51 protein-coding genes and 2 pseudogenes (1 of these 53 running past the window's edge) are annotated in these 56624 nt (G+C 72.4%); 30 read left to right on the top strand and 23 right to left on the bottom strand.

Translation table 11 applies throughout. The features are described 5' to 3' along the window. The 4 genes in view from IEW07_RS13435 to IEW07_RS13420 are tightly spaced (at most 2 nt apart) and all read right to left on the bottom strand, a layout consistent with a single transcriptional unit that may run on beyond the window. Positions 1–1088 carry the 5' portion of an ABC transporter ATP-binding protein gene (locus IEW07_RS13435; protein ID WP_188538049.1) on the bottom strand. The gene continues 361 nt to the left of window position 1, outside the view, so 1088 of the gene's 1449 nt are visible here — the first part of the coding sequence; its start codon is at positions 1086–1088; its stop codon lies off the left edge, out of view. Continuing rightward, positions 1085–1990 (bottom strand): ABC transporter permease, encoded by a 906-nt coding sequence (locus tag IEW07_RS13430; protein ID WP_188538046.1) that lies wholly within the window; start codon positions 1988–1990, stop codon positions 1085–1087. The genes IEW07_RS13435 and IEW07_RS13430 overlap by 4 nt, the downstream gene beginning before the upstream one ends. Continuing rightward, entirely contained in the window at positions 1987–3024 is a 1038-nt protein-coding gene (locus IEW07_RS13425; RefSeq protein WP_229741845.1) for an ABC transporter permease, read from the bottom strand. Before IEW07_RS13425 ends, IEW07_RS13430 begins: the two co-directional genes overlap by 4 nt. Positions 3025–3026: 2 nt before the next feature. Beyond that, a complete protein-coding gene (locus IEW07_RS13420; RefSeq protein ID WP_188538045.1) occupies positions 3027–4634 on the bottom strand; it encodes an ABC transporter substrate-binding protein in 1608 nt (535 codons plus the stop codon). A gap of 486 nt (positions 4635–5120) precedes the next feature. On the opposite strand from IEW07_RS13420, the gene IEW07_RS13415 reads away from it, so the two are divergent. The 3 genes from IEW07_RS13415 to IEW07_RS13405 all read left to right on the top strand — a co-directional run bounded on the left by IEW07_RS13415 (position 5121) and on the right by IEW07_RS13405 (position 8684). After that, positions 5121–6083 (top strand): PLL family lectin, encoded by a 963-nt coding sequence (locus IEW07_RS13415; RefSeq protein ID WP_229741844.1) that lies wholly within the window; start codon positions 5121–5123, stop codon positions 6081–6083. A 217-nt stretch (positions 6084–6300) separates the two neighbouring features. Next, entirely contained in the window at positions 6301–7008 is a 708-nt protein-coding gene (locus tag IEW07_RS13410) for an AfsR/SARP family transcriptional regulator (protein ID WP_188538043.1), read from the top strand. A 149-nt stretch (positions 7009–7157) separates the two neighbouring features. Then, the gene (locus IEW07_RS13405; protein ID WP_188538041.1) at positions 7158–8684 is read left to right on the top strand and encodes a mannitol dehydrogenase family protein; all 1527 of its coding nucleotides are present in this window, start codon (positions 7158–7160) and stop codon (positions 8682–8684) included. Positions 8685–8694: 10 nt separating this feature from the next. Here IEW07_RS13405 and xylB read toward each other — a convergent pair whose 3' ends face one another. Beyond that, the gene (xylB, locus tag IEW07_RS13400; protein ID WP_188538039.1) at positions 8695–10101 is read right to left on the bottom strand and encodes a xylulokinase; all 1407 of its coding nucleotides are present in this window, start codon (positions 10099–10101) and stop codon (positions 8695–8697) included. Continuing rightward, entirely contained in the window at positions 10098–11207 is a 1110-nt protein-coding gene (locus IEW07_RS13395; RefSeq protein ID WP_188538037.1) for a sugar-binding transcriptional regulator, read from the bottom strand. The genes xylB and IEW07_RS13395 overlap by 4 nt, the downstream gene beginning before the upstream one ends. A 167-nt stretch (positions 11208–11374) precedes the next feature. Here IEW07_RS13395 and IEW07_RS13390 point away from each other — a divergent pair, with 167 nt between their 5' ends. From IEW07_RS13390 to IEW07_RS13380, 3 genes are read left to right on the top strand one after another with little or no spacing between them, the layout of a single operon-like run. After that, a complete protein-coding gene (locus tag IEW07_RS13390) occupies positions 11375–12769 on the top strand; it encodes an ABC transporter substrate-binding protein (protein WP_188538035.1) in 1395 nt (464 codons plus the stop codon). A 5-nt stretch (positions 12770–12774) separates the two neighbouring features. Next, complete coding sequence (locus tag IEW07_RS13385; RefSeq protein ID WP_188538033.1) at positions 12775–13701, top strand: carbohydrate ABC transporter permease; 927 nt, start codon at positions 12775–12777, stop codon at positions 13699–13701. Positions 13702–13705: 4 nt separating this feature from the next. Next, entirely contained in the window at positions 13706–14596 is an 891-nt protein-coding gene (locus IEW07_RS13380) for a carbohydrate ABC transporter permease (protein ID WP_188538031.1), read from the top strand. 118 nt (positions 14597–14714) lie between these two features. Here IEW07_RS13380 and IEW07_RS13375 read toward each other — a convergent pair whose 3' ends face one another. Both IEW07_RS13375 and IEW07_RS13370 read right to left on the bottom strand, forming a co-directional pair. Beyond that, positions 14715–15761 (bottom strand): hemolysin family protein, encoded by a 1047-nt coding sequence (locus tag IEW07_RS13375; protein ID WP_188538029.1) that lies wholly within the window; start codon positions 15759–15761, stop codon positions 14715–14717. Then, positions 15761–17206, bottom strand: coding sequence for a hemolysin family protein (locus IEW07_RS13370; RefSeq protein WP_188538027.1), 1446 nt, complete (start codon positions 17204–17206; stop codon positions 15761–15763). Before IEW07_RS13370 ends, IEW07_RS13375 begins: the two co-directional genes overlap by 1 nt. Positions 17207–17425: 219 nt before the next feature. On the opposite strand from IEW07_RS13370, the gene IEW07_RS13365 reads away from it, so the two are divergent. Continuing rightward, positions 17426–17800: a hypothetical protein gene (locus IEW07_RS13365; RefSeq protein WP_188538026.1), complete on the top strand. Its 375-nt coding sequence runs from the start codon at positions 17426–17428 to the stop codon at positions 17798–17800. A 159-nt stretch (positions 17801–17959) separates the two neighbouring features. On the opposite strand, the gene IEW07_RS13360 is transcribed toward IEW07_RS13365, so the two are convergent. Continuing rightward, positions 17960–18577: a LysE family translocator gene (locus IEW07_RS13360; RefSeq protein ID WP_188538024.1), complete on the bottom strand. Its 618-nt coding sequence runs from the start codon at positions 18575–18577 to the stop codon at positions 17960–17962. Positions 18578–18709: 132 nt separating this feature from the next. Between IEW07_RS13360 and IEW07_RS13355 the strand changes: the two genes are divergently transcribed. Further along, positions 18710–19162, top strand: coding sequence for an Lrp/AsnC family transcriptional regulator (locus tag IEW07_RS13355; RefSeq protein WP_188538022.1), 453 nt, complete (start codon positions 18710–18712; stop codon positions 19160–19162). 295 nt (positions 19163–19457) lie between these two features. Here the strand turns inward: IEW07_RS13355 and IEW07_RS13350 are convergent, their stop codons facing one another. Beyond that, complete coding sequence (locus tag IEW07_RS13350) at positions 19458–21086, bottom strand: SLC13 family permease (protein ID WP_229741843.1); 1629 nt, start codon at positions 21084–21086, stop codon at positions 19458–19460. Positions 21087–21219: 133 nt separating this feature from the next. On the opposite strand from IEW07_RS13350, the gene IEW07_RS13345 reads away from it, so the two are divergent. The 4 genes from IEW07_RS13345 to IEW07_RS13330 all read left to right on the top strand — a co-directional run bounded on the left by IEW07_RS13345 (position 21220) and on the right by IEW07_RS13330 (position 25096). After that, positions 21220–22122, top strand: coding sequence for a LysR family transcriptional regulator (locus IEW07_RS13345; RefSeq protein ID WP_188538020.1), 903 nt, complete (start codon positions 21220–21222; stop codon positions 22120–22122). A gap of 127 nt (positions 22123–22249) precedes the next feature. Next, positions 22250–23347, top strand: coding sequence for a tartrate dehydrogenase (locus IEW07_RS13340; RefSeq protein ID WP_188538018.1), 1098 nt, complete (start codon positions 22250–22252; stop codon positions 23345–23347). Positions 23348–23421: 74 nt separating this feature from the next. Next, positions 23422–24630 carry a glycerate kinase gene (locus IEW07_RS13335; RefSeq protein ID WP_229741842.1) on the top strand — a complete coding sequence of 403 codons (1209 nt, stop codon included), beginning with the start codon at positions 23422–23424 and terminating at the stop codon, positions 24628–24630. 19 nt (positions 24631–24649) lie between these two features. Continuing rightward, positions 24650–25096 carry a glyoxalase gene (locus IEW07_RS13330; protein ID WP_188538016.1) on the top strand — a complete coding sequence of 149 codons (447 nt, stop codon included), beginning with the start codon at positions 24650–24652 and terminating at the stop codon, positions 25094–25096. A gap of 46 nt (positions 25097–25142) precedes the next feature. On the opposite strand, the gene IEW07_RS13325 is transcribed toward IEW07_RS13330, so the two are convergent. After that, on the bottom strand, positions 25143–25817 hold the full coding sequence (locus IEW07_RS13325; RefSeq protein WP_188538014.1) for an alpha/beta fold hydrolase: 675 nt from the start codon (positions 25815–25817) through the stop codon (positions 25143–25145). A gap of 150 nt (positions 25818–25967) precedes the next feature. On the opposite strand from IEW07_RS13325, the gene IEW07_RS13320 reads away from it, so the two are divergent. The 4 genes from IEW07_RS13320 (at position 25968) to IEW07_RS13305 (ending at position 29211) form a co-directional block, all read left to right on the top strand. Continuing rightward, on the top strand, positions 25968–26543 hold the full coding sequence (locus tag IEW07_RS13320) for an NADPH-dependent F420 reductase (RefSeq protein WP_188538012.1): 576 nt from the start codon (positions 25968–25970) through the stop codon (positions 26541–26543). A gap of 133 nt (positions 26544–26676) precedes the next feature. After that, positions 26677–27204: a VOC family protein gene (locus tag IEW07_RS13315; RefSeq protein WP_188538010.1), complete on the top strand. Its 528-nt coding sequence runs from the start codon at positions 26677–26679 to the stop codon at positions 27202–27204. Next, a complete protein-coding gene (locus tag IEW07_RS13310; RefSeq protein WP_188538008.1) occupies positions 27201–28364 on the top strand; it encodes an alpha/beta hydrolase in 1164 nt (387 codons plus the stop codon). Before IEW07_RS13315 ends, IEW07_RS13310 begins: the two co-directional genes overlap by 4 nt. Before the next feature lie 337 nt (positions 28365–28701). Then, positions 28702–29211 (top strand): hypothetical protein, encoded by a 510-nt coding sequence (locus IEW07_RS13305; RefSeq protein WP_188538006.1) that lies wholly within the window; start codon positions 28702–28704, stop codon positions 29209–29211. A gap of 134 nt (positions 29212–29345) precedes the next feature. Here IEW07_RS13305 and IEW07_RS13300 read toward each other — a convergent pair whose 3' ends face one another. Further along, a complete protein-coding gene (locus tag IEW07_RS13300) occupies positions 29346–29942 on the bottom strand; it encodes a LysE/ArgO family amino acid transporter (RefSeq protein ID WP_188538004.1) in 597 nt (198 codons plus the stop codon). A 70-nt stretch (positions 29943–30012) separates the two neighbouring features. On the opposite strand from IEW07_RS13300, the gene IEW07_RS13295 reads away from it, so the two are divergent. The 4 genes and pseudogenes from IEW07_RS13295 (at position 30013) to IEW07_RS21040 (ending at position 34684) form a co-directional block, all read left to right on the top strand. Continuing rightward, a complete protein-coding gene (locus tag IEW07_RS13295; protein WP_188538003.1) occupies positions 30013–30900 on the top strand; it encodes a LysR family transcriptional regulator ArgP in 888 nt (295 codons plus the stop codon). 90 nt (positions 30901–30990) lie between these two features. Beyond that, positions 30991–31824: pseudogene (locus tag IEW07_RS21870) on the top strand (spherulation-specific family 4 protein); the annotation flags it as partial. A gap of 54 nt (positions 31825–31878) precedes the next feature. Continuing rightward, positions 31879–32463, top strand: a pseudogene (locus tag IEW07_RS21865) (S-layer homology domain-containing protein); the annotation flags it as partial. A gap of 259 nt (positions 32464–32722) precedes the next feature. Beyond that, positions 32723–34684, top strand: coding sequence for a S8 family serine peptidase (locus IEW07_RS21040; protein ID WP_229741841.1), 1962 nt, complete (start codon positions 32723–32725; stop codon positions 34682–34684). 339 nt (positions 34685–35023) lie between these two features. Here the strand turns inward: IEW07_RS21040 and IEW07_RS13280 are convergent, their stop codons facing one another. From IEW07_RS13280 to IEW07_RS13265, 4 genes are all read right to left on the bottom strand, one after another. Next, on the bottom strand, positions 35024–35581 hold the full coding sequence (locus IEW07_RS13280) for a hypothetical protein (RefSeq protein ID WP_188537999.1): 558 nt from the start codon (positions 35579–35581) through the stop codon (positions 35024–35026). Positions 35582–35625: 44 nt separating this feature from the next. Further along, entirely contained in the window at positions 35626–36309 is a 684-nt protein-coding gene (locus IEW07_RS13275; protein ID WP_229741840.1) for a response regulator, read from the bottom strand. Then, the gene (locus tag IEW07_RS13270) at positions 36306–37829 is read right to left on the bottom strand and encodes a sensor histidine kinase (RefSeq protein WP_188537997.1); all 1524 of its coding nucleotides are present in this window, start codon (positions 37827–37829) and stop codon (positions 36306–36308) included. Before IEW07_RS13270 ends, IEW07_RS13275 begins: the two co-directional genes overlap by 4 nt. A 155-nt stretch (positions 37830–37984) precedes the next feature. Beyond that, positions 37985–39964: an APC family permease gene (locus IEW07_RS13265; protein ID WP_188537995.1), complete on the bottom strand. Its 1980-nt coding sequence runs from the start codon at positions 39962–39964 to the stop codon at positions 37985–37987. A gap of 332 nt (positions 39965–40296) precedes the next feature. On the opposite strand from IEW07_RS13265, the gene IEW07_RS13260 reads away from it, so the two are divergent. After that, positions 40297–40869 (top strand): MOSC domain-containing protein, encoded by a 573-nt coding sequence (locus IEW07_RS13260; protein WP_188537993.1) that lies wholly within the window; start codon positions 40297–40299, stop codon positions 40867–40869. A 62-nt stretch (positions 40870–40931) separates the two neighbouring features. Next, positions 40932–41408 carry a MaoC family dehydratase gene (locus tag IEW07_RS13255; protein ID WP_188537991.1) on the top strand — a complete coding sequence of 159 codons (477 nt, stop codon included), beginning with the start codon at positions 40932–40934 and terminating at the stop codon, positions 41406–41408. A gap of 235 nt (positions 41409–41643) precedes the next feature. Here the strand turns inward: IEW07_RS13255 and IEW07_RS13250 are convergent, their stop codons facing one another. After that, on the bottom strand, positions 41644–44583 hold the full coding sequence (locus IEW07_RS13250) for an HAD-IA family hydrolase (protein WP_268235536.1): 2940 nt from the start codon (positions 44581–44583) through the stop codon (positions 41644–41646). A gap of 47 nt (positions 44584–44630) precedes the next feature. Next, complete coding sequence (locus IEW07_RS13245; protein WP_188537988.1) at positions 44631–44876, bottom strand: cation transporter; 246 nt, start codon at positions 44874–44876, stop codon at positions 44631–44633. 394 nt (positions 44877–45270) lie between these two features. On the opposite strand from IEW07_RS13245, the gene IEW07_RS13240 reads away from it, so the two are divergent. Together IEW07_RS13240 and IEW07_RS13235 are read left to right on the top strand one after the other, a co-directional pair. Then, positions 45271–46356 (top strand): type II glyceraldehyde-3-phosphate dehydrogenase, encoded by a 1086-nt coding sequence (locus tag IEW07_RS13240; RefSeq protein ID WP_188537986.1) that lies wholly within the window; start codon positions 45271–45273, stop codon positions 46354–46356. Then, a complete protein-coding gene (locus IEW07_RS13235) occupies positions 46353–46799 on the top strand; it encodes a universal stress protein (RefSeq protein ID WP_188537984.1) in 447 nt (148 codons plus the stop codon). The genes IEW07_RS13240 and IEW07_RS13235 overlap by 4 nt, the downstream gene beginning before the upstream one ends. A gap of 439 nt (positions 46800–47238) precedes the next feature. On the opposite strand, the gene IEW07_RS13230 is transcribed toward IEW07_RS13235, so the two are convergent. The 3 genes from IEW07_RS13230 to IEW07_RS21030 all read right to left on the bottom strand — a co-directional run bounded on the left by IEW07_RS13230 (position 47239) and on the right by IEW07_RS21030 (position 48638). After that, a complete protein-coding gene (locus tag IEW07_RS13230; RefSeq protein ID WP_188537982.1) occupies positions 47239–47676 on the bottom strand; it encodes a hypothetical protein in 438 nt (145 codons plus the stop codon). 96 nt (positions 47677–47772) lie between these two features. Further along, a complete protein-coding gene (locus IEW07_RS13225) occupies positions 47773–48459 on the bottom strand; it encodes a F510_1955 family glycosylhydrolase (RefSeq protein WP_229741839.1) in 687 nt (228 codons plus the stop codon). Beyond that, entirely contained in the window at positions 48456–48638 is a 183-nt protein-coding gene (locus tag IEW07_RS21030; protein ID WP_229741838.1) for a hypothetical protein, read from the bottom strand. The genes IEW07_RS13225 and IEW07_RS21030 overlap by 4 nt, the downstream gene beginning before the upstream one ends. Before the next feature lie 159 nt (positions 48639–48797). Here IEW07_RS21030 and IEW07_RS13220 point away from each other — a divergent pair, with 159 nt between their 5' ends. The 4 genes from IEW07_RS13220 to IEW07_RS13205 all read left to right on the top strand — a co-directional run bounded on the left by IEW07_RS13220 (position 48798) and on the right by IEW07_RS13205 (position 51871). Then, complete coding sequence (locus tag IEW07_RS13220) at positions 48798–49499, top strand: response regulator transcription factor (protein WP_188537980.1); 702 nt, start codon at positions 48798–48800, stop codon at positions 49497–49499. Next, complete coding sequence (locus IEW07_RS13215; RefSeq protein ID WP_188537978.1) at positions 49496–50638, top strand: sensor histidine kinase; 1143 nt, start codon at positions 49496–49498, stop codon at positions 50636–50638. The genes IEW07_RS13220 and IEW07_RS13215 overlap by 4 nt, the downstream gene beginning before the upstream one ends. A gap of 101 nt (positions 50639–50739) precedes the next feature. Continuing rightward, a complete protein-coding gene (locus IEW07_RS13210) occupies positions 50740–51072 on the top strand; it encodes a heavy-metal-associated domain-containing protein (RefSeq protein WP_188537976.1) in 333 nt (110 codons plus the stop codon). A gap of 142 nt (positions 51073–51214) precedes the next feature. After that, complete coding sequence (locus IEW07_RS13205; protein ID WP_188537974.1) at positions 51215–51871, top strand: DUF305 domain-containing protein; 657 nt, start codon at positions 51215–51217, stop codon at positions 51869–51871. A 68-nt stretch (positions 51872–51939) separates the two neighbouring features. Here the strand turns inward: IEW07_RS13205 and IEW07_RS13200 are convergent, their stop codons facing one another. Next, positions 51940–53295 (bottom strand): phenylacetate--CoA ligase family protein, encoded by a 1356-nt coding sequence (locus tag IEW07_RS13200; RefSeq protein WP_188537972.1) that lies wholly within the window; start codon positions 53293–53295, stop codon positions 51940–51942. Positions 53296–53744: 449 nt separating this feature from the next. Between IEW07_RS13200 and IEW07_RS13195 the strand changes: the two genes are divergently transcribed. Both IEW07_RS13195 and IEW07_RS13190 read left to right on the top strand, forming a co-directional pair. Continuing rightward, a complete protein-coding gene (locus IEW07_RS13195; RefSeq protein ID WP_188537970.1) occupies positions 53745–54440 on the top strand; it encodes a DUF305 domain-containing protein in 696 nt (231 codons plus the stop codon). A gap of 65 nt (positions 54441–54505) precedes the next feature. Next, positions 54506–55522 carry a DMT family transporter gene (locus tag IEW07_RS13190; RefSeq protein WP_188537968.1) on the top strand — a complete coding sequence of 339 codons (1017 nt, stop codon included), beginning with the start codon at positions 54506–54508 and terminating at the stop codon, positions 55520–55522. Here the strand turns inward: IEW07_RS13190 and IEW07_RS13185 are convergent. Further along, entirely contained in the window at positions 55473–56504 is a 1032-nt protein-coding gene (locus IEW07_RS13185) for an NAD(P)-dependent alcohol dehydrogenase (protein WP_229741837.1), read from the bottom strand. The genes IEW07_RS13190 and IEW07_RS13185 overlap by 50 nt on opposite strands. Positions 56505–56624: the final 120 nt, after the last annotated feature.

Raw genomic sequence — 56624 nt, 5'->3', positions numbered from 1 at the left:
ACCACGTCGCGCAGGCCGGTCCGGATCGGGACCCGGGGGGCGAAGGCCACCGAGGGGTCCTGGTAGAGCTTCTGCACCCGGCCCTCCGCCAGGCCGGGGTGGTGGCGAACCTCCCCGGCGTCAGGGGGGACCAGGCGCAGGAGAATGCCTCCGAGCGTGGTCTTGCCGCAACCGCTGGGCCCGGTGAGGGACAGCCGCTCCCCGGCGGCGATCTCCAGGTCCAGGCCGGAGAAGAGCGGGCGGGCCCCGTAGGCCTTCCTCAGCCCTGAGCCTGTGATGAGCGTGGTCCCGGCGGCCGGGTCGGGCGTGGTGTCGCGCCAGGGAGGTGTCCACCGGCGTGGTTGAGCGGCGAGCAGGCGCTGGGTCCAGGTGTGGGCCGGGCGGGCCAGCACCTGCTCGGTCGGCCCCTGTTCGACGATGCCGGCCTGGCGCATGACCAGGAGTGTGCCGCCCACCGCCCGGGCCAGGTCGAGGTCGTGGGTGATCGTCAGCAGGGACCCTCCCTGGTCGACGTGCCGGGTGAGCAGACGGGCCAGGGCGTCGCGTGAGCCCGTGTCGAGGCCCTTGGACGGTTCGTCGGCGATGAGCACCTCCGCTCCGCCGATGGTCGCGGCCGCGAACGCCACCCGCTGGGCCATCCCGCCCGACAGCGTGTGCGGGTAGGCCTGCTCCGTCCCGCCCAGACCCAGTCCGGCGAGGCGGGTGCCGGCCAGCTCCAGCGCTTCGGCTCGGCCTCGTCGCCCGTGCAGGAAGCGGGGGTGGCCTTCGGCGACCTGGTGGTGCACCCGCATCGTGGGGTCCAGGGCCAGGACGGGTTCCTGCGGCAGGAGCGCCAGCCGGCGCCCCCACAGCTTCCGCCGTGCTCGGGTGTCGGTCAGGGAGGACCGGTCGGGGCCGAGGTGGATCTCACCGGTGGCGTGCAGGGCGTGCGGCAGGCTGCCCATGAGGGCGTGTGCCAGCAGCGACTTGCCGGATCCGCTCTCGCCGACGATCGTGACCGCCCGGCCGGGGCGCAGCGTGAGGCGGGGGACGTCGACCAGGGTGCGGCCCTCGTGGGTGACCTGGACGTCGAACAGTTCGATGGTCATCGGCGGACCTCCTGGGAGCGCAGTCCGAGCAGCCCCACCAGCAGCAGGAGCAGCACCGCTACGGGTGCCAGCACCATCCAGGGGGCCTCGTGGTAGTAGGGCAGGGCTTCGGTGATCAACAGGCCCAGCTCGGCGGTGGGGGGCGTGAGGCCCACCCCGACGTAGCTGAGCGTGGACATGGCCAGCACCGCGGTGGCCATGCCGAGGGTGGCCATGGTCAGCAGCACGGGGGCCAGCTCGGGCCACAGGTGGCGGCGCAGCACGTGCACGGGGCCCAGCCGCAGCAGCCCTGCCGCCTCGACCGCCGGGCTGGTGAGCACGCTGACGGATCGGGCGCGGACCACCCGGAAGTACTCCACCCACTGGGCCAGCGCGATCCCGAGGTAGATGGTCCACAGTTCCCCGGACGCCAGGGCTGCGAAGATCAGGACGATGAGCAGAGCGGGCAGGGCCAGGAACACCTCGGAGATCCCGAGCAGCAACTGGTCCAGCCACCCGCGCCGCCAAGCGGCGAGCAGACCCAGGGCGGTGCCGGCGAGGGCGGCGGTGGCCACGCACAGCACCGCCAGCGCCAGTGAGAGCCGGGTGGCGTGGGCGAGGCGGGCGATGACGCTGCGTCCCAGGTGGTCGTGGCCCAGCGGCTCCGCCGGCGAGGGCGGTTGGAGGAACTGGCTCAGGTCCTGGCCGGAGTACTGATGCCAGACCAGCGGCCCGAGGAGGGCGAAGGCGACCAGTGCGGTGAGCAGGGCACCTGCGAGCAGGCGGGCCGTGCGGGCGCGGACGGCTCGTCCGGGCGTCCCCCACCGCGGGGCAGGCGGAGTCGCAGGAGTGCCGGCCGGGTTGCCGTCCGGGTTGCCGTCCGGCGCGGCGGTGGTGATGCGCTGTGGGGCAGGGACACTCATCGGACCTCCCGGGTGCGTGGGTCGAGGGCGAGAACGGCCAGGTCGACCAGGGTCGAGACCACGACCACGATCAGGGCCAGGGCCAGGACGGTGGCCTGCATCGAGGGGATGTCGCGCCAGAACACCGCGTGCACCAGTGCGTGCCCCAGTCCGGGCCAGGCGAAGAGGCTCTCCACGACCACCACCCCCTCGACGAGGACGAGCGCCTGGACACCGACGTAGGCCACCAGCGTCACGCCGGCGTTGCGCAGGACGTGACGGGCGAGCACCACGTGTCGACCCAGCCCCTTGGTCTCGGCGAAACGGACCTGCTCGGAGTCGAGGATCTGCACGACGGTGTCGCGGGTGACACGTGCGAAGAGCCCGGACAGGCCGGCCGCCAGGGTCAGGGCGGGGAGGACGATGTTGCCGCGCTCACCGTGGCCGGCCGCGGGCACCCAGCCCAGCTGGACGGAGAAGACGATGATGAGCACCAGCCCCAGCACGAACGGGGGCATCGCGCGTGCGACCGCAACCCAGACGTCGGTGAGCCGGTCGAGCAGGCCACCGCGGGACTGTGCTGCCAGCACCCCGATCGCCGCCCCCAGGACGAGCGAGACCAGCAGGGCGCAGGCGGCCAGGTGGAGGGTGGCTGCCAGGTGGTGGCCGAGCTCTCCGGTGACCGCGGCGCCGGTGACGAGGGAGGTGCCGAAGTCCAGCCGCACGGCGTCCAGGATCCAGCCGGCGAGCTGGTCGAAGGCCGGTTCGTCAAGGCCGGTCTGCGCACGGACTTCCGCGGCGGCCGCGGCGTCGACCTTGTCGTAGCCGTAGCGGCCGGCCGCGATGCGGAAGGCGATGTCGCCGGGCAGGCGCTGGACGATGATGAAGCAGGTGACGGTCACCGCCAGGGCCACGGCCACCGCCTGGGCGGTGCGCCGGACCAGCACCCGCCCCGCCGCCTGCGCCCAGAAGAAGTCGTGCGGGGCCCGGGCGACGGGAGGCCGGGAACCGGTGGTGCCGGGGTCAGTGGTCTCAGGGAGAGTGGGCGTGGGCACGGTCACTCCTTGATGGAGACTGCGGCCAGGCCCCAGCTGCGCTCGAGCGGGTCGAGCACGAAACCCTCGACGGCGTCGTTGACGACCGCGCTCTGGCGGTACCACGAGACGGGCACGACGGGCAGCTCCTGCTGCAGGGTGGTGGCGACCTGCTCGCGGGCGACGTCAGCCTCGGTCCCGCTCTGGTCCGCGTCGGTGGTCAGCTGCTCCATGGCGGCCAGCAGGTCCGGGTCGCTCCAGCCCATCGCACCCCAGTCGCCGCCTTCGGCCGCGTAGTCCTTCAGCAGAGTGACGGTCGGATCGGGCACCAGCGCGAAGTTGCGGGTGAACAGCGCCATCTCCAAGGATCCGTCGTGGTGGCCGGCGGGGATCTCGCTGGAGTTGTCGACCCGCACCTCCACGGCGACGCCGACCTCGGCCAGAGCGGCCTGGACGGCCGTGGCCATCGTCGGCAGCTCCGGGCGGTCCGGGAAGGTCCTCAGCTCCACGCGCAGGGGCTCACCGTCCTTCTCCCGCACGCCGTCGGGGCCCATCTGCCACCCGGCCTCCTCCAGCAGAGCACCGGCGCCTTCCACGTCGTGCTCGAGCGGCTCCAGATGGTCCTGGTGCCAGGTCTCCAGGGTCGCGGGGAACATCTGGGTGGCGGCGATCTCCGGGTCCCGCAGCACAGCCGTGGCCATCCCCGGGCGGTCCAGCGCCATCGACAGGGCCCGCCGGACCCGCTCGTCCGACAGAGCCGGGTGCTCGCCGTTGAGCTTGAGCACGATGGTGCGCGGCAGCAGCGCAGACTCCACGCGCACCCCGTCCTGGTCGTCGATCCGCTGCAGACTGGTCGGGTCCATGCCGAAGGTGAGGTCCGCCTGGCCGCTCTCGGCCATCAGCGCCCGGTTCTCGGCCCGGCCCACACTCTGGTAGACCACGCGGTCGACCGCCGGGGCCTGTCCGTCGAAGTCCTCGAACGTCTCCAGCTCGATCCGGGCGGGCGGGGCGACGTCCACGACCCGGTACGGGCCGGAGCCGATGACCTCGGAGACCGTGCCGTCCTCCCGGTAGGCGGATGGCGCCAGGATCTGGGTGCTGGTGGCGGCCAGCACCGCCGGCAGCGGCGCGAAGGGCTCCGACAGTTCGACGACGACGGCGTTGCCCTCGGCGCGCACGGCCTCGATCGGAGCGACCGCGATGGTGTTCGCCTCGGAGGAACGCGCCGCCTCGAGGGCGGCGACCACGGACTTGGCGTCCACCGGCGTGCCGTCGTGGAACACCGCGCTCTCCCGGAGGGAGAAGGTCCACTTCAGTCCCTCGCCGGAGGCGGCCCACTCCGTGGCCAGCCCCGGTTGCAGCTCACCGGTTCCGTCGGCCTCCACCAGCGTCTCGGCCACCTGCAGGCGGGTGAAGATCCCCTCGGCGGTGGCCGGGTCGAGGCTGTGGACCTCGTAGGGGCCGATCACGTCGAGGGCTTCCCCGCCGACCGCGGCACCGGAGGTACCGGTGTCGGCGGCACCCTGGGCAGCGCCCGCTCCTTCCGGAGGGGCAGGGGTGCACGCAGTGAGCATGGTCGCTGAGACCGCCACCAGTGCGGTGGCGGACAGCAGGGAACGGCGCAGGGGCATGAGGAGTCCTTGTCCAGGAGAAGTACGGAGCCGCGGGGGCTCCCGAAGCGTACATGAGAATGATAATCATTAATAAACAGAACGGACGATGCTCCGTCCCCGGATCGGGCCCCGGGACAGCCGGCAGGTCGCGCCCGCCCCTCGGCGTTCCGGGCGCGCTCCGCCCCGGTCACCCCCAGCACCCGAGGGCACTCCCCCGCCCCGGGATCTGCCACCCGCCCGCTCCTGGCGCCGGACCACCGACCGGAGATGGGCAGCATCTGCGCGGCGATCCACTCGTGCGCCGGGACGGAAGTGTCCGGCCAGTAGTCACACCGGAGTAACGCCCCGGGTCGGACCATGGCCGTGCAACCGGGAGACCGCTCCTGGACCGTCCCGTCCAGCGGGGCGACGAATGTTGTGGATCCCGGTTGCCCACCCCATCGACCGCGACGAGGCCCCGTTGGCCCACAGGCCCCGCCCTCGCCCTGTCCCGAGGAGCACACCATGACCGCACAGGACATCCCCGTCGACTGGCCGGGGCACGAGGGACCAGGAGCGTCCGCGGGTCTCTCCCGGCGGAGCCTGCTCACCGCCGGCGCGGTGCTCGGCACCGGCGCCGCGCTGGGGTCGGCCCCGGCCGGCAACGCGGCCACCATCTCGACCGCGGCGTGGTCCGGCTGGGAGAGCCTCGGCGGGGAGTGCCGGTACGGCACGGGCGTCTCCTCGTGGGAGCGCAACCGGCTGGACACCTTCGTCGTCGGCACCGACAGCGCCCTGTGGCACAAGTGGTACTGGCGCGGCTGGAGCGGCTGGGAGAGCCTGGGCGGCCGGCTCAAGTCCAATCCCGCCGCCGTCTCCTGGGGCCGCAACCGGATCGACGTCTGCGGCATCGGCACCGACAACGCCCTGTGGCACAAGTGGTGGAACGGCACCCGCTGGAGCGAGTGGGAGAGCCTCGGCGGCTGGTGCAAGGGCGGCGTGGGCATCTCGTCGTGGCAGCGCAACCGGCTCGACTGCTTCGTGGTCGGCCGGGACAACGCCCTGTGGCACAAGTGGTGGAACGGCAGCCGCTGGAGCGAGTGGGAGAGCCTCGGCGGCTGGATCAAGCTGGTCCCCTCGGCCGTCTCCTGGGGCCGCAACCGGATCGACGTCGTCGCCATCGGCCGGGACGACGCTCTGTGGCACAAGTGGTGGAACGGCAGCCGCTGGAGCGGCTGGGAGAGCCTGGGCGGGGACTGCCGGGGCGGCACGGGCATCTCCTCCTGGGGCAGCGGCCGGCTGGACTGCTTCGTCGTCGGCACCGACAACGCCCTGTGGCACAAGTGGTACTCCAACGGCTGGAGCGGCTGGGAGAGCCTCGGCGGCTGGATCAAGCGCAACCCCTCGGCCGTCTCCTGGAGCCGCAACCGGATCGACATCTGCGCCATCGGCCGGGACGACGCCCTGTGGCACAAGTGGTGGTACTGACCCCTCCGCCGCTTTTTCCGCCCCCGGGTGGCCCCGTCGTCGAGGACGGCGGGGCCGCCCCCGGACCCCGCCGGGACCCGGCCGTCACCGGATCGTTGCCCCACGGTCGCGGTGACGATTGCGCGTGAAACGTCATTGACTTCCCCCGGCACCCGGCTCAGCATGGCGGTGGGCTCTGCACACCGACATATCGCCTAGTCGGCCGGGGGGACGGGACATGGGCGACCAGAAGACGATCACGCTGAGGCTGCTGGGAGCCTGGGAGGCGACCCTGCAGGGCCACAGCGTCCAGCTAGGACCCCGCCAGCAGCGCCTGCTGGCGGCCCTGGCCATCCACGGGCCGAGGCCGCGGTGCTACCTGAGCGGGCTGCTGTGGCCGGAGTGCACGGAGGCCCACGGGCTCGGCAGCCTGCGGGCGGCCGTCTTCGCCCTGTCCCGCCGCCTCCCCGGCGCCGTGGTGTGCCGGGGCGCCGCACTGGCGCTGTCCGAGGAGGTGGACGTGGACCTGCACCACCTCCTCGACCTCCTGGCGCGCCCGGTGGCCGCGTGGTCGCCGGAGCGGGACGACCACTGGCTGCTGGAGCGCTCCGGCGTGGAGCTGCTGCCCGGCTGGTACGACGACTGGGTCGTCGAGGAGCAGGAGCGCCTCCACGACCTCTACGTCAACGCCGTCGAGGACCGCGCCGAGCACTGCCTCGAGCACGGGGACGTCCACCGGGCCCTGGCGCTGGCCCGCACCCTCCGGGACGTGGACCCCCTGCGGGAGAGCGCGGTGCGGCTGGTGATCCGCGCCCACCTGGCCATGGGCAACGAGGCGGACGCGTGGCGGGCGTTCGAGGGCTTCAGCGCCGTCATGGCCCGTGAGCTCGGGACCGAGCCCTCGCCCCGGGTCAGCGGCCTCCTGGAACCGCTGCGCCGGCCCTGAGCCCCGCGCCGGAGGCGGCACCCGCGGGACGGGGCCGGGGCCCGCCCGCCACCGTGCCTAACATCTGAGCGCCCTCAGAATCACATGTGATAGCCTTCCGGCACGGACGCAGACTATGACCTGCGTCACCCTCGACCCAGGAGAGTGCCGTGCCGACCGATGCCCCGTCCCCTCAGGCCCTGCCCCTGTCCTCGTCCGCGCTGCCCCGCCTGGGTCTGCCCACGCCCGGCTACGACCGCTCCGCCGTGTCCGTCGGGATCGTGCACTTCGGCGTCGGCGGCTTCCACCGCGCCCACCAGGCGATGTACCTGGACCGGCTGATGAACGAGGGCCGTGCCCTGGACTGGGGCATCTGCGGCATGGGCGTGCTCCCCGGCGACGTGCGCATGCGGGACGCCCTGGCCGCCCAGGACCACTGCTACACCCTGGTGGTCAAGCACCCGGACGGCTCCACGGACGCGCGGGTCATCGGGTCGATCGTCGACTTCGTCCACGCCCCGGACGACCCCGAGGCCGCGGTGGAGCGCCTCGCGGACCCGGCCGTCCGCATCGTCTCCCTGACGATCACCGAGGGCGGCTACAACTTCAACCAGGCCACGGGCGCCTTCGACCCCGCCCAGCCGGACGTGGCCCACGACCTCGCCGCGGCCGCCGGCCGCGGCGGGACGGCCGCGGGCCCGCGCTCCGTGTTCGGCCTGGTGGTGGAGGCACTCCACCGACGCCGGGCCCGCAGCACGGCGCCCTTCACGGTCATGTCCTGCGACAACATCCAGGGCAACGGGGACGTGGCCCGCCGCCAGTTCACGGCGTACGCCTCCCTGCGCGACCCGGAGCTGGGCGCCTGGGTGGAGCAGAACGTCCCGTTCCCCAACAGCATGGTCGACCGCATCACGCCGGTCACCGCCGACGAGGACCGGCAGCACCTGGCCGAGGACTACGGCGTGGAGGACCGGTGGCCCGTGGTCTGCGAGCCGTTCACCCAGTGGGTGCTCGAGGACCACTTCGTGGGGGGCGCGGCGGGCCGGCCGCCGTTCGAGGAGGCGGGCGTGCAGCTCGTCGAGGACGTGGAGCCCTACGAGCTCATGAAGCTGCGCCTGCTCAACGCGAGCCACCAGGCTCTGTGCTACCCGGGCTACCTCGCCGGCTACCGCTACGCCCACGAGGTCTGCACCGACCCGGCCTTCGTGGCGTACCTGCTCGCCTACATGGACCGGGAGGCCACGCCCACGCTGCGGCCCGTGCCCGGCATCGATCTGGACGCCTACAAGCACCGGCTGATCGAGCGGTTCGCCAATCCGGCCGTCCGGGACACCCTGGCGCGGCTGTGCGCCGAGTCCTCGGACCGGATCCCCAAGTGGCTGGTCCCCGTGATCCAGGAGAACCTCGCCGGGGGCCGGCCGGTGGACCTCTCGGCGGCGATCGTGGCCTCCTGGGCCCGCTACGCCGAGGGCGTGGACGAGCAGGGAGCCCCCATCACGGTCGTGGACCAGCGCAAGGAGCAGGTCGTGGCAGCGGCCGCCCGGCAGCTCTCCGGGGACCCGCTGGCCTTCGTGCGGGACCGGGACCTGTTCGGCGACCTCGCCGACCGCCCGGAGTTCACCGAGCCCTACCTGCGGGCGCTCGAGTCCTTCCACGAGGGCGGCGCCCGGGCCACCGTCGAGTCCCTGACCGGCTGAGCCGGGCCGCTCACTCCAGGCTCGCGCGCAGCCGCCCGTAGCGGGCGCGGTACTCCCCCGCCCCGGGGTCCCCGGTGGGCTCGAGCACGGACTCGATCCGGCGGCCCCACCGGGGCGGGCGCCCGGTCGCGGCCCAGGCGGCCTGCCGCGCCGCGCCCAGGGCCACGTACTCCTGGGCGCGGGGCACCTCGACCGGCATGCCGAAGGTGTCGGGCAGCACGGAGCGCAGGGCCTCGGACTTCGCCCCGCCCCCGATCAGCAGGATCCGCTCCACCGGCGCCCCGATGCCGCGCAGCACGTCCAGGCAGTCCGCCAGCGAGTTCGCCACCGCCAGCACGGCGGCCCGTGCCAGGTTCTCCGGCGTGAAGGACGCCCTGGTCAGGCCGTGCAGCTGCCCGGTGGCGTCGGGGAAGTTGGGGGTGCGCTCGCCGTCGAAGTACGGGAGCATCGTGAGCCCGTGCGCGTCCGAGGGGCCCGAGCGGGCCAGCTCCGTGAAGCGGTCGAGGTCCACCGACAGCAGCTGGGCGGTGGAGGTCATCACCCGGGCGGCGTTGAGCGTGCACAGCAGCGGCAGGTGGTCCCCGGTCGCGTCGGCGAAGCCCGCGGTCACCCCGGAGGGGTCCACCACGGGGGCGGCGGAGCGGGAGAAGACCGTTCCGGAGGTCCCGACGGACACGACGACGTCGCCCGGCTCCAGCTCCAGGCCGAGGCCGGCGCCGGCGTTGTCGCCCGCACCGGCCGAGACAGGGACGGGCCGGCCCCGGCCGCCGCCCCACTCCGGCAGCAGGGTGCCCGCGGCCTCCCCCGGCCCCAGGACCGGCGGGAGCTCCGGGACCGCGCCGAAGTACCGTTCGAGCAGCTCCGGGCGGTAGGCGCCGGTGACGGCGCTGAAGTATCCCGTCCCGGAGGCGTCGGAACGGTCGGTGGCGAAGGCGCCGCTCAGGTGCAGGACCAGCCAGTCGTGGGGCAGCATCACCCGGTGCACCCGCGCCGCGGCGTCGGGGCGGTGCTCGCGCAGCCACGCGAGCTTGGTGAGCGTGATCGACGAGACCGGCAGGACGTTCACCGCCTCCATCCAGCCCTCGACGCCCAGGTCCTGGACCATCCGCGCCGCCTGGTCGGCGCTGCGGACGTCGTTCCACAACAGAGCGTCGTGCACCGGGACCCCGTCGCGGTCCACGGCGACCATCCCGTGCTGCTGCGCGGAGACGCCGACCCCCAGCACGTCGGTGCGCTCGGCCACCCCGGCGTCCGCCCAGGCGCGGCGCAGGGCCTCGACCCACACGTGCGGGTCCACGGCGGTCGCGTCCGGGTGGGGCGCGACCCCGGTGCTGAGGATCGTCCCGGTGGCGGCCTCCACCACCAGGACCTTGCAGGACTGCGTGGACGAGTCCACGCCGACGAGGACGCCGCTCATGATGCTTCTCCCTGGTGGTTGTGGTCGGAGTGGTTGTGGTCGGAGTGGTTGTGGTCGGAGTGGTTGCGGTCGGAATGGTTGCGGTCGGAGTGGTTGTGGTCGGGGTGCTCCAGGCCCGGATGGTCCGGGCCGGGGTGGCTCCGGCGGGTGCGGTCGGCCGGGTCCGGCGCCTCCGCCTCCGCCAGGTCGACGAGCGCCTCGTGCAGGTCGAGGTCGCACACCAGCGTGTCGACCAGCCCGCCCCGCACGGCGGCCAGCACGGCGACGGCTCGCTCCGCCCCGTGGGCGACGGCGACGCCGTGCCGGGCCCGGGACATCTGGCCGAGGGTGGCCGCGATCACCATGTTCTCGACCGGTGAGTCCACCGCCCGGCCGCGGGCGTCGAGCAGCCGCCCGGAGATCTCCGCGACGGCCCCGGCCCGCTGCGCCGCGCGCTGGACGCTCGGCGGGACGCGGTCCCAGACGGTCGACAGCCCCTCCTTCCAGCGGCCCACGGCGACCACCGCGACGTCGAGGTCCTCCGCGTGGTCCAGGGTGCGCCGGATCTCGGGGCTCGAGCGCAGACCGACGGCGTCGTTGACCACCAGCGGGGCCCACAGCGGCCACACGGAGCGCGCCTGGACCCCGGCCAGCAGCTGGGGTCCCTCCACGTCCTGGTCGGAGGCGATGGCCCCCGACAGCTGCACGAAGGCGCAGGTCGGCATCGGCGGAAGGTGCCGGACGGCGAGCTGGAGCGTGCGCGACCAGGAGATCCCGACCGTGTCGCCCGCGACCACGGTGCGCCCCAGGACGTCGGCCACGGCACGGGCCAGATCGTCACGCGAGGCGGTGCCGCCGCCGGCCCCGACGGTCACCACGCGCTCGATCCCCAGGGCGCGCGCCAGGGTCGCGTCGGCCTCGTCGTCGGGCACGTGGATGCTGATCCGCACGATGCCCCGGTCCAGCGCCTCTTGGATGAGGTTGGCCACCTGGAACCGGGACAGCCCGTGGTCCTCGGCGATCTGCACCTTGGACCTGCCCTTGAGGAAGTGGTCGCGCCCGATCGCGGCCAGGAGCTGGGTGCGGGCCCGGTCGGCCGCTCGGGGGGAGGTTTTCGGCTTGCTCATGGTCACCACATCTGAGAGAGGGTCTCTTGCTCATTTGAGTATATATGACTAGCATCACAATCACCGAGTGGCACGGTCCGCTCATTTCGTGTGTCGAGTGACCCACCTCACTCATCTGTGATCAGGACAGGGCGGTTCATCGCCCGCCAGGCTCGAACAGGAGCACCATGCGCATCCCCACCCACCCTTCCGCACACCCACCGGAGGCACGAGCGCCCCGCCCGAGGGGGCGCGCCCTGGCGGCGCTCGCCGCCGTGGGCGCCCTCGTCCTGACCGGCTGCGGCTCCGCCGACGCCTCCGAGGAGGAGATCGTCGTCGCGATCGTCGCCAACCCGCAGATGCAGGACGCGATCTCCCTCGAGGAGAAGTTCGAGGCGGAGCACCCCGACGTCAACGTCCGCTTCGTCTCCCTGCCCGAGAACGAGGCCCGCGCCAAGATCACCGCGTCCGTGGCCACGGGGGGCGGTGAGTTCGACGTCGTGATGATCTCCAACTACGAGACCCCCACATGGGCCGAGAACGGGTGGATCGAGAACCTCCAGCCCTATATCGACCGCACGGAGGGCTACGACGACGCGGACTTCATCTCCTCCATCAGGTCCGCCCTCAGCTACGAGGGCGACATGCACTCGGTGCCGTTCTACGGCGAGTCCTCCTTCCTCGTGTACAACAAGGAGCTCTTCGACAAGGCCGGGGTCACCATGCCCGAGAAGCCCAGCTGGACGCAGGTGCAGCAGCTGGCCGCGAAGCTGGACGACCCCGCCAACGACGTCTCCGGCATCTGCCTGCGCGGACTGGCCGGCTGGGGCGAGGTGATGGCTCCGCTGACCACCGTGATGAACACCTACGGCGGGGGCTGGTTCGACCAGGACTGGAACCCGACCCTCACCTCCCCGGAGACCACCCGGGCGGTGAACGACTACGTGAGCCTGGTCCAGGAGCACGGCCAGGCCGGCCCGGCCACCTCCGGCTACGGGGACTGCATCACCCTCTACAGCCAGGGGCAGACGGCCATGTGGTACGACGCCACGGCCATGGTCTCCACGATCGAGGACCCGTCCTCCTCCACGGTGGCGGGCAAGAACGGGTACGTCCCGGCCCCCACGATGGACACCGAGGCCGCGGGCTGGCTCTACTCCTGGTCCCTGGCCATCCCGTCCACCAGCGAGCACAAGGACGCCGCCTGGGACTTCGTCTCCTGGATGACGGACAAGGACTACATCAAGCTCGTCGGCAACGAGATCGGCTGGGAGCGCATTCCCCCCGGGAGCCGCTACTCCACCTACGAGATCCCCGAGTACCGGGAGATCTCCCAGGCCTACGCCGAGCCCACGCTCACGGCCATGAACAACGCCACCCAGGAGAACACCATGACCCACCCGGTGCCCTACGAGGGCATCCAGTTCGTAGCCATCCCGGAGTTCCAGGACCTCGGGACCCGCGTGGGCCAGCAGATCTCGGCGGCCATCGCCGGGCAGATCACCGTCGAGGAAGCACTGCAGCAGTCGCAGGCCTACGCCGAGGACGTCGCGGCGGTCTACCAGCGAGAGAACAGGGAGTGAGTTCCATGGCCACCACCGTGAACCCGAGCACGCGCTCGACGACGACGGAGGCGCACGCCCGCCGTGAGGCGTGGCGCCGGCGCCTGCCCCTGCTGCCCGCGCTGGTCTTCACGATCATCGCCACGCAGATCCCGTTCCTGATCACCATCTGGTACTCGATGCGGTCCTGGAACCTGCTCAACCCGGCCTCGGACGTCTTCGTGGGGCTGCAGAACTACATCGCGATCTTCGCGGACCGCACCTTCCGCCAGGTCGCCGTCAACAGCGTGCTCTACACGCTCGGCTGCGTGCTGCTGGCCATGCTGCTGGGCATCGGCCTGGCCCTGCTGCTGGACCGGAAGTTCATCGGCCAGGGCGTGGTGCGGACCATGCTCATCACGCCGTTCCTGATCATGCCGGTGGTCAGCGCCATCCTGTGGTCGATCTCGATGTTCAACCCCAGCTACGGCCTGGTGAACTGGGTCATCGGGCTCGTGGGGATCCCGCCCGTGGCCTGGACCTCGCAGTACCCGTTCCTCTCGGTGCTCGTGGCCCTGGTGTGGCAGTGGACGCCGTTCATGATGCTGCTGGTCCTGGCCGGGCTGCAGAGCCAGCCCAAGGACGTGCTCGAGGCGGCCCAGGTGGACGGCGCCTCCACGCTCAACACGTTCTTCTACATCACGCTCCCGCACCTGCGCCGCTACATCGAGCTCGCCGTGCTCCTGGGCGCGATCTACGTGGTGAACACCTTCGACCAGATCTACCTGATGACCGCGGGCGGTCCCGGCACCCAGAGCGCCAACCTGCCCTACTACATCTACCAGCGGGCCTTCCTGGGCTTCGACATCGGGCAGGCGGCGGCCATGGGCGTCGTCGTCGTCGTGGCGACCATCGTGATCGCCACCGTCGCCCTGCGTCTCATCTTCAAGAGCTTCATGAGCACGGAGGACTGATCCCATGACCACCGAAACCCTCACCACCGCGCCGCCGACCTCCACCGGCACCCCGAAGTCCGCCGGCCCCGCCGGACAGGGCGGGCGCCGCGTGCGCTCCGCGGCCCTGACCGTCTTCACGTGGATCGTGGCGCTCGTGTTCTTCATGCCCGTCCTGTGGATGGTGCTGAGCTCGTTCAAGCAGGAGGCGGACGCGGCGTCGAGCCCGCCCAAGTTCTTCTTCGTCCCGACCCTCGACCAGTACGCCGCGATCCTCGGCTCCGGCGCCGGCGGGTACTTCCTCAACTCGGCGATCGCCACCCTGGTCTCGACCCTGATCGTGCTGCTGCTGGCCATCCCGGCGGCCTACGCCGTGAGCATCCGCCCGGTCCAGAAGACCCAGGACGTGCTGTTCTTCTTCATCTCCACGCGCATGCTGCCGGTGGTGGCGGTGATCGTGCCGATCTACGTGGTGGCCGGCCGGCTGCGGGTCCTCGACAACGTGTGGACCCTGATCTTCCTCTACACGGCCATGAACCTGCCGCTGGCGGTGTGGATGATGCGCTCCTTCTTCCAGGAGGTGCCGAAGGAGGTGCTCGAGGCCGCCCAGATGGACGGGGCGAGCCTGATGACCACGATGCGCACCATCCTCCTGCCCATGGTCGCCCCCGGCGTGGCCTCGACCGCCCTGCTGTGCGTGATCTTCGCCTGGAACGAGTTCTTCTTCGCCCTGAACCTCACCGCCGTGAACGCCGCGACGGTGCCGGTCATGCTCGTGTCCACGATGACCAGTGAGGGACTCTTCCTGGCCCGGCTCTCCGCGGCCAGCGTCCTGGCCTCGCTGCCCGTGGTGATCGCCGGCTGGATCGCGCAGAAGCAGCTGGTCCGCGGTCTGTCGATGGGCGCCATCAAGTAGGCCCCCGGCGGCCCCTTCTGAAGGGGCCGCCCCGAACGCCTCCGGCCCGGCCCCTTCAGAGGGGGCCGGGCCGGAGTGCCGTCCGCCGCCGTGAGCTGCGGTGCGAGGGCGCAGCGGGTCAGCGGGTCCTGAGCTTGCGGCTGTCGTCGCGGATCTGCCCGACGAGCTCCTCGAGCATGTCCTCGAGGGTGACGATGCCCTCGACCTTGCCATCGACGCCGACCACGACGCCGAGGTGGGCCCCGGAGCTCTGCATGACGGCCAGCGCCTTTCGCAGGGGCATGGCCCCGTCGATCTGGGGCAGGGCCCGGATCAGGGACGGGTCGATCGGGGTGTCCCGGGCGGTCTCGTCGATCTCGAGCAGGTCCTTGATGTGCACGTACCCGGCCAGCTCACCGAAGGCATCGAAGATGGGGAAGCGGGAGAACCCGCCGGCGGCCACCGTCTCGGCCTGGGCCGGGGTGACCCCGGCGGGCAGGGCCGTGACCTTCTCGAGCGGGATCACGATCCCCGTCACGCTGCGCTCCTCGAAGGTCAGTGCCCCGAGCAGCAGTCGTTCGTCGTTGGCCTCCAGCAGCCCGCCGTGGCGGGACTCCTCGACCAGGGCCGCGACCTCGTCGCGGGTGAACACGGAGGTGACCTCGTCCTTGGGCTCGACCTTCAGCAGGCGCAGGATCACGTTGGCGATGCCGTTGAGCACCCACAGCAGCGGGCGCAGCACCGTGACGATGCCCACCAGGACCGGGGCCAGGACCATGGCCATGCGCTCCGGGCCGGCCAGGGCGATGTTCTTGGGCACCATCTCCCCGAACACGACGTGCAGGTAGGTCACCAGGGACAGGGCGATCGCGAAGGCTATCGGATGCTGGAACGCCTCGGGGATCCCGATCGCGGCGAAGGGAACCTCCAGCAGGTGGGCGATGGCCGGTTCGCTGATGTAGCCCAGGGCCAGCGAGCAGATGGTGATGCCCAGCTGCGCCCCGGCCATCATGAGGGAGACGTTCTCCATCGCCCCGAGGGTCACCCGGGCGGCCCGGGACCCGGCCAGGGCCTTGGGCTCGATGATGGTCCGGCGGGCGGAGATCAGGGCGAACTCCGCGCCCACGAAGAACGCGTTGGCCGCCAGCAGGACGATGGTCAGGCCGATGCCGAGCAGATCGCTCATCACCGCACCTCGCTTCCGGTCGCAGCGTGGCGGTCGTCGCCGTCACGGTCGCCGCTGTCACGGTCGTCGCTGTCACGGTCGGGGTGGTCGTCCTGGTCGGTGCCGTTCTCGGGGAACCCGCCCGTCGGGTCCAGATGGGCGTGCAGGGCGGTGATGCGGTGGTCGTCCATGGCTGTGACCTCGAAGGTGATCCTGGCCTCGGGGTCGCCCGGGACCGGGTCGGCCTCCACCGTCACGCGGTCGCCGACCTCGGCGAGCCGGCCCAGGTGCAGCGTCACGAGCCCGGCGAGCGTCTCGTAGTCCTCGTGCTCGGGGACCTTCACGCCCAAGTACTCGCCGGCCTCGTCCGGGCGCAGGGCCGCGGACAGGTCCCAGGACCCGTCCGCCGCGGTCTCGATCGGCTCCTCGACCGGGTCGTGCTCGTCGCGGACCTCTCCGACGAGCTCCTCCACGAGGTCCTCCAGGGTGACCAGCCCGGCGGTGTCGCCGAACTCGTCGATCAGCACCGCCATCTGCAGGCCGCCGGCGCGCAGCACGTCCATCAGCTCGTCGAGCTCCACGGTGTCCGGGACGAAGGTGACGTCACCCATGACGTCGCCGACGGTGACGGTGTCCCGGTCGCCGTAGGGCACGGCCAGGCCGTGGCGCACGTGCACCAGGCCCAGGACCTTGCCCTCCCCGGAATCCAGGACGGGGAAGCGGGAGTGGCCCGACGCCCTGGCCCGGATCAGCAGCCCGTGCACGGAGTCGGTGGGGTTCAGCACCTGCATCCGGCCGCGCGGCGTCATGACGTCGTGGGCGCGGCGGTCGCCGAAGGCGAAGGAGCGCTCCACCAGCTCGGCGGTGGCCGCGGCCAGCGCGCCCTGCTCGGCGGAGTGCCGGACCAGCCCGGCCAGTTCCTCCGGGGAGCGGGTGGAGGCCAGCTCCTCCTGGGGTTCGACGCCGAGGGCCCGCACGATGCGGTTGGCGTTGCCGTTGAAGAGCCGGATCGGCCAGGCCAGGGCCTTGGTGAACCCGCGCTGGAAGCCGGTCACCGCCCGGGCCGTGGCCAGGGGCTTGGCGATGGCCAGGTTCTTGGGCACCAGTTCCCCGAAGATCATGGTCAGCCCGGTGGCCAGCACCAGGGCGATCGTGATCGAGGTCGAGCGGGCCGCGACGGAGGACAGCCCCGCGTCGGTCAGCGGACCCACGATCAGGGCCGCGATGGCCGGCTCCGCCAGGAAGCCGATGCCCAGGTTCGTGACGGTGATGCCCAGCTGTGCCCCGGAGAGCTGGGTCGACAGGGTCTTCATGGCCCTGAGCACCCCGCCGGATCGCCGGTCGCCGGTGGCGGCGGCGGCCTCGACCTCGTTGCGGTTGACGGTGATCAAGGAGAACTCGGCGGCCACGAAGGCCCCGCAGGCGGCGATCAGCGCCACCCCGACGAGAATGGAGAGCACTTCCATCAGCCCCACCACCTCGTTCCGACTGCACGGCCCGAAGGCCGGGGTCTGTCACAGGGTGCGTCGCTGAGGGCGCTCATGATCTCCGTATCTCGCTCGTGCACAGGGCAGCCCGGAACCGGACCGCAGGAACCAGAAACCTTAGCAACGTCGGCCGGGAGACTCCTGGGAAGAATGAGAACCGCGTGAGAGACGGCGCGTCGGCCCGCTACGCTCGGAGCCGTGACCGGACTCAGTGGAGCAGCCCTGCTCGAGGTGCTCAGCGCCGCAGCCACCAACATCGGTCTGGCTCTGCTGGCGGCCGCCCTGCTCATCCGGTGTCTCTACGCCCGGTGGCACCGGACCGAGGCCCTCCACGTCCTCCGGGACGGGACGCACTACCTGCGCTGGCACACCCGCCGCGACCTCCACGAGGAGCCGTGGTCCCGCCCGCCGTCGCCTGCTCCGGAGATCGGCTCCGAGGTGACCGTCTACTACCACGCCCGCCATCCGCACCGGTGGGCGCTCACAGCCCCCTACCGCTACCTCCGGGTCCTGCTCGGGGTGGGGGCGGTGACGACCGGTCTCGGCCTCCTCGGGCCCCTCCTCCTCGCCTGATCCTGCTCCCGGGGAACGGGATCGCACCGGGCGGGGATCAGTCGTCCGTGGCCTCCGGCTCGGTGGCGGGCCGGCTCCTGGCGGCAGAGTCCCGTCCTCCCGGCGACCGTAGGGGTGGCCCATCCGCTGGTACGCCCACCGCCGGGCTGTCGCAGCCGTCTACTGGAGCAGTTGCTCGGCCAGCAGGCCCACCCCCATGGCGATCATCGCCATCCCGGAGAACCGTGCCACCGCCCGGGCGGCAGCAGGCCTGGCCCGCAGGACCCGGCGGGCGCCAGCACCCACCAGCGTGTAGACGACCGCGCAGCTGAGTGTGTGCACCAGGCCGAGCACCGCGATCTGGGAGGCGAACGGCCACGGCGCCTCGGGATCGGTGAACTGGGGCAACAGTGCCAGGAAGAGCAGCAACGCTTTGGGGTTGAGCCCGCTGACACCGGCGCCGGTGACCGCCTGGCGCACCCACGACCCGGTCCCCTCCGCAGTGCCGGCCTGCGGGAGTGCAGGACGGGTGAGGGCACCGATCCCCAGCCACATCAGGTATCCCGCCCCCACCGTCATGAGCGTGGTCAGTGCCAGTGGTGAGCCGGCCACCAGCGCCGCTGCCCCAGCGACCACCACGGCGGTCAGCCCGACGTATCCGGCCACCAGCCCTGCGACGGCCGGGGCCACGGTGCGCCCCCGCAGTCCGGCGGCGATGGCGTACGCCCAGTCCGCTCCCGGCACCAGCACCAGCAGCAAGGACACCGCCCAGAACGCGGCAAGGGTACCGACGGCCATGGTTCTCACATCTCCTTCACGAGGGTGGATTCTGGTGAGTCCGACATCCCGGAAGGAAGACTAGGCAAGACGATCCAGAAGGTGGTTCCAAATTCTCGCTTCACCCGCAGGCGGTGAGGAAGAATTGTGGCCATGGATGGTGTTGATCGGAAGATTCTTGCTGAGCTGCAACGGAACGGGCGGTTGAGTCTGACCGAGCTGGCCGGCCGGGCAGGCCTGAGCGTCTCGCCCTGCCACCGCCGGCTGCGTGCCCTGGAGGCCTCCGGGGTGATCACCGCCTACCGGGCGCAGGTGAACGCCATCGCCTTGGGGCTGACCTTCGAGGCCTTGGTCTTCGTGACCATGCGCCAGGAGGACCGCACCACCGTGGCGGCCTTCGAGGACGCCGTCGCCGCGATTCCCCAGGTGGTCCAGGCCCAGCGGCTGTTCGGGGATCCCGACTTCCTCCTGCGCGTGCTCACCGCCGATCTGCCCGCCTTCCAGACGCTCTACGACACCCACCTGGCGACCTTGCCGGGGGTGCAGCGGCTGAGCTCCACCCTGGTGATGAAAAGCGTGGTGGAGGATCGCCCCCTGCCCCTGTGACCGGTCGGGCACCTCCACTCGGCGGCTCCGGTACCAGGGCGGCACCAGGGGCTTGATGCGATCTCTCCCCCCTCCCCCCCTCCCCCCTCCCCCCTCCCCCCAGTCCGCCAGCACGGTCACCAGGCCGGCCCGCCATCCTGGCCGCTGTGGCCTGGGCCTGGACCGGGCCGGCCCCGGGACGCCGTCGGGGCCGGGACGTCGTCGGGGCCCCCACCACGGCGGGGGCCCCGACGACGTGCAGTGCCTGTCCGGGCCGGACGCGCGGGGACCGGCTCTCAGGAACGGTCCGGGAGCATCAGCCCCCGATCCCCACGACGGCGATCATCACCGGGACGATGGTGACGATCAGGAGCACCCCGAGGACGTCGAAGAAGATGCCGGTGCGGATCATGCGGGTGATGGGCACGGCCCCGGTGCCGTAGACGATGGCGTTCTGCGGCGTGGAGACCGGCAGCATGAACCCGAACGAGGCGGCGAAGGTCGCGGCCATGGCGGGAACGAACGGATCCACACCCATGGCCTGGCACAGCGGGATGACGATCGGCACGATCACCGCCGCCGAGGCGGTGTTGGAGGTGGTCTCCGAGATCACGACGGCCAGCACCGCGGAGAAGACGGTGATCGTCACGACGTTGGTGATGTTGAGGTTCTCCGACGCGCCGGTGCCGATGGTCTCGGCCAGGCCGGTGTCGGCCAGCAGGGAGCCGAAGATGATGCCGGTGCCGAACAGGATGATCGTGCCCCAGTCGATCTTGGCCGCGTCCGACCAGGTCAGGGTCGCCTCGCGCTTCTTCCAGTCGGTGGGGAGGAGGAACAGCAGCGAGGCGCCGAGCACGGCGACGATGCCCTCGTCGAGGCGGTCGTCGAGGAAGATGTAGGCGGCCGACTCCGTGCCGCCGAAGAGGCTCGCGAAGGCCGGCAGCAGCCACAGGGTCACGGTGACGCCGAAGGCGACCAGGGTGTTCTTCTCCGCCCGGCCCATCTTCCCCTGGGCCTCGCGGTGCTCGCGGATGTACTCCTCCACGCCCTCGATCCGGCGGATCTCGGGCTTGTTGAGCAGGAACATGATCACGGCCAGCACCACGAACATGGCCAGGCAGACCGGGAAGGCGATGGCCATCCACTGGGCGAAGGAGATCCGGGTGCCGGTGGCCTCCTCGATGAGCCCGCGGCCGATCAGGTTCGGCGGGGAGCCCACGGGGGTGAGCAGGCCGCCCACGCTGGCGCCGTAGGCGAGCATGAGCAGCAGCGCCGCCCCGACGCGCAGCCGCAGGGGGTCGAAGTCCGCCTTGACCACGCCGCGGTCCTGCATCATCTCGGCGATCACCGCCAGGATCCCCAGGGCGGTCGGCATGAGCATCGCCACCGTGGCGGTGTTGGAGACGAACGCCGAGAGGATGGAGGTGATCACGCCGAAGGCGATGATCACCCGGTACGTCGATCGCCCCACCCCGGGCAGTGAGAGCACGGCCAGGGCCAGCCGCTGGGCGATGCCGTGCTTGAGCATGGCCTGGGCCAGGATGAACGCCCCGATGAAGGTGAAGATCGTGGTCGACCCGAACGGGGCCAGCACGTCCCCGGCCGGGGCCACCCCCAGGATCACCACCGCCGCCACGCCCATGAGGCCACCGACCGGGATGGGCACGGGCTCGCAGATCCAGAGGATGATCACCCCCAGCAGCACGGCGGCCAGCAGGTGCTGGGTGCGGTCGAGGTTCAGCGGCAGGAGGGCGAAGACGATCGCCACCGCCGGGGCGAGGAACAGGCCGGTCGTCTGGCGAGCGCGTTCGAACTTCTCCTCCTTCGGGGAGAGCGTCTGCTCGCTGAGGCTCCGGAAGGTCTTGCCGCCCAGCAGGGCGGCACGCACGTCGGTGCGCCCTGGAGCGCTGTCGGGGCCGGTGGAGACGGGTTGCTGGGTTTGCACGGTCCTGGTCCTTCCTCGTCGGGATGGAATCACCATGCGCCCGTGACTTGCATCACGTCCAAGGCCCGTTGTCTACTACTCCGATAGGAGGAATCAATGGGTTTCGGGCGACCACCGGAACGGGAAGGCCGCCGTGGACGTCCGACACCTGAAGTACTTCCTGGCCGTGGTGGACCACGGCGGGTTCACCCGCGCCGCCGAGCACCTGCTCATCGCGCAGCCGTCGCTGTCGCAGACCATCAAGGGGCTCGAGCGGGAGCTGGGGGTCTCGCTGTTCCACCGGATCGGGCGGCGGGTGGTGCTCAGCGAGGCCGGCCAGGAGCTGGTGGGCCCGGCGCGGGTCGTCGTCCGGGACCTCGACGCCGCCCGGGCCGCCATCGACGACCTGAAGGGCGTGCGCAGCGGCCGGCTGGACGTGGTGGCCATGCCCTCGCCGGGGATCGAGCCGCTGACGTCGATGATCGCCGCCTATGCGAAGACCCACCCGTCGGTCACGGTGAGCGTCGACGCGGCGTTCACTCCGGAGGAGGTGGCCGACGCGGTGCGCACCGGCGGCGCCGAGATCGGGATCCTGGGCTCCGACCGCCCCTTCCGCTCGGCCGAGGTCGACGTGACGCACCTGGAGCAGCAGCCCCTGGTGCTGATCGTCAGCCCGCAGTGCGACTCCTTCGGCGACGGCGAGGCCATCCGCCGGGAGGACCTGGAGGGGCACCGGGTCGTGGCCTCGCAGCGCGGGTCGCTCATGCGCTGGCTGGTTGACGACGCCCTCGCCGGCGGTGTGCAGGTGGAGATCGCCGCGGAGGTCGCCCACCGCACGTCGGTCCTGCCCCTGGTCCTGGCCGGGGTCGGGCACGCGGTCATGCCGTCGTCGTGGACCCCCCTGGCCCGGCAGATGGGGCTGCGCGTGCTGGGGATCGAGCCGACCACGGTGCTGCACGTGGCGGTGCTGAGCCGGCCCGCGGACCTGACCCCCGCCGCCCAGGCCTTCCTGGAGGTCGCCGCCCGGCACACGGCGGACCGCCGTCGCCCTTCATAGGGCACCCCTATCTGCCGGATGGAAATCCGGTCTTGGACCCTGTCGAGGCGGCGGCGGTCTACTGGAACCTGACGCCGCGCCGTGATGCGGACAACGCGCAAGAGCACTCGAGAAGGAGAGCACCACCATGGGTGAGCACCAGGTTTTCACGATCGCCTCGATCCCCGCCGACGGCGTGGGCAAGGAGGTCGTCGCCGCCGGCCGCACAGTGCTGGACGCGCTGGCCGAGCAGTCGGGCGGGAAGTTCTCCTTCGACTGGACCGAGTTCCCCTGGGGCTCCGAGTACTACGCCCAGCACGGGGTCATGATGGACCCGGACGGCCTGGAGACCCTCAAGGCCTTCGACGCCATCTACTTCGGCGCCGTCGGCTGGGAGAACGTCCCCGACCACGTCAGCCTGTGGGGGCTGCGGCTGAACATCACCCAGAACTTCGACCAGTGGGCCAACATCCGCCCGGTGAAGTTCCTCCCCGGCGTGCAGTCCCCCCTGCGCAAGGCCGACGACACCGAGCTGGACTGGGTCGTGGTGCGGGAGAACAGCGAGGGCGAGTACGCCGGTCTCGGCGGGCGCAATCTCTCCGGCCGCGGTCCCGGCAACGAGGTCGCCATCCAGTCCTCCCTGTTCACCGAGAAGGGCTGCGAGCGCATCATCCGCTTCGCCTTCGACCTCGCCCGCACCCGAAAGGTCCAGAAGGTCTCCAGCGTCACCAAGTCCAACGCCCAGCAGTACGGCATGGTCCTGTGGGACGAGGTCTTCGCCCGCGTCGCGGCCGACCACCCGGACGTGGCCACCGAGTCCGTGCTGGTGGACGCGATGAGCGCGAAGTTCGTCCTGCACCCGGAGGACCTCTCGGTGGTGGTGGCCTCCAACCTCAACGCCGACATCCTCTCCGACCTCGGCTCCGCCCTGGCCGGCAGCCTCGGGCTCGCGGCGAGCGCCAACCTCAACCCCGAGCGCCGGTTCCCGTCCATGTTCGAGCCCGTCCACGGCTCCGCCCCCGACATCGCCGGCAAGGGCATCTCCAACCCCATCGGCGCCATCGCCAGCGCGGCCCTGATGCTCGACCACTTCGGCCTGCACGAGGAGGCCCGGCGCGTCGAGGCCGCCATCGAGGTCACCACCGCCGCCGGGCACCTCACCCGCGACATCGGCGGGACCGCCGGCACCGCAGAGATCACCGAGGCCATCGTCGAGGCCCTGGCCACGTCGCTGACCTCCGCCTGAGGCGCACCGCCACCCGTCCGGGGCCCCGGCGCACCACCGCGGGGCCGCACCGCTCGACACCGAGGACGACCACCATGGACCACACCACGGCCGCTGCTCCCCCGCCCGGCGGACACGAGCTCCCGGTGAACGCGATCCGGGTCCTCGTGGCCCCGGACAAGTTCAAGGGCTCCCTCACCGCCTCCCAGGTCGCCGCGTCCCTGGCCGCCGGTCTCCGCCAGGAGAATCCGGGCCTCGAGGTGCGGACCCTGCCCCTGGCCGACGGCGGGGACGGCAGCGTCGAGGCCGCCCGGGGCGCCGGGTTCCAGTCGCTGACCGTCCCGGTCACCGGCCCCACCGGTCACCGCACCACGACCACGGTGGCCTTCGACGGCACCACGGCGGTGGTGGAGGTGGCCACCACCGCCAGCCTGCAGATGCTGCCCCCGGGACGGCCGGCTCCCCTCACCAGCAGCAGCGTCGGCGTCGGCCAGGCCGTCCGGGCCGTGCTGGACCGCCGCCCGGCCCGGATCGTCCTGGCCCTGGGCGGCAGCGCGACCACCGACGGCGGCGCCGGGATGCTCAGCGCCCTGGGCGTGGTCTTCCGCGACGCCCTCGGCCACCCCTTCGTGCCCACCGGCGGCACCCTGCGGGAGATCGCCGACGTCGATCTCACCGGCCTCGTCGGCCTGGACGGCGTGGAGCTGGTGGCGGCCAACGACGTGCAGAACCCGCTGCTGGGACCCGACGGTGCCGCCGCCGTCTACGGCCCCCAGAAGGGCGCCGGTCCGGAGGACGTCGAGCTGCTGGAGGCCGGGCTGGGGTGCGTGGTCCGGCGCCTGGAGGAGGCCGGCCGGCCGGCCGCCGAGGCCGCCGGTGCCCCCGGGGCCGGTGCCGCCGGCGGCCTCGGCTGGGCCGCGATGCTGCTGGGCGCGCGGACGGTCTCGGGAGCGGACTTCTTCCTGGACCTGCTCGGCTTCGACCGGCAGGTGGCCGGCTGCGACCTGGTGATCACCGGCGAGGGGAAGCTGGACACCCAGACCCTTTCCGGGAAGCTGCCCCTGGCCGTGGCCCGCCGCGCCGCCCCGGTGCCGGTCGTCGCCGTCGTGGGGCACAACGCCCTGCCCACCGACCGCCTCACGGACCACGGCATCGACAGGGTCTGGGCCCTCAGCGCCATGACCGAGGCCGACAGCGCCGCGGATCCCGGGCTCTCCGCCGCCCTGCTGCGCGAGATCGGTCGGCGGATCGCAGGGTCCCCGGAGCTGACATCGTCCGGCACCGCGTCAGCATCCGGGCGATGACGGAGAGGATGATGGAGAGATGGAGATCTCCTTCGTGTCAGGGTTCGGCCCCATCACCGCCTCGAGCGCCGACTCGATGGCCTTCTGGTCGGGGGCCCTCGGGATCCACCTGGACCAGCCCAAGCCCGGGTACTTCCACACCGAGCAGCTCGCCGGGGTCAGGGCGTTCGCCGTCTGGCCCCTCGAGCAGGCCGCAGAGTCCACGTTCGGCACCCGGCGATGGCCGGACGACCTGCCGGTGCCGCAGGCGTGGATCGAGTTCGACGTCGCCGGCCCGGCAGCGGTCGCGGCGGCGGCCGAGGAGCTGCGCCGCGCCGGGCACCGGGTCCTCAAGGACGCCGGCGAGGAGCCCTGGGGGCAGACGACCGCGCGCGTGCTGAGCCCCGAGGGGCTGCTCACGGCCATCGCCTACACCCCCTGGATGCACGACGACGCCGCCCCGGCCGGTCCCGGCGCCCCGTCGTAGCGCGGGGCCCGGGCCCCGGGTCCGGCGAACGGTGCCGGGAGGAGGGCTACTGCCGTCCGGTGGGGAGCGTACCGATGGCGGCCACGACGGCGCCCGGGTCCTCCAGCATCGGCAGGTGACCGGTGGGCAGGGGGCTCGCGGTCCCGGTGAGCAGCACGGCGAACCGGCGCTGCAGCGGGAGGGGAAGCTCCTCGTCCCGCTCCGTGGGGACGTAGAGGCTGTCCGCCGGAGCCGTCCACGGGGCCACCCGGTCCCGGAAGTACCGCTGGGACTCCGGGACGAGATCGGCGACGAGCCCGTCCTGCACCTCGGGCGGCAGACCGCCGGCCAGCGACCCCCGGACGGAGGACTCCGGCGGCCGGGTGCCCGCGACCCGCATCAGCGCGCTGAGCACGAGCCGTCGGGGAAGGGGCATCGCCCGCACGAAGGACTCCCCCGGGCGCGGCAGCACCGCCGCCAGCGCGACGAGCCCCCGCACCCGTTCGGGGGCGAGCCCCAGCAGCCGCGCCGCCACGACCCCGCCGGAGGAGTGCGCGACGACCACGAAGCGCTCGCCGGGCGCGGCCTCCAGGGCGGCCCGCGCATACTCGTCGAGCGAAGCGTCCGGCGCCGACGGCCGCGGGGCCACGGCCGACTCCCCTGCGAGGAAGGCGCGCACGCCGTCCCAGATCCAGGCCGGAAGTCCTGCACCGCTGAGGAAGAGCACCGGGGTCGAGGTCATGACGCCGATGCTACGGCCGGGGGCGCCATAGGGCTCCTTTCCGGCTCGTTCGGCCCAAGATGTCCGCACCTCCGCAAGGTACTTGACGCTTCAAGTTCCTAATGGTAGCTTTTTACTTGCAGCGTCAACTAAATTCTCCAGGAGGATCCCGTGGCACAGATCAGCATCATCGGCACCGGCAGCATGGGGCAGGCCATCTCCACCGCTCTCGCCAAGGGCGGCCACACCGTCGAGCTCCTCGGCCATGCCGAGGCCGGCCGCCCCGTCACCGGCGAGATCGTCGTCCTGGCGGTGCCCTACCCGGCCCTGGCCGAGATCGCCGCCACCCGCGGGCAGCAGCTGGCGGGCAGGATCGTCGTGGACATCACCAACCCGGTGAACTTCGAGACCTTCGACTCCCTCACCGTCCCGGCCGACAGCTCCGCGACCGCCGAGCTCGCCGCGGCCCTGCCGGACTCCCGGGTGGTCAAGGCCTTCAACACCACCTTCGCCGCCACCCTGGCCTCGGGCACCGTGGGGGACCTGCCCACGACCGTGCTGATCGCCGGGGACGACGCCGGGGCCAAGTCCGCCCTCGCCGAGGCGGTCGGCGCCTCGGGGCTGCGCGCCATCGACGCCGGCGCGCTCGCCCGGGCCCGGGAGCTGGAGGCGATGGGCTTCCTGCAGATCACCCTGGCCGCCGCCGAGAAGATCTCCTGGACCGCCGGCTTCGCCGTCATCTCCTGACCGCACCACAGTCACGCCGCCGGTGAGGACCTGGCTCCGCCGTCCTCACCGGTCGCCCCTCCCCGATCGCGGGGTTCCATCCGCCCCCTCATGCCCTGGCCAGCATCTGGCCCCATACTCCTGGAGGACCCTCATGGCCATCGATCCGGTCCGGCTCAACCACGCCGTGCTCTTCGTCGCCGACCTCGACCGCGCCGTGGACTTCTACACCGAGGTGTTCGGGATGGCCGTCGCCGCCCGCGAAGCGGGCGCGAAGGCGGCGTTCCTGCGCCTGCCGCGCTCGGGCAACCACCACGACCTGGGCCTGTTCGGGGTCGGGCCCGGTGCCCCGCCCCGCCGTCGCGGCGGCATCGGGCTCTACCACCTGGCCTGGCAGGTCGACACGATCGAGGAACTCGCCGCCGCGCGCGATCAGCTCGTGGCGGTCGGGGCCTACATCGGGGAGTCCAGCCACGGCGCGACCAAGAGCGTCTACGGGGTGGATCCGGACGGCAACGAGTTCGAGATCATGTGGATGCTGCCGCGCACCGACTGGGGCTCGTGGGAGCACGAGGCCCCGGTCGAGGCCCTGGACCTGGAGGCCGAGCTGGGCCGCTGGTCCGGGGTCCGCACCGCCGGCGCCCTCGTCCAGGACACCGCGCGACGGGAGGGGCAGGCATGAGCGCCGCCGCCTTCCCCACCCCGGTGGTGGCCACCGCCGGCTCCACCGACCCGCACGCCCCCCTGGTGGTGCTGCTGCACGGGCGCGGCTCGCACGAACGCGAGATCCTCACCCTGACCTCCCACCTGCCCGCCGGGCCGGCCTACGCGGCGGTGCGCGCCCCGATCGCCGAAGGCGGCGGCTACGCCTGGTTCGCCAACCGCGGCATCGGCCGGCCCGTGGCCGAGTCCCTGGCCGCCACCACCGCCTGGTTCCGCACCTGGCTCGACGGCGTGGCCCCGGCCGGGCGGCCTGTGGTGCTGATCGGCTTCAGCGGCGGGGCCGCCTTCGCCGGGGCGCTGCTGCTGGCCGAACCCTCCCGGTTCGCCGGGGCGGGAATCCTCTACGGCACCCTGCCCTTCGACGCCGGGATCCCCGTCGAACCCGCTCGGCTGGCCGGGACCCCGGTGTTCGTCGCCCAGGGCGAGACGGACACCGTCATCCCGCGCCAGCTGCTGGACCGGACCTGGTCCTACCTGCTGGGGGACTCCGGCGCCCCGGCCTACGCGAGGCGCGACCCCGGCGGGCACGGCATCACCGCCCGCACCCTGGCCGAGCTCGGCGGCTGGATCCAGGAGCGGCTGGCGTTCCTGGCCCGCCGCGGCCCCCTGGCCCCGGCCGGTCACGGCGACGGCTCCTGGTCCGGGCTGCCCGGCGGCGTCCTGGCCGCCCGGGCCGGAGACCGGCCGACGGTGTCGTGGACCATCCCGCAGGAACAGCTCACCGACACCGCCCCGCCCGCCCTCCAGGAGCAGCTGCTGGCCCGGCTGACCGCCCTGCCCGGGGTGACGGTCCAGCAGTCGGCGATCTCCGTGCCCGGAGCCCACGGGCTGATGCTGGGCCCCACCGCCCGCGGTCCGCTGGATGCCTTCCTCGTGCCCCCGGTCGGGGAGTTCGCCCACCTCCACCCCGGCCACGACGGGTCCCTGCACGTGGCCCTGCCCGCAGCACTGGCCGCCGAGGCGATCGCCGCCGGCTGGGTCCAGGCCCACCCCCTGGCCGGGGTGCGCCTGACCGCGGGCATGGTGATGGTCTACGGACCCCGCGACGAGGCCGAGCTGGAGATCGTCGCCGGGATCGTGGCCACCGCCCACGCCCACGCCACCGGGGTCCCCGCCTGACCGGTCTCGGACCCCACCCGCCCGGAACGGCGGACGACCGGGTCGGGCCACGGCGACGGTGATGATGGAAGAGTCTTCGGCACCGGGTGCGTGACCGCCCTGTCACCACAGGCCCGGCGCCGAAGCCGCTCCCCCGGGTGGCGGCACCCCTGCGGCGCAAGTACCCGTGGTTCCCTGCGATCACGCACTCTGAGATGCTCAGTAGACCACGGTGTCCCCGGGGTGCCGGCCACGCCTCGGGACACCTCGTTCTGTCAGCCCGCCCCACCCACCGCCGGGACGGCCGCTGCGGAGTGACCGCGGCCGGTGAAGTGGCCGCTGGTGAAGGAGGCCTGTGATGAACCCGGAACCGGATGCGCGCCACGACCGGCCGGACGTCACCGTGGAGTCCGTGCCCCCAGCACCGGAGCGCTTCACCGACCCGCCCACCGCCACCGACTGCACCAGCGTGCCCCGGGCGTGGGACCTGCACCCCGGGGACGTCCTCCACGGGCGGACCATCGTCTCCGTCCGCGGGGAGGTGGGCATGGGCTCCAGCCCGGTCGCCGTGATCTCCCTCGCCGGGGACCACCCCGCCCACCCGGTCCAGACCCGCCTCGGAGCCGCCCGCCCCGACACCGAGTACGGCTGTGACGACGTGTGGCACGCAGCCCGGGCCTGGGTGCGGGACCACGGCCTGCACGAAGGCGACGCCGTGGACCTGGACCGGCTCCGCACCGAGGTGGTCAGCTGCCTCACGTGCCCCGGGCTCACCTCCTGCCCCCGCCTCACCCGTCCTACCGCCGACCCGGGCTCCCCGCCCGCCGAGGACCGTCAGCCCGGGCAGGACGCCCCGCCTCCTGGGTGAGCCGCCCGGGGGCTGCGTTCCGGCGAGCGGCTACCGTCATGCTGGAGGCGTCGACCTCGGTCCGACCCGGCCGGCGCAGGTGAACGACGGGCGGCATCCAGGGGTCCGGTCCCCCAGCATCCGGCTCCGCCGGATCAGCCCCGGACCAGGTTCACCGCCAGGGCGAGCATCACGACGCCGATCACCAGGTCAACCACCCGCCAGGTGCGCGGGCTGCTGAGCACCCCGGACAGCGCGCGGGCGCCGTAGCCGAGAGCGGAGAACCACACCACACTGCCGGCCACGGCCCCGGACGCGAAGATCCACCGGGCATCGGGACCGTGCTGGTTGGCGAGGCCGCCCAGCAGGACCACGGTGTCGAGATAGACGTGCGGGTTCAGATAGGTCAGCGCCAGGGTGGTGGCGATCACCGAGCCCCGCGACCGCGGGGCCTCCTCCGTCAGGGAGGCGGGATTCGCCGCGGAGGCGAAGGACCGCAGCGCCCACCACGCCAGGTAGGCGGCCCCACCCCACCGCAGCACGTCCAGGACCTCGGGGAAGCGCGAGACGAGCGCCCCGATCCCGGCGGTGCCGCCGAGGATCAGCACGGCGTCGCCGGCCATGCACAGGGTTACCACCACCCCGACGTGCTCGCGGCGGATGCCCTGCCGCAGCACGAAGGCGTTCTGCGCGCCGATGGCGATGATCAAGGCCAGGCCGGTCATCATCCCGGTCCCCAAGGTGCTCCACATGGCACTGACGGTAGCCATCGCGGCAGGTGCAGACAAATGAAAGAAACAGCAGTTCCATTAGAATTGCTTCATGCACTTCGATCACCTGCGCGCACTGAGCGCGATCATCGACGAGGGCACCTTCGAGGCCGCCGCGGACCTGCTGGGGATCAGCCCCTCCGCGGTCAGCCAGCGCATCAAGGCCCTGGAGACCTCCGTGGGCCAGGTGGTGGTGCGCCGGGGCGTGCCGTGCACCCCCACCGACGCCGGGGCCGTCCTGCTGCGCACGGCCCGTCAGGTGCAGGTCCTCGAGGCGGAGACCCGGCGCGCCCTCGGCGACGGCGTCTCCTCCCGGGCAGTGACCCCGGTGGCCGTCAACGCCGACTCCCTGGCCACCTGGTTCGTGCCCGTCCTGAGCGAGGCCGCCGGATGGGCGGACACCGCCCTCGACCTGCACGTGGAGGACCAGGACCACAGCAGCCGGCTCCTGCGCCAGGGGGACGTCATCGGGGCCGTCACCGCCGACCCCACCCCGGTCAACGGGTGCCGGGCCGAGCGGCTGGGCTTCATGCGCTACGTCCCCGTGGCCACCCCCGCGCTGCACCGCCGCTTCGCCGACGACGACGGCATCGACTGGGCGGGCATGCCCGTGCTGCAGTTCAACGCCAAGGACGACCTGCAGCACCGGACCCTCCGGGCCCGCGGTGTCCCGGCGTCCCCGCCCCGGCACACCGTCCCGTCCTCCGAGGGGTTCCTCGCGGCCCTGAGGGCCGGCCTGGGATGGGGCATGATCCCGGAGCTCCAGCTGGGAACCGATCTCGCCGACGGCTCCCTGGTCCTGCTCGAGCAGCACGCGCACCACGACGTCGCCCTCCACTGGCAGACCTGGACCCTGGAGTCCGAGCGGCTGAACCGCATCACCGCAGCCGTCCGCAGGGCCGCCCGAGACCGGCTGCGCTCCGCCGGGCAGGACGGGTGACCGGCCGCACCGCCGTCGGGGCCCTCGTGCCGGGCGCCCGCAACATTTCCGAAAGCCTGCGGAGGCGACCGGGAGCCGCCTAGACTGCGAATGTGCAGTCGCGAACTGCATGAGCATCCCGGTCCCCCGAGCCGGGCGTCCGCTCCTCCCCCTGATCCCCGGAGCCCTCGCATGTCTCGCACCCCCTCCTCCCCCCGTGCCCGCCGCCTGGCGGCCGGCGCCCTGGCCGCCGGGCTGCTCGCCCCCCTGGCGGTCACCGGCGCCGGCGCGGCCACCACCACCGGCGCGCAGCACCAGCTGATCCCGGCCTACTTCTACCCCGAGCCCGCCGACGACCTGTGGCCGACGATGTGCAGCACCGCCAAGAGCTCCACGGTGATCGTCAACCCCCACAACGGCCCCGGAGCGGACTACGACAGCGACTACGCCCGGGTGATCGACGACTGCCGCGCCGCCGGCCAGAAGCTCGTCGGGTACGTCCACACCGGCTACGCCGACCGCCCGCTGAGCGAGGTGAAGGCCGACATCGACCGGTTCTACCGCTTCTACGCCGTCCAGGGCATCTTCCTGGACGAGATGTCCAACGACGCCGCCGACCGCGACTACTACCGCCAGCTCCACGACCACATCAAGGCCCAGAACGCCGGCCACACGGTGGTCGGCAACCCCGGCGCCGCGGCGTCGAGCAACTGGCAGCTGGCGGTCACGGACGTCGTCGTCGTCTTCGAGAACACCGCCGCGGTGTACGACACGTGGGTCGCCCCGTCCTGGACCCTCCAGGCGCCGTCCGGCGAGATCGCCCACCTGGTCCACACGACCAGCAGCGCCCAGCGCGACCGCACGGCCCACCTCTCCGCCCAGCGCAACGCCGGACACGTCTTCCTCACCGACGACGTCATGGCCAACCCCTGGGACACCCTGCCGGGCTACTGGGGCACCGACCCGGGGGCCTGGGCCCCTCCGGGGGACCTCTCGTCCCCCACGACCTCGCCGTTCGCCGACGTGGCCACCGCTCAGCAGTTCTACCCCGAGATGGCGTGGATGGCCGACCGGGGGATCTCCACCGGGTGGGCCCTGTCCGACGGCACGTCGCTCTACAGGCCCTTCGAGGCGGTGAACCGCGACGCCATGGCCGCCTTCCTCTACCGCCTGGCCGGCTCCCCCGCCTACACCGCCCCGCCGACCTCGCCGTTCAAGGACGTGGCCACCACGCAGAAGTTCTACAAGGAGATGGCCTGGCTCGCCGAGCAGGGGATCTCCACCGGCTGGGCCCACTCTGACGGGACCCGGTCCTACAGGCCCTTCGAGGCGGTGAACCGCGACGCCATGGCCGCCTTCCTCTACCGCCTGGCCGGCTCCCCCGCCTACACCGCCCCGCCGGACTCGCCGTTCAAGGACGTGGCCACCACGCAGAAGTTCTACCAGGAGATGGCCTGGCTCGCCGAGCAGGGGATCTCCACCGGCTGGGCCCACTCCGACGGGACCCGGTCCTACAGGCCGCTGGACCACATCAAGCGCGACGCGATGGCGGCGTTCCTCTTCCGGCTGTCCCCGCTGCTCTGAGCCGGGCATGCCGAAGGCCCCGTCCCCCCTCTGCAGCCGCGTGCGCCGGGCGACGGGGCCCTCGTCGGCCCCCTGTTCCTGTGCACACTTGTGTGGCTGTCCCCACCGGGGACTGTTTGCCTATGCTAATGCGGTCAGGTGCACGGGCGCACGACTCGCAGGCGAGCTGGGGGGCTCCACGTGAGAGAACACGGCCGGAGAGCTCCTTCGCCAGGGCGATCGCCGGCCGTCCCTCACACCAGCAGAAGGAGCTCCCTCCATGCGCAGACCTGCGCTGCTCTCAGCCCTGACCGCGGCCTCTCTCGTGGTCACCTCCCTGGCCCCGGCCGCCGCCCTCGACGCCGCCGCACCGGCATCCCCGGCCGGCCCTGCTGCGACAGCGGCCGCGTCCGCCGAGGAGCTCACCGGCCGGCTGGTCGTCAAGTACAGCGACTCCCCCTCCGACGCCGCCCAGGACCGCCTGCTGGGCCGGGCCGCGGCCGCCGCCGGAGTGCCCGGGGGCGACGACGTCGCCCGGACCGAGGCCACCGCGGCGGGTGCCACCGTCGTGGAGCTGAAGAAGCCGGTGGACCTGGAGGAGGCCCAGCGCCTGGCCGACGAGCTCGCCGCCGACCCCGCCGTCGCCTACGCCGTGCCCGACCGGGTCGTCACCGGCTACGGCCTGGTCCCTGCCGACCCCGGCTACCCCCAGCAGTGGTCGATGCAGCCGCAGAGCATGTCCGGCGCCTGGAACCACGCCACCGGCAAGGGCTCGGTCATCGGGGTCATCGACTCGGGGATCACCGTGCACCCCGACCTGGAGCAGCAGCTCGTCGGGGGCTACGACTTCATCGCCGAGGCGGCGTACTCCAACGACGGCGAGCGCAACGCGGAGAACGACCGCGACGGCTTCCACCACGACCCCGGGACCTACGGGAGCGCTGAGCAGTGCAACGGCGCGGCGCTCCCCTCCAGCTGGCACGGCACCCACGTGGCCGGGATCGCCGTGGCCGACGACAACGGGACCGGCACCGTCGGGGTCGCCCCGGACGCCGGCCTGTTCAGCATCCGCGCCCTGGGCGCCTGCAACAACGGCAGCCTCGTCGACGTCGTCGAGGGCCTCTCCTGGATGTCCGGAGGCCCCGAGCTGCGGGACCCCCGGTTCCCCGCCGAGCGCGCCGCCGATGTGATCAACCTGTCCCTGGGCCTGGCGGGCGAATGCCACCCGTGGCTGCAGGAGACCATCGACCACGCGACCGCCCGGGGCGTCACGATCGTCGCCGCCGCGGGCAACGACGGTGTCGATGCCTCCCGGTCGGCTCCCGGCAACTGCCGCAACGTCATCACCGTCGGCGCCGTCACGCAGTCCGGGTCGCGGGCGGCCTTCTCCAACTACGGGCCCGCGGTGGACGTCTACGCCCCCGGCCAGGAGATCCTCTCCTCCTGGAACACCGGCGCCCAGGCGCCCGGGGAGGCGACCGTGGGGATGATGTCGGGCACCTCCATGGCCGCCCCCTACGTGGCCGGGGTGGTGGCGCTGCTCAAGGAGCAGGACCGGTCCATGACGCCGGCCGAGATCGAGGCCCAGCTGAAGCGCTCGGCCGACAGCGTCAACGGGCTGCCCGTGCTCGACCCGGCGGAGGCGGTCTCCACCGCGAGGCCGCCGGCGCCGTTCGCCGACATCTCCGCGGGCCAGCAGTTCTACGCCGAGATGGTCTGGGTGGCCGAGCGCGGCATCTCCACCGGCTGGACCGAGGCCGACGGGTCCAGGACCTACCGCGCCCTGAGCCCGGTCAACCGTGACGCGATGGCGGCGTTCCTCTACCGGATGGCCGGGTCCCCGGCCTACACGGCCCCGCCGGTCTCCCCGTTCAAGGACGTGAGCACCGGGCAGCAGTTCTACAAGGAGATGGCCTGGCTCGCCGACCAGGGCATCTCCACCGGGTGGGCCGGCTCCGACGGCACCCGCTCCTACCGGCCCGACGCGCCGATCAACCGTGACGCAATGGCCGCGTTCCTCTACCGCTTCGCCGGATCCCCCGCCTACACGGCCCCGCCGGTCTCCCCGTTCAAGGACGTGAGCACCGGGCAGCAGTTCTACCAGGAGATGGCCTGGCTCTCGGCCCAGGGCATCTCCACCGGGTGGACCGGCTCCGACGGCAGCCGCTCCTACAGGCCGCTGACCTCGATCAAGCGCGACGCGATGGCTGCGTTCCTCTTCCGGCTGTCGCCGCTGCTCTGAGCCGCAGGAGCCCGCCGTGGGACGGAGCCGCCGGGCCCGGGCCTACTCGTCGGGCCCGGGCGGGGTCGGCGCCGGCGCCCGGCCGGCTTGTGCCCACAAGTGTGGCTGTCGGCCGCTTCCGGCATTTGCGTACGCTAACAATCAGCAGATGCGGGACGCACACCTCGAAGGGGAGCTGGGGGGCTCCACGGGGGACGGGCGGTCCGGAGAGCGCCGGCCACGATGGGGGTCGTGGCGGCGACGGCCTGTACGGGCCTCTCCTCCGCCGGCGCCGCAGCTGCCGCGACGGTCGTCGCGCCGGACACCTCAACCTCCGGCGCGACGGCCGTCCCACACCGGTCACGTCGGCGGACGCCGGTGGGCGGTCTCGTACAGGCGCAGATAGATCCATCCCCGCACGGCGCCCGTCAGGGACAGGGCGGTGAGCGCCGCCCAGACGACGACGATCCCTGCCCACGGCAGGGCGGGCCACAGCAGGATCCCCAGCCCCGTGGTCACGCCTGCGGTCAGCAGCAGGACCGTCAACTCCAGCTGGTCGCATGAGCGGGCGGCGACCCCGACGCGCACCGAGGGGGACTCCGGGAGCCGCCCGGTGCGACGGGCCTCTCGTCGGGCGGCGTGGACGTCGCTGCGCTGGGAGAACCGGCGCACCTCCGGACGCGGGGCCCGTCCGAGCATGAGCACCAGCCAGGCCAGGACGAAGACTCCCGCCCATCCCGGCACGAACCACTGGCGCCCGCCGCCGGTCCCCGCCCACCAGGCGGCGCACAGGCCGGCCACGAGGACGACCCCGTCGGCGGGGACCGTCTCCAGCAGCAGCCGTCGTCGGGACGGGACGGGCCGGTCGGGGTGGGACAGCACCACGCCGCCGCGCTCGCTGGGGGTTCTGGTGTCCATTCGATCTCGCTCACATCGGTTGTGGAGGGCCGCGGGGGGGCTCGTCAGGGCGTGAACCGGTAGCCCATGCCCAGTTCCGTGAGGAAGTAGCGGGGATGGGAGGGCTCGGGCTCGAGCTTGGCGCGGATCTGGGACATGTAGACGCGCAGGGAGTTGGCCTCCTCGCCGTAGTCGGGGCCCCACACGGTGGTGAGAAGTTCCGTACGGCCGATGAGCCGGTGGGGGTTGCGGGCGAAGACCTCCACGAGGCGCCACTCGAGCTTGGTCAGGCGCACCGGTTCACCGGCGACGGTGAGGGACCTCTGCGCCAGGTCGATGCGCACCCGGCCGTCGGAGGTGGTGACCACGGCTCCGGCCGGGTCGGGCTGGGCCCGGCGCAGGGCGGCGCGCAGGCGGGCCAGCAGCTCGTCCATCGCGAACGGCTTGGCCACGTAGTCGTCGGCTCCGCGGTCCAGGGCGTCGACCTTGCTGTGGGACTCGTTGCGGGCCGACACGACGATGATCGGCACCTGGGACCACCCGCGGATGCCCTCGATCACCTCCCGGCCCTCCATGTCGGGCAGGCCCAGGTCCAGGAGGACGACGTCGGGGTGCTCGTGGGCGGCCACGGCCAGGGCCTGGCGCCCGGTGGCGGCCTGGTGGGTGCGGTAGCCGCGGGCCTTGAGGTTCACCAGCAGGGCCCGGGTGATCTGGGGGTCGTCCTCGACGACGAGCACGCTGGCGCTCACGGCTGCACCTGCCCGGACCCGGAGGCCGCCGCCGGGACGGTGCGCGGGGCGAGCGCACGGAGGGTGAGGACCATGGTGAGCCCGCCGCCGGGGGTGTCCTCGGCGTGGACCCGGCCCCCGACGCCTTCGGCCAGCCCGCGCGCCACCGCCAGGCCCAGTCCGATCCCGGTGGTGTTGTCCCGGTCGCCCAGGCGCTGGAAGGGCTGGAAGATCCTCTCCCGGTCCGCGGCGGGCACCCCGGGTCCGTGGTCGATCACCTGCAGTGCGACGGCTCCGTCGGTCGCGGCGGCCCGCAGGGTCACGGGGGTGCCGGTGCTGTGCTTCACGGCGTTCTCCACGAGGTTGGCGATGATCCGCACGAGCAGCCCGTGGTCCCCGAGGACGGGGGGCGTGTCCAGCGGGATGTCCAGGTCGATCCGGTGCCGCTGCTCGGCGCCGCAGGCGTTGCGGACCGCGCTCTCGGCCAGGTCCGCCAGCTCCAGGGGCACCCGGTGGACGACCAGGTTCCCGGACTGGATGCGGCTCATGTCCAGCAGGTCGTCGATCCGCTCGGTGAGCTGGTCGGCGGACTCCTCGATGGTGGCCAGCAGCTCGGCGGTGTCCTGCTCGCTGAGCACGACGTCCTGCATCCGCAGGCTGGAGACGGAGGCCTTGATCCCGGCCAGGGGGGTGCGCAGGTCGTGGGAGACCGCCGCCAGCAGGGCGGTGCGCATGGCGTTGCCGGCCGCCAGCTCCCGGGCCTGCAGCCGCGCCTCGTCCAGGGCGTGCTGCTGCAGCACGGCGCCGATCCGCCCGGCGAAGGCCTCCAGGATGCCCCGTTCGGGGGCCTCGGCGGAGATGCCGTCGACCAGCAGGACGTGGCGGTCGTCGACGGTCACGGTGGCGTCCCAGGCGGCGGGGTCCGTGGCCGGGCGCCCCGAGATCAGCAGGACGGTCCGCTCGTCCGGGGCCGTGGGCCCGGCGGGCCGTGCGGCCAGGGCGACGCTGGTGAGGGCGTAGCTGCTCCGCAGCCGGTCCAGCAGGGCCTGCACGCTCAGGCCCTCGCTGATCACTCCGCCGGCCAGCTCGAACAGCACCGCCGCCTGGTGGCGGGCGGCCCGCGCCTCGGCGGTGCGGCGGGCCTCGATGTCGACCACCCGGGCCACCCCGGCGGCCACCAGCAGGAACAGCACCAGCGCCCAGATGTTCAGCGGCTCGTGGATGATCCACTGCCCGGTGGGCGGGGTGAAGAACCAGTTGATGAGCATCGTGCCCAGCACGGCCGCGGCCACCGCCGGCCACCACCCGCCCACGATCGCCACGAACACGACCAGGGTCAGGTGGCACAGGAAGTTCAGGGTCAGGTTCTGCTCGCCGGTCCCGGCACGGAGGAACACCGCGGTCAGCCCGGCCGACCCGCCCACGGCGAGCATCCACCCGGTGAGGCGGCGCCCCCGGCTCAGGGGCGCGCTCCGCCGGAGCTGTCGCTGGGGACGCGGCGGGACGGACCCGGCCGGCCGGTTCTCGGCGTGAGAGTCCACGGGGACCTCGACCTCCTTCTGGCCGCACCCGGCCGATCGCCCGATCCGCGCCCGGGCGTCGTGCCCCGTGCGGATCGGGTCGCGGCCAGTCCTGACCGCCTCCTCATTCTCCGCGGGCAGGTGCCGCCCGGTCTTCATTGACGGGTGCACGGGGATCAACCGACGTGGATGCGGGGTCGGCGGTCCGGGGCGGGCTCGTGCTCGCGGAGGATCTCCCGGACCACGGGGGCCGTGTCGCCCTGGCCCAGCAGCAGGTAGCGCAGCAGGTGGGTGATGGGGTTGCCCTCGGACCAGTCGAAGTAGGCGTGCGGGATCACCCCGGTGCCGTCGCGCAGGGCCAGCAGGACCGCGGCGATCGCGTTGGGGGCGGCCGGGCTGGAGACCCGCAGGATCCGGTGCCCGGAGACCTCCACCCCGCGGACCTCCAGCTCCTCGGAGAACGAGGAGGGATCGCTGATCTGCACCTCCAGGAAGATCACGTCGGCCTGGCCGGGGACCGGGTTGACCAGCCGCTGGACGGCCTCCTTGGCCGCGTAGCGGCGCCCGCTGTTGCCGGACGGCTTGTGGGCGATGATGTTCAGCCGCCCGTCGTGCTCGAGGGACTCCAGCACGAACTGCCGCGCCGTCCCGTCGAAGGCGATGCGGTCGGCGCGCAGCTCGGTGGTCCGGGTGACCCGGGAGATGAGGGAAACGGCGATGATCCCGGCGACGAAGAACGCGGAGATCACCAGGCCGTCGGGCTTCAGGATGATGTTCTCCACCAGGGCGTAGCCCATCACCAGCGTCACCACGGCGAACCCGGCCGCCGCGCCCCGGCGGTGTCCCCGGTAGCAGGAGATGGTCACGGCCACCGCGGCGGAGACCATCATGGCCAGCACCCCGGTGGCGTAGGCCCCGGCCTGGGCGTTGACGTCGGCGCGGAAGACGATCGTGATCAGGACGCTCAGGCCGGTGTAGACGAACACCACCGGGCGGACCAGCCGCCCCCACTCCGGGGCCATGCCGTAGCCGGGCAGGTAGCGGGGGACGATGTTGATCAGCCCGGCCATCGCCGAGGCCCCGGCGAACCACAGGATGAGGATGCTGGCCAGGTCGTAGACGGTGCCGAAGCCCTCCCCGAAGTGCTCGTGGGCCAGGTAGGCCAGGGCCCGGCCGTAGGCGGCCCCGCCCTCCTCGAACTCTTCGGCCGGGATCAGCACCGTGGTCACGAAGGAGGACCCGATGAGGTAGACGCTCATGATCAGCGCCGCCGTGGTCAGCAGCTTCCGGGCGTTGCGCACCCGTGAGGCCAGCCGCTGGGCGGGAGTCGCCCCCTGGGCGGCGACCAGGGGCATCATCGACACCCCGGTCTCGAACCCGGACAGGCCCAGCACCAGCAGCGGGAACGCCAGCACCGACAGGCCCAGGATCTGCCCCGGTCCTCCCCCCGTGCGGGTGAGGGCCTCCGTCCAGCCCTGGAAGGAACCAGGCGTGGAGACGATCTCCCAGGCGCCGGCACCGATGATCACGGCGTTGAGGCCCATGAACGCCACCACCAGGGGGATCGCCACGGCCACGGCCTCGGTGAAGCCCTTGAGGAAGACAGCGCCCAGGACCAGCAGGAGCACCACGGTCACCGCCACGTTGTGCCCGTGCAGGAACCGGGGGGCCAGCGGGTTCTCCACCAGGTGCACGGTGGCGTCGGCCGCGGACAGGGTGATGGTGACGATCCAGGAGGTGGCCACGAACCCCAGCAGCACCAGCACGAACACCTTGCCCCGCCAGAACGGGAGCAGGTGCTCGAGCATCGCCACCGACCCCTGCCCGTGCGGGCTCTCCTGGGCGACCTTGCGGTACATCGGCATCATCCCCGCCAGGGTCAGCACCACGATCAGCAGCGTGGCCAGGGGGGAGAACACCCCTGCGGCCAGGGCGGCGATGCCGGGCAGGTAGGACAGCGTGGAGAAGTAGTCCACCCCGGTCAGGCACATCACCTTCCACCAGGCGTGCTGCGGGTGCCCGGTCTCGGCCGCGGCCGGCCCCACCGGGGCGACCTGGTGGACCGACAGCCACCGCACCAGCGGATGACGGGAGGCGGGCCTGCCCGCGGGGCGGGACACGCTGGCCGGCATCGAGTACGTCGTCGAACGAGTCATGATCTGCTCTCTCGAACCCGGGCCCGGCTCGGGGCGGCCGAGATCGTCACGGGCTTCGTGCGGCGGACAGGGGTGGTGGATCCGCCGGCACCGCGGGCGCGACATCTCCGGAGAACAGTCCACACCCCAGCCGGGCACCCCGGGCGTTTCTTAATGCCGGGCTAATGGGAATCCGGCGATTCTTAGCGCCGGCTTTACACCGCTGGAGCCGCGGCCCGGCTCGACCCGCCCGCGACCGGGTTCATCTAGACTCGCGCCATCGACGACCGGTCCGGGACGCGCAGAGCGCGGGACACCGGAGCGGGCACCGTGGCGACGGAGGAGCCGGAGGCATGACGGGGACGTACAGGTACGACGTGGAGGTGCTGCACCTGCTCGTGTCGCCGGAGCACGCCTACTTCGGCCGCGCACGGGACGGCGCCGCGGCCGTGCCGACGACGGACGCCGACAGGGCCGAGCTGGTGGCCGGCAAGGGCGTCGTCGGCGACCGGTTCTTCGGCAAGGCCGCGCACATGGATGCCGCGGTCACCCTGCTCGCCGTCGAGGCTCTCGAAGCCATGGCCGCGGAGCTGGGCGCCGCCCCCTTCGACCCGCTCCTGGCACGGCGCAACGTCGTCCTCAGGGGCGCCCAGCTGGCGCCGCTGCTGGGCGAGGAGTTCGCCCTGGAGTCGCGCGGGGCGCTCGTGGAGCTGCGGGGCGGGCGACCGGCCCACCCCTGCGCCTGGATGGACCGGGTGCTCGCCCCGGGCGCGCACGCCGCGATGCGGGGGCGAGGAGGTCTGCGCTGCCGGCCGCTGACGACCGGCGTCCTGCACCGCGGACCGGCCGTGCTGCACAGCCCCGTGCCCCTCGAGCCCGACCGGGCGGGCGAGGCCGTCCTGCGGCGACCGGAACGGCTGCCGTAGGTGCCCGCCGCCACGCCCCGAGAACCCGTCATCCCGACACCGACGACCACGAGAGGTGGCCCATGAACCCGCTGTGGCTGGACGACCTGGCCGTCGGGGACCGGTTCCGGACCGACGAGTACGAGATCACCCAGGAGGAGATCCTCGCCTTCGCCGGCCGGTACGACCCCCAGCCCTTCCACCTCGACGAGGAGGCCGCCGCCGGCTCGTTCTTCCAGGGCCTGGCCGCCAGCGGATGGCACACCGCGGCGGTCACCATGCGCCTGATCGTCACCAGCGGACTGCCCATCGCCACCGGCATCATCGGTGCCGGGGTGGAGCTGAGCTGGCCCTCGCCCACCAGGCCCGGCGACGTGGTGCACGCGGAGATCACCGTCACCGAGATCACGCCGTCCCGCTCCAAGCCCGACCGCGGATTCGTGACGATCGGCTACGAGACCGTCACCCGCACCGGGGAGATCCGCCAGCGGACCACCGCGACCCTGCTGATGTTCACACGCCCCTCCCGGCCCTCCCCCTCGGACGCACCCCGGTCCTGAGCCCGGAGGCCCGCTGTCCCCGGTCATGGAGAAGGGGAGGTTCGGTCGTGGCGTCGTGCTGGGATCGGGGTCAGGCGCACACGGACGGCCAGGCCGGCGCCCAGCTCGCGCCCCTGCTCAGGACCACCGTCGCCGCCGGCAACGCCCACTACGCCGGACTGGTGCTCGCCTCCGACGAAAGTCAGGCAGTGGATCAGTGCAGCCGAGACCGTGGTCCTTCAACGGCCAGCGCTTGTCAGGCAGTGATGAAGGAATCCGGGGAGAGGGGGAAGCTGTGGTCGTGACCTCCGGACAGCTCCGCGTGGTCACCGGCCACGCTGATGTGCACCGGTGGTGCGCTGCTGGGTTGGAGGCGGACATGGAGGGCGTCCGTGGACAGGGCGACATCGATGCGGTGGCCCCGGTAGAGCACCTGGAAGCCCACCTCTCGCAGGTGCTCGGGCAGCCGGGGGGTGAAGGCCAGCGCGGCGGTCTCGATGTGCAGGCCGGCGAAGGCCCGCACGACGATGTCGATCGTGCCCGACATGGCGCCCAGGTGGACCCCTTCACGGGTGGTGCCGCCCTGGGTGTCGTCCAGGTCTGCGAGCAGGGCCTGGCGGAACACGCTCCAGGCGCGGGTGGTGTCGATCTGGGCCAGGACCGAGGCATGGGCCACCCGGCTCAGCGTCGAGCCGTGGGCGGTGCGGGCCAGGTAGTACTCCACGGTGCGCCGCAGATCCTCCTGGTCGAAGGCGTACCCGAGCCGGTCCAGCGCCCGGGTGGTCCCCTCGGGGCCCAGAAGGTGGATGAGCATCAGCACGTCGGCCTGCTTGGCCAGCTTGTAGCGGTTGGGGGTGTCGTTCTCGGCCTCGAGGATCAGGTCGAGGCGTTCGATGCTGCCGTACCGGGCGCGGTAGCCGGCCCAGTCCAGCTCCAGGAGCTCCCCATAGCCGGCGAACTGGCTGATGATCCCGTCGTGGAAGGGCACGGCCAGGCGGCGGGCCAGGTGCTCCCAGTGGGCGATCTCCTCAGCGGTGATCTGCAGCCGGTCGATGAGCTCCCGGGCCGGGTGGCCGGCCAGTTCGGTGAGGACGGCGCCCGCCCGGTCGCACAGCCAGGAGGTCAGGACGTTGGTGTAGGCGTTGTCGCGGAATCCGGCCCCCGGGGAACCGGGGGGCCCGTCGTGGTACTCGTCCGGGCCCACCACGTGGTCGATGTGGAACCGGTCCGTCTCCGGGTCGTAGCCGGCCAGGGAGGAGAAGAGGCGCGTGACCTCGATGATCAGCTCGGCCCCCCTGGCGGCCAGCCAGGCGCGGTCCCCGGTGACCTGGTAGTGCTGCCAGGCGTTGTAGGCCACGGCCAACCCGACGTGGCGCTGCCGGTGGGAGTAGTCGGGCACCCAGTGGTCGGCGCGGCGGTTGTACAGCTGGCGGGGGGTCTCCTCCCGCCCGTCGCTGCCGCTCTGCCAGGGGAACATCGCCCCGGACAGGCCCTTGGTCCGAGCTGCGGCCCGGGCCGCGTCGAGGCGGTGCCACCGGTAGTCCAACAGGGCTTCGGTGGTCTCCGGGACGCGCAGGCCCAGGACCGGGAAGACGAACAGGTCGTCCCAGAAGACGTGTCCGCGGTAGCCCTCCCCGTGCAGGCCCCGGGCCGGGACTCCGGCGTCGAGGGCGGCGGTGTGCTCGGAGACGGTCTGCAGCAGGTGGAACACGTGCAGGTTGAGCACCAGCTGGGACTGCCGGTCGGCGTCGAAGGTGATGGCGAACCGTTCCCACAGGCGCCGCCAGGCCCCCGCGTGGGGTTGGAGCAGGGAGGCGAAATCTCCGCGGTGGCGGCTGAGCTCGGCCTGCACTGCGGTGGCCGGGGAGGAGATGGCGCGGTCGCGGGAGGTGGCCACGGCCGCGGTCCTGAGCACGGTGACCGGGTGCCCGTCGGTGAGCTCCAGGTCGTACTGGCGGCAGTAGCGCCCTTCTTCGGAGATGCCGGGGTGGGCCCGGGCCGAGGCGCCGTCGATGGTGGTGCGCACGGCCAGGCCCAGGCGGATCTGGCTCTGGGTGGTCAGGACCTCGCACAGGACCGTGTCCGGGTCGGGTTCGGTGAACACGGGCGCGGTGAGGTGCTGTCCGCCGGTGCCGATGTAGTCGTGGACGTTGGTGTTGGTCACCGCGGCGTCGATCCCGACCCGGATACTGACGGGCCCGCTGAAGCCCTGGGCCGTCACGGTGGTCTCCAGGGCGGCCAGGTGGGGGGCGTGCATCGACACCAGCCGGCGCTGCACCACGGACACGCACTGCCCTTCGGGGCCGGTGAGGGACAGGCAACGGGTCAGCACCCCCTGGCGCAGGTCCAGCTCGCGCCGTTCCCCGGCGGTGTCCAATCCCCCGGTGGACCACCACGGGCCCTGCCCGATCCGCAGATCCACCGGCAACCAGTTGGGCGTGTTGACCAGGTGCTCTTCCTCCAGCTCCTGCCCGTGGATGGTGCAGGTGGCCCGGTTGTAGATCCCGGCCAGATACGTGCCGGGATAGTGGGTGCCGTCGTCGCGGCGCTCCGGGTGCGCCCCACGGGTGGCCATGTAGCCGTTGCCCAGGGTGGTCAGGGCCTCGCGGTGGCCCTCGTGGGCGGGGTCGAAGCCGTGGTAGACCATCCGCCACGGGTCGGTGCGCGAGACCCCCAGGTCCAGCTCGGAGACCTCCCCCAGGACCAGATCGGCCCCGGCGCCCTCCAGGCCCTCCCGCGTCCCGGTGCGGTCGATGCCGACCACCAGCCCGAAGCCTCCGGCACGGCCGGCCTGGATGCCGGCCGCGGCGTCCTCGACCACCGCGACCCGCTGAGGGGAGACCCCGAGGCGGCGGGCCGCCTCCAGGTACAGGTCCGGCTCCGGCGGGCCGGGCAGGTGCTGCTCGGCGGCGACCTGCCCGTCGATGATCACGTCGAACCGGGCGTGCACCCCGGCGTCGGACAGCACCGTTTCGGCATCGGCGTGGGGTGTGACCAGGCCGACGGGGATGCCTCCGGCGCGCAGCCGCTCCAGCAGGGCCATCGTGCCCGGATAGGCGCGCACGCCCACCCGGGCCAGGGCAGCGGGGGTGAGGACCTCGGTCAGGGTGAACAGCACCGCCTCATAGGGCAGGGCGGGGCTGCGCCCGGCTCGAGGGGGCATCTCGGTGGCGTTGCCGTGGTCGGTGGTGGCCATCTCGGACAGGCTCCTCTCTGGGTTGTTCAGGATCCCGGGGCGGTCGCTCATCGCAGCGGATACGTTTCGGCCTGGCCGGCGCAGTGGTAGCCGCACCCACGCACCCAGCCGATGAGATCCGCTGTCGAGGTCCGGTCGGGGTCGAAGGTGACGTTGGCCGTCTGGGAGACAGGATCGGCCTCCCCCTGTAGCACGCCCGGGCGGCGGGAGAGCGTCGCCTCGACGACGGCCTTGGAGGAGGCCCGGTGGAGTCCCTGCACCTCCATGACAGCAGGGGCCTCGTGCTCGCTCATCCCAGACCCTCCTTCGCGGTCAGCCAGCGGTGTGCCGGCGAACCACACCGCCTCGTCCGCGCCCTTCCTCGAAGCCCCCGCCTGGCCGGCAATCGCACGAGGTGGGCAGGCGGAAACCGATGGTGTACCGGGCAGGTACATGACCGACGGTAGATCCTGGGTGGGAGGCGATGAAGGCTGAGTCCGTGAAGATTTCATGTTGAAATCCCGGCCGGACCTGCCACCGCTCCCCGGCCGGAGCATCCTGGGTCAGGACCGGCCTTCGCTGGACCCGTGAGCAACAGCAGCCGCCCGCCGTGACGATCACTGCGGTGTCCCGCAGCACAGGAGCACCGCGCTCCTGCGCGGCGTCGGCTCAGCGACCACCGACAGCGCCTCCAGGAAAGGAACGATCATGACCCAGAAGATTCGGGTGGGCGTCAACGGCTACGGGGTCATCGGCAAACGCGTGGCCGATGCGATCACCGCCCAGGACGACATGGAACTGGTCGGGGTCAGCGACGTGATCTCCGACTACCGGATCACCGCCGCTGTCTCCCGCGGCATCCCCGTCTACGCCTCCACCGCCGAAGGCGCCGCGGCGATGCGCTCCACCGGGTTGCCCGTGGCGGGAGAACTGCACCAGCTGCTCGGGGTCGTCGACGTGATCGTGGACTGCACCCCGGCCAGGATCGGGGCCACCAATCTGGAGCACTACCGTGCCCACGGGGTCAGAGCCATCTTCCAGGGCGGGGAGAAGCACGCCCTCACCGGCCATTCCTTCGTGGCCCACGCCAACTACGCCACCGCCCTGAACCGGGACACCACCCGCGTGGTCTCCTGCAACACCACCGCCACCGTCCGGACCCTGAGCGCGCTGCAGGACGCAGGGTTGCTGACCAGGGCACGCGGGGTGCTCATCCGCCGGGCCACCGACCCCTGGGAGTCCGACCACTCCGGGATCATGAACACCATCGTTCCGGAAACGGCCATCCCCAGCCACCAGGGCCCCGACGCCCGGACGGTCGTGCCGGAGCTCGACGTGGTGACCATGGCCGCGAAGGGCGCCCACACCCAGAACCACCTGCACTACTGGGCCATCGACCTCACCCGCCCCGCCACCTCGGAGGAAGTCCTCGAGGTGCTGGGCGCCATGCCGCGGATCGCGCTGGTGCGCAGCAGCGAGGGGATCGTGGCGCCCAACAGCACCATCGAGCTGATGCGGGACCTCGGACGGCCCCGCTGTGACATGTACGAGGTCGCCGTGTGGGCCGACGTCCTCACGGTGCAGGGCGGCGAACTGTTCTGCACCTACACCGTCGACAACCAGGCGGTGGTCGTCCCGGAGAACATCGACGCGATCCGGGCCCTGGCCGGCACCGTCACGGACGGGGCCGAATCCATGAGCCGCACCGACGCCGCCCTGGGAGTGCGCGCAGACTTCCTCTTCCGCGCCCCGCACCCGGGCCAGGCCCACTCCCCGGCGGGGGCACGGTCGTGAACGCGACGGAGACCTTCCGCATCGTGGTCGGGGTGGACGGCTCCCCCGAGTCCCTGAGGGCGTTGGAGTGGGCGGTCGCCGAGGCCCGGCTGCGCCACGGGCAGGTCCATGTGGTGACCGCCTGGCAGCACCCGGCCATGGTGGCCGACGACGAGGACCTGGACTGGGACCTGACCGGATACGAAGCCCGGGCCCGGTTCCTCCAGGCCGAGGCGCTGCGCAGCGCGCACGCCGCCCCGGAGGACATCACCGGCGAGGTGGTCCAGGGGCAGCCGGCCGCCGTGCTGATCGAGGCCTCCGCCGAGGCCGATCTGCTGATCGTGGGTTCCCACGGCTACGGCGGCTTCACCGGTCTGCTGTTGGGCTCCGTCTCCAACCAGGTCGTCCATCACGCCCGCTGCCCCGTGCTCGTCGTCAGATCCAGGCGCCCGGGCCGGCTGTAGGGCCCGGTCCACCCCTGTGGTTACCGCATCTCCGGGTCCAGGTGCGGGGGCCTCTACAGGTTTTCGTCGAGCGGCCAGGGCCGTGCCTGAAAGGTTCTGCGACTGAGACGGGTCTGGGCAGAGAGTGCCCGTCGCGCAGGATGGTGAGGAGCACATCGCAGCGTCAGCGGGCCAGGGAGGATCACGCACTGTTGCGTCCTTGAGAGGGATGTCCTCAGGGTGGGGAGGGGTGGCCGCCGGAGCCCTGCGGTATCAGGAGGTTCCTGCCGTCGGTGTTGGGGCAGTGGAGGAGCTCACCGCTTTGGTCGGCCGAGGGGAAGGGCTCGCGGGACCTCGTCCGGGCGATCACCCGGGGATTGCCCGGCGGTGGCATCGTGGACCCTTCAGAAATCTGCCGGCTGCATCGAACCGCTCTCCCGCTGCCCTGCTCCCCTGCCGGTCAGTGGCCGGCGGTGTGGTCGGGGTTGTGGGAGGGAGCCGGGGACTCCTCCCCGCCCGGGACGTCGACTGTTGCGCTGCCGCTGATCAGCGGGCCGATGACGAAGGCCGAGAGCGAGTAGAGGGCCGCGAAGACGAGCAGACCGACGGCGGGCGCCCACCAGGTTCCGAACCGGCGGCGCAGGCGCAGCAGCAGAGGAACCGAGGCGGCAAGGCCCAGAACGCCGAACACGAGGGTCCCGCCGGACCCGGCAATCAGGGCCATCCCGGCGAGCACGCCCACGTGGTGCAGCACGTGCGGGAGCAGCCCCAGGACCGCACCCATCCCGCCCATGGCCGAGTTCCACAGCGCGCGCAGGCGCCGTGGCCGGGTCGACGCAGCGCCGCCGGGCGCGGTCGGATGATCGCCGGCCCGGTGGTGGGAGAGATGCTTGTCCATCGCCGTCGCGTCCCTCCTTGCGGGGAGTGTGCTGTCCGCGCCGAATCTGGTCACGGGCGGTCCATGGACAGGGGCCCAGCAGGCTCACGTGCGCTCTTACAGCAGCGCTTCGGTGGTCCTGCCGCCGTCGGTGGTGCGTACAACGGTGGAGTCGGCCACCAGCAGTGTCTCCACTGTCCCCTCCTCGGTGAGGCCCGCCCCCAGAGCGGTGATCTCCCCGATCGCCTCGTCGCTGGCCACCCAGGTGTCCCCGGCATCCGTGCTGGACAGGAGGCGGCCGTCGATGCCGGCACCCACGATGGTCCTCTCATCGGCCCAGGCCACCAGGGGCATCAGCTGCGGGGCGTCCAGGGTGTCCCGGGTGGCCCCGTCGTCGGCGAAGCGCAGCACGCCGTTCTCGGTGGTGGCCAGTACCGTCCCCGTGCCCGGGGCGATCGCCAGGGAAGCCGGGGCGGAGGGGATCTCGAGGGTCTTCCAGGTGCGGCCGTCGGTGCTGGCGCGCAGCTGCCCGTCGAAGCCGAGGACTCCCTGGGGGCCGGCGGCCAGGGCGTGGAAGTCCGACTCCCCGCCGCGGGAGAGCATGTTCCAGGTCTCACCGGCGTCGGTGGATTCGGCCAGGCCCAGGGGCTCGGGCAGGTCGGTCCCGGGGCCGGGGTAACCCGAGGCCTGGTAACGACCCTCGGGGGTGAGGGTGAAGCCCATCAGATCCACCACCGGGCCCACCCGGGTCAGTTCCCGGTCCTGGAGGCGGAACAGGCCCTCGTGGGTGGCCAGCAGAATCACTCCGCCGACCCCGTGGCGAGTGAAGCGTGGACATGGGTGATCGCCGTCCCGGCGTGACCGGCGCTGGAGGACGCGACCGGGGCCGTGGACTGCGCCTGCGGCGAACACGCCACCAGCGCACCGGTGCCGAACAGGCCGAAGCCACCCACGAGAAGGGATCTGCGGGTCAGGGGGTCCATGGGTCCTTTCCGCCTCGCACCGCACCGCGAGGCGCACCCCTCATTGTCTCCCCGCTCTGATGAGGCTCCCGGGAGGTTTGTTTGAAGGTTTGGCGAAGATTCCGCCCCCCGACCAGTTCTCGGCGCCGATGCGGCCCACACGGGGGAGACACTGATGGCATGAACCCTGGCATCGATGCGGCGGCCGGGCGGGTGCTGGTGGTCGACGACGAGAAGCCCCTGGCCCAGATGGTCGCCACCTATCTGACCCGGGCCGGCTACGACGTCCTCACCGCCCACACAGGCCCCGACGCCGTTCAGGCCGCACGCACCCAAGCCCCTGATGTGGTGGTGCTGGACCTGGGCCTGCCCGGGATGGACGGCATCGAGGTGTGCCGCCGGCTCCGGGCGTTCTCCGAGTGCTACGTACTGATGCTCACCGCCCGCGGGGACGAGGAGGACAAGCTGGCCGGGCTGGCGGCGGGGGCCGATGACTACATCACCAAGCCCTTCAGCGTCCGCGAACTCGTCGCCCGGGTGGCTGCGGTGCTGCGCCGGCCTCGCACCACCGTGGTCCCCGCCGAGCCGGCCCGGGTGTTCGGGGATCTCGTCGTCGACCTGGCCGCCCACGAGGCCCGGCGGGGCGGGAACCCTGTGCCGTTGACCCGCACGGAGTTCGACCTGCTGGCCGCGCTGTCGGGCCACCCCCACCAGGCGCTCACCCGCCGCCAGCTCATCGACACCGTGTGGGGCCCGGCCTGGGTGGGGGACGACCGGCTGGTGGACGTGCACATCGGGCACCTGCGCCGGAAACTCGGGGAGGACCCGAACCGCTACATCGACACCGTGCGCGGGGTCGGCTACCGGATGGCGATCCGATGAGCCCGCTGCGGCGCCACCGCGGGATCGCCTCTCGGTTCTTCCTCGCCCAGGTGCTGGTGGTGGGTGTCAGCATCCTCGCCTCGGGGGTAGTTGCCTCCCTGGCCGGGCCCCCGATCTTCCACGAGCACATGCTCATAGCCGGGCACCCCGAGAATTCCCCGGAGCTGCTGCACGTGGAGCGGGCCTACCGCGACACCAACCTCATCACCCTGGGCGTGGCCCTGGGCACCGCCCTGATCTGTGCTCTGGTGGTCAGCGCCTGGTGCTCGCGCCGCCTCCGTGATCCCCTGGAACGGCTGACCGAAGCAGCCCAGGGCATGGCCCGCGGCCGCTACGACACCCGGGTGCCGGACATGGGCGCCGGTGCGGAGGTGGACGCCCTCGCCTCCTCCTTCAACACCATGGCCGCCCGGCTTCAGCGCACGGAGGACACCCGCCGCCGGATGCTCTCGGACCTGGCCCACGAGATGCGCACCCCGATCTCGGTGCTCACCGTCTACTTCGAGGCCCTCCAGGACGGGGTCACCCACTGGGACGAGACGACCGATGAGCTCATGAGCGAACAGCTCGCCCGGTTGACCCGGCTGGTCGAGGACATCAACGACGTCTCCCGCGCCGAAGAAGGACGGATGGACCTGGACCGCGCCGAGCACCCGGTGTGCGAACTGGTGCACGCCGCGGTCGAGGCCCACCGGGAGGCCTACGCCGCCAAGGGGGTAGAACTTCTGGTCGACCTCGACCAGGGCGGGACGGTGGAGGTGGACCGGCAACGGATGGGCCAGGTGCTGGGCAACCTGCTCACCAACGCCCTGCGTCACACCCCGCCCGGGGGCACAGTGACCGTCCGGACCACCACCTCCAGCCCCCACCACCTGGCCATCCAGGTGGCCGACACCGGCGACGGCATCGCCGCCGAGCACCTGCCCCAGGTCTTCGAGCGCTTCTGGCGCGGGGACACCGCCCGGGACCGCGACCACGGCGGCTCCGGGATCGGACTCACCATCTCCAAAGCCCTGGTGGAAGCCCACGGCGGGGCCCTCACCGCCACCTCCTCCGGGCCCGGCCACGGCGCGGTGTTCACCGTGGAGCTGCCGACCCGTCAACAGGTGGGCCCCCCGGCGGCAGAGGTCCCCGGATGACATTCTTCCTTGCTTTATACCCCTAGGGGGTATATACCCTGGAGGGGTAGGGATCGTCCCGGTCCCGGCTGTACCGCATGATCCGACCGAAGGAGCTTCCCATGACCCCGCAGACCCCGAAGCCGCTGCCGATGGCCTCCACCGGCTGCGCCTGCTGCACCCCCGCCCCGGTCTCCGACCAGGCGGCTCCCCCCGCCGCTGCTGAGGCAGCCCTCTCCACCGGGGCCTCCACGACCTACCAGGTGGAGGGCATGACCTGCGGCCACTGCGCGACCAGCGTCACGGAGGAGATCACCGCCCTGGAGGGTGTGACCGATGTGCGCATCGACCTGGTGGCCGGTGGTGTCTCCACCGTGACCGTCAGCGGTACCGCAACCCCGCAGGCCGTGCGGGCCGCGGTCGAGGCTGCTGGCTACACCGTCGTCGTGGCCTGAGGCAGTCCCCCTCGCACCGATCGGCCGGCAGCCTTCGTGAAAGGCACAGCATGAGCCTTCCGCGCCGCGCGGCCCGCCACCGTCCCCACTCACTGACCTGCCCCGCTTTCACCCCCCCCCGAACCGAAGAGAAGGACCCACCGTGAAGCGATCCACCACCCTCACCGTTCTCTCCCTGGCCTCGGCCCTGGCTGTGGCCGGCTGCGGCACCAGCGGCGCCCAGGACAGCGCCGGCACGGTCTCGGAGACCGCGACCCCGGCCACCTCTGCCCCCGATGCCACGGGAAACGCCTCAGCCTCCGGCGAGCCCATCGCGGAGGAGCACGACGACGACGACGTGATGTTCGCGCAGATGATGATCCCCCACCACGAACAGGCCGTTCAGATGAGCGAGACGCTGCTGGCCAAGGACGCCGTCCCGGCCCAGGTGCGCGACTTCGCCCAGAAGGTCATCGACGCCCAGGGTCCCGAGATCGAGCGCATGGACCAGATGCTCTCCACCTGGGGCGCCCCCGCCACCCCCGACGACGGGGACACCGGCCACGGCGGCCACGGCAGCGGCATGATGACCGAGGAGGACATGGGCATGCTCAACGACGCCCAGGGGGCGGAGGCGGCCCGGCTGTACCTGGAGCAGATGACCGTCCACCACGAGGGTGCGGTCGAGATGGCCCAGGTCGAGGTGGAGAACGGCTCCAATTCACAGGCCGTTCAGCTCGCCCGGGACATCATCTCCGCCCAGGAGGCGGAGATCACCGAGATGGAGGAGCTGCTCAAGGAGCTGCCCAGCCAGTCCTGAGAATCCACAGAAGGTGGCGGGGCCACCGCGCGGTGCCGGCCACGGTCGGGGCGCAACGGCCGATGGGCTCAGCGGCCCAGCGCCTGCACCAGGGGTGCCTTGCCCAACCGGGTCCGCTCCAGGGACGCCACCACGCCGACCTCCACCGGGGTGCCCACCACGCCGGTGGCGGCCAGAGCCGCAGCCACACCGGCCCGGACCGACTCGACGGTGCGCCCCGGTGCCAGTCCGGCGACCCGGACCCGCAGACCGTCGGGGTGCTGGACCACCTGCCACCCGGCCACCGACACCTCGTCGAGCACCCGGTGGAAGACATTGGGGTGCACCCGCACCCGGCCACCGGCCCCGGGGAGCTCGAGCACGTCCTCCGAGCGGCCCTCGATGGTCTCCAGCCGGGCGAAGGACCGCCCGCACGCGCAGCCACGCCCCCCGAGAGCGATCCGGTCGGACATCTCGTAGCGGATCAGCGGCAGGGTGCGGGAGAACAGCACGGTCACCAGCAGGCGGGCTCCCACCGTGCCCGCCGGCACGGGGACCCCGGCCTCGTCGACCGGCTCCACGATGACCAGGTCCTCGTAGAGGTGGCGGGTGCGGTAGCGGCACGGGGAGGCGATGCCGGCCGTCTCAGTGGCTGCGTACACATCGAAGGGGGACGTGCCCCAGGCCGCCTCGATCGCGGCGGCGGTCTGCGCCGTGAGCACCTCGGAGGCCGAGACCACCGAGGCCGGGGCGATGGCCAGCCTTCCTGCTTCTTGCTCGGCCGCCAGCGGGCGCAGCGCCGAGGGGTAGCCCACCAGCAGCCGGGGCCGGAAGGCGTTGAGCTGCCGGACGGCCTCGGGCAGCGGGTCGGTGGCGTCCAGGCGCAGGGTCGGCACCATCCGCGACTGCAGGGACGCCCCCACCACCGCCGACTGGTGGGTGGGCACCCGCGAGCTGACCACCGCCACCCGCAGCGGACGGGTCAGCCCGGCCGGCACCCCGGCCCAGTCGTTGGCCCTCGCGTAGGAGGCCAGCACGATCGCCCACTCCGCCCGGTTCCACACGAAGACCCCCGGCCGGCCCGTGGTGCCGGCCGTGGCGGCCGCCCACCAGCGCCCCCGCCACGGCACCCCGGGGTCCGCCCCTGAGGTGACCAGCTCGTGCAGGTGCGCCTCGACGTCGGCCCGCCGCAGCCCCGGGGCGGTGACCGCCTCGTCGAAGTGCTCCATCAGCTGCGCCTTGGTCACCGGCGGCAGCGCCGACAGCGGGGCGTCGAGCAGCCCGGCGTGATGGCTGCGGTAGAACGCCGACCGGGCGTAGGCCACCCGCCGCAACCGGGCCAGACCTCGTGCCTGCTCGAGTGCGATGCGCTCAGCGCTCCACCGGTCGCGCCGCCCCCAGGAGGCGCGCAGCAGGAGAAGCTCGGAGAGCAACCGGGCGTCCATCTCTCCTCCGATCCGTCAGGGATGGCCCCTGCCGACCCTCCGACGATGCACCGCGGTCGGAGCGACCCCACCGGGTGCGCCGTTCCGGGTGGGAGCCTCAGCCCAGGTGGGCCAGCAGATCCTTGTCCACCGCGCCGAGATCCTTCGGAGAGGCCTTCAGCATGGAAGCGATGTGGTGCGTCATGGCGCGCTCCTTCTCCGGGTCGGTACGGCGAACCGACCGGCGTCGGCCCGCCGTGATCTCGACGCTAGACCGCTCCGTTCGACGCCTGAACCCCTGCGGTCTTGAAGATTCGGTGAAGATGTACCGTCCACCCCCCCCTGCCCTGATCTTCCCTCAGCGACAGGTCTACCGTGGACGGTGCCGGTCCGCCCCGATCCGGAGCTGACCGGAGCAAGCACAACGATGTGTGGGCCCGGCACGGGCTCCTGCGAAGGAGAGGTTCGTCATGACGTCGACGTTCAAGCACCTGGCCGCCGGAACGGCCCTGGCCCTGGCCCTCAGCAGTGCCGGCGCCGCGGCGGCGGTCGCGTCCCCCGCGCACGGTCCGGCTTCCGCGCAGATGAGTTCCGAGCGGCACATGCGGCACATGTCGCACGACCACCACTTCGCCGTGATGATGATCCCCCACCACCAGGGCGCGATCGACATGGCCGAACTGGCCCTGGAGAAGTCCGATCGTCCCGAGGTCCGGGACCTGGCCGAGAAGATCATCGAGGTCCAGACGGAGGAGATCGAGCAGCTGCAGGCCGCCGCCGACCGGCTCGCCGCCGAGAAGGACGAGGATCGCCACCGCCACGGTCGTCACGGTCACGGCCACCACGGTCACGGCCACCACGGTCACGGCCATCACGGTGGCCAGGGCCACGGTGGGGGCATGGGCGGCGACATGCACGGCGGCATGATGGGCGGGATGGACGGCATGGGCCTCGAGGAGCTGGCGAAGCTGTCCGGGGACGAGTTCGACAAGGCCTTCCTCGAGGAGATGATCGCCCACCACCGGATGGCCGTCGAGATGGCCCGGATGGAGCTGCAGATGGGGACCGACCCGGAGCTCCGGGCCATGGCGGAGACGATGATCGAGGACCAGCAGGCGGAGATCGAGCTCATGCAGGGCTGGCTGGAGGAGTGGTTCACGGCCTGACCACGGACCGGCCCGACGCCGGTGGGGTTCGCCGGCCCGGGCCTGCGAGGCGCGAGACTGGTCCCATGCCTGAGCCTCCCGCCCTCCGCTCGCCGGTCCCCGGCATCGCCGCGATCCTGGCCACCTCCGTCCTGTGGGGCACCACCGGGACCGCCGCGACCTTCGCGCCCGACGCCGGGCCGCTGGCGATCGGAGCCGCCGCGCTGGGCGTCGGCGGGCTGCTGCAGGCGGCGATCGCCCTGCCCGCGCTGCGGCGCTCGCGGGAGTCGCTGCGGAGGCACGCGGGCCTGGTGGCGGTCGGGGCGGTGGCGGTGGCGGTCTACCCGCTGGCGTTCTACAGCTCGATGCACCTGGGCGGGGTGGCGATCGGCACGGTCGTCTCCCTGGCCTCCGCTCCCCTGGCCTCCGGGGTCCTGGAACGGGCGCTGGAGCACAGGTCCCTGAGCCGGTGGTGGATGCTGGCGGCCGTCCTGGGCGTCCTCGGCAGCGTCCTGCTGGTCCTGTCGAAGACCGCGCAGCCGGCGGTGTCCGCCTCCGCGACCGCGGCCGGCATCGGGCTGGGCCTGGTGGCCGGAACGACCTACGCGCTGTACTCCTGGGTGGTCCACCGGCTGATGGGCCACCAGGTGGGGCGCGCGGCGTCGATGGGGGCGGTCTTCGGGGCCGGCGGGGCGCTGCTGGTTCCCGTCCTGCTGGTCACGGGCGCGCCCCTGGTCGCCTCGGCGCCGTCGTTCGCCGTCGCCGCGTACATGGCCCTGGTGCCGATGTTCCTCGGGTACTTCCTGTTCGGGATCGGGCTCGCCCGGGTGCGCCCGAGCACGGCGACCACCCTCACCCTGACCGAGCCGGCGGTCGCGGCGGTGCTGGCGGTCGTCGTGGTGGGCGAGCGGCTGACCGCCGCCGGCTGGGCCGGTCTCTCGGTGATCGCCGCCGCGCTGGTCGTGCTCGCCGTCGCCCCCACCAACGTCGCGGACCGGCGGCCCGGCCCCTCGGGAGGGGCCGGGCCGCCGGTGGACGGTCAGGAGCCGCTGGTCAGGGCCGGACGACCGCCTTCAGGGCTCCCGCGCCGCGGCCGGCCGTGAGCGCCCCGGCGACGTCGTCGAGACCGTGCCGGGAGGTGACGAGCCCGTCGAGGTCCACCTCGCCCGAGGCGGCGAGGCGCACCGCGGTGGGCCAGGTGTTGGCGTAGCGGAACGTGCCCGTGATGACCAGCTCACGGTTCTGCACGAGCGGCACGGGCAGGGCCAGGGTGTCCATGCCCATCCCCACCAGCACGGCGCGTCCGGCGGGGGCGAGCCGGTGCAACCCGGACAGCACCGCCGGCTGCACCCCCGTGGCATCCACGAACACGTCGTACCCCGAGCCTGGGAACGGCGCTCCCTGCTCCGGCGCGTCCTGGGTCGTGAAGACGTCCGTGGCCCCGTAGCCGCGCGCGACCTCGAGGCGCTCGGCGCGCACGTCCGTCACGACGACGTCGGTGGCCCCGGCGAGGGCCGCGCACTGCGCCACGAGTAGACCGATCGGCCCGGCTCCGGCCACGAGCACCCTGGATCCCAGCCGCACGTGACCGGCCTGCACCGCCGCGATCCCGACCGAGAGCGGCTCCAGCAGGGCCGCGGCCTCGTCGGAGACGCTGTCCGGCACGGTGTGGCAGAAGGCCGCGGGATGCACCGCGTACTCGGAGAAGACGCCGTCCACCGGCGGGGTGGCGAAGAAGCGCACCGCGGGGTCGAGGTTGTACCGGCCGGCCAGGGTCTCCGCCGAGAACGGCTCCGGGATCCCCGGTTCCAGCGACACGCGCTCCCCGACACGGGCGGGGTCGACGCCGGGACCGACGGCCACCACCTGCCCGGAGGGTTCGTGGCCGAGCACCAGGGGCTCCTCGACCACGAAGTCGCCGATCCTCCCGTGCTCGTAGTAGTGCGTGTCGGAGCCGCACACGCCCACGGCGAGGATGCGGACCAGCACCTCGCCCGGGCCCGGCACTGGCACGGGCCGCTCCTCGACCAGGAGCCGGCCCGGACCGGTCAGGACGCTGGCTCGCATGGACTGCGGCAGAGACATGGGCGGCACCTCTGTCTGCGCTTGCTGTGTGTTCGTCTGCGTCATGCGGGCGCTCAGTCGGGGAGGCGGGTGCCGGTGGCGGTGTCGAACAGGTGCAGGTGCTCCATCGCCGGGGCGACC

The sequence above is a fragment of the Kocuria dechangensis genome (genome assembly GCF_014636775.1).
GTDB classification, from domain to species: domain Bacteria; phylum Actinomycetota; class Actinomycetes; order Actinomycetales; family Micrococcaceae; genus Kocuria; species Kocuria dechangensis.
Note: the sequence above shows the minus strand (reverse complement) of the source record. Positions and strands in the feature narration are given on the sequence as shown.

Bases quoted from the DNA above. Each gene is read 5' to 3' on its own strand.
- IEW07_RS13255 (WP_188537991.1), top strand. From the start codon at position 40,932: ATGAACCCGCTGTGGCTGGACGACCTGGCCGTCGGGGACCGGTTCCGG.
- IEW07_RS13355 (WP_188538022.1), top strand. From the start codon at position 18,710: ATGGATGGTGTTGATCGGAAGATTCTTGCTGAGCTGCAACGGAACGGG.
- IEW07_RS13310 (WP_188538008.1), top strand. From the start codon at position 27,201: ATGAGCGCCGCCGCCTTCCCCACCCCGGTGGTGGCCACCGCCGGCTCC.
- IEW07_RS13200 (WP_188537972.1), bottom strand. From the start codon at position 53,295: ATGGACGCCCGGTTGCTCTCCGAGCTTCTCCTGCTGCGCGCCTCCTGG.
- IEW07_RS13385 (WP_188538033.1), top strand. From the start codon at position 12,775: ATGGCCACCACCGTGAACCCGAGCACGCGCTCGACGACGACGGAGGCG.
- IEW07_RS13430 (WP_188538046.1), bottom strand. From the start codon at position 1,990: ATGAGTGTCCCTGCCCCACAGCGCATCACCACCGCCGCGCCGGACGGC.
- IEW07_RS13190 (WP_188537968.1), top strand. From the start codon at position 54,506: ATGCCTGAGCCTCCCGCCCTCCGCTCGCCGGTCCCCGGCATCGCCGCG.
- IEW07_RS13215 (WP_188537978.1), top strand. From the start codon at position 49,496: ATGAGCCCGCTGCGGCGCCACCGCGGGATCGCCTCTCGGTTCTTCCTC.
- IEW07_RS13220 (WP_188537980.1), top strand. From the start codon at position 48,798: ATGAACCCTGGCATCGATGCGGCGGCCGGGCGGGTGCTGGTGGTCGAC.
- IEW07_RS13245 (WP_188537988.1), bottom strand. From the start codon at position 44,876: ATGAGCGAGCACGAGGCCCCTGCTGTCATGGAGGTGCAGGGACTCCAC.
- IEW07_RS13360 (WP_188538024.1), bottom strand. From the start codon at position 18,577: ATGGCCGTCGGTACCCTTGCCGCGTTCTGGGCGGTGTCCTTGCTGCTG.
- IEW07_RS13300 (WP_188538004.1), bottom strand. From the start codon at position 29,942: ATGTGGAGCACCTTGGGGACCGGGATGATGACCGGCCTGGCCTTGATC.
- IEW07_RS13185 (WP_229741837.1), bottom strand. From the start codon at position 56,504: ATGTCTCTGCCGCAGTCCATGCGAGCCAGCGTCCTGACCGGTCCGGGC.
- IEW07_RS13265 (WP_188537995.1), bottom strand. From the start codon at position 39,964: ATGACTCGTTCGACGACGTACTCGATGCCGGCCAGCGTGTCCCGCCCC.
- IEW07_RS13295 (WP_188538003.1), top strand. From the start codon at position 30,013: ATGCACTTCGATCACCTGCGCGCACTGAGCGCGATCATCGACGAGGGC.
- xylB (WP_188538039.1), bottom strand. From the start codon at position 10,101: ATGAGCGGCGTCCTCGTCGGCGTGGACTCGTCCACGCAGTCCTGCAAG.
- IEW07_RS13415 (WP_229741844.1), top strand. From the start codon at position 5,121: ATGACCGCACAGGACATCCCCGTCGACTGGCCGGGGCACGAGGGACCA.
- IEW07_RS13390 (WP_188538035.1), top strand. From the start codon at position 11,375: ATGCGCATCCCCACCCACCCTTCCGCACACCCACCGGAGGCACGAGCG.
- IEW07_RS13410 (WP_188538043.1), top strand. From the start codon at position 6,301: ATGGGCGACCAGAAGACGATCACGCTGAGGCTGCTGGGAGCCTGGGAG.
- IEW07_RS21040 (WP_229741841.1), top strand. From the start codon at position 32,723: ATGCGCAGACCTGCGCTGCTCTCAGCCCTGACCGCGGCCTCTCTCGTG.
- IEW07_RS13330 (WP_188538016.1), top strand. From the start codon at position 24,650: ATGGAGATCTCCTTCGTGTCAGGGTTCGGCCCCATCACCGCCTCGAGC.
- IEW07_RS13260 (WP_188537993.1), top strand. From the start codon at position 40,297: ATGACGGGGACGTACAGGTACGACGTGGAGGTGCTGCACCTGCTCGTG.
- IEW07_RS13305 (WP_188538006.1), top strand. From the start codon at position 28,702: ATGAACCCGGAACCGGATGCGCGCCACGACCGGCCGGACGTCACCGTG.
- IEW07_RS13380 (WP_188538031.1), top strand. From the start codon at position 13,706: ATGACCACCGAAACCCTCACCACCGCGCCGCCGACCTCCACCGGCACC.
- IEW07_RS21030 (WP_229741838.1), bottom strand. From the start codon at position 48,638: ATGGACCCCCTGACCCGCAGATCCCTTCTCGTGGGTGGCTTCGGCCTG.
- IEW07_RS13370 (WP_188538027.1), bottom strand. From the start codon at position 17,206: ATGGAAGTGCTCTCCATTCTCGTCGGGGTGGCGCTGATCGCCGCCTGC.
- IEW07_RS13315 (WP_188538010.1), top strand. From the start codon at position 26,677: ATGGCCATCGATCCGGTCCGGCTCAACCACGCCGTGCTCTTCGTCGCC.
- IEW07_RS13210 (WP_188537976.1), top strand. From the start codon at position 50,740: ATGACCCCGCAGACCCCGAAGCCGCTGCCGATGGCCTCCACCGGCTGC.
- IEW07_RS13420 (WP_188538045.1), bottom strand. From the start codon at position 4,634: ATGCCCCTGCGCCGTTCCCTGCTGTCCGCCACCGCACTGGTGGCGGTC.
- IEW07_RS13395 (WP_188538037.1), bottom strand. From the start codon at position 11,207: ATGAGCAAGCCGAAAACCTCCCCCCGAGCGGCCGACCGGGCCCGCACC.
- IEW07_RS13195 (WP_188537970.1), top strand. From the start codon at position 53,745: ATGACGTCGACGTTCAAGCACCTGGCCGCCGGAACGGCCCTGGCCCTG.
- IEW07_RS13375 (WP_188538029.1), bottom strand. From the start codon at position 15,761: ATGAGCGATCTGCTCGGCATCGGCCTGACCATCGTCCTGCTGGCGGCC.
- IEW07_RS13325 (WP_188538014.1), bottom strand. From the start codon at position 25,817: ATGACCTCGACCCCGGTGCTCTTCCTCAGCGGTGCAGGACTTCCGGCC.
- IEW07_RS13340 (WP_188538018.1), top strand. From the start codon at position 22,250: ATGGGTGAGCACCAGGTTTTCACGATCGCCTCGATCCCCGCCGACGGC.
- IEW07_RS13240 (WP_188537986.1), top strand. From the start codon at position 45,271: ATGACCCAGAAGATTCGGGTGGGCGTCAACGGCTACGGGGTCATCGGC.
- IEW07_RS13230 (WP_188537982.1), bottom strand. From the start codon at position 47,676: ATGGACAAGCATCTCTCCCACCACCGGGCCGGCGATCATCCGACCGCG.
- IEW07_RS13280 (WP_188537999.1), bottom strand. From the start codon at position 35,581: ATGGACACCAGAACCCCCAGCGAGCGCGGCGGCGTGGTGCTGTCCCAC.
- IEW07_RS13250 (WP_268235536.1), bottom strand. From the start codon at position 44,583: ATGGCCACCACCGACCACGGCAACGCCACCGAGATGCCCCCTCGAGCC.
- IEW07_RS13335 (WP_229741842.1), top strand. From the start codon at position 23,422: ATGGACCACACCACGGCCGCTGCTCCCCCGCCCGGCGGACACGAGCTC.